Source organism: Paenibacillus sp. TC-CSREp1 (genome assembly GCF_050171015.1).
GTDB lineage: Bacteria > Bacillota > Bacilli > Paenibacillales > Paenibacillaceae > Paenibacillus > Paenibacillus silvae.
This window is the reverse complement of sequence record NZ_JBNOKM010000008.1, coordinates 1-57,671: the sequence shown is the minus strand read 5'-3', so window position 1 is coordinate 57,671 and position 57,671 is coordinate 1. Positions and strand designations below refer to the sequence as shown.

Sequence of the window (57,671 nt, the reverse complement as noted above, 5' to 3'; positions counted from 1 at the left end):
ATCCGCATATGAAAGATACCGCACCTTTTATCGGAGCGCCTGAAGTATGGGACTTGGGATATAAAGGTAAAGGTGTGAAGGTGGGAGTCATTGATACCGGGATTGACTACGATCACCCGAATCTGCGTGACGCTTATAAAGGCGGATGGGATTTTGTAGATAATGATAATGATCCATATGAAGCGACTTATGAAGAGTGGAAAGCATCAGGCCAGCCGGAGTTTGATGATAGAAACAGCTCTTATTATACTTCTCACGGCACACATGTCTCCGGCACGGTAGCTGCCCGTGAAGCAGGAGACTATGGCATTGTTGGGATTGCCCCTGAAGCGGACATCTATGCTTATCGTGTTCTTGGGCCATACGGAAACGGACAGACATCCTGGGTGCTGGGAGGAATTGACCGCTCAGTATCAGATGGCATGGATGTTATCAATCTGTCGCTTGGTGCTGCGAACAATGATCCAAGCTACGTGACGTCGGTTGCATTGAATAACGCTATGCTGTCTGGTGTAACTGCGGTGGTGTCCAGCGGTAATAGCGGCCCTAACCGTTATACGCTCGGTTCACCGGGTGCATCCGCGATGGCGATTACGGTGGGGAACTCTACAGGTCCTAGCCAGTTGATTACGGCTAATACACATTTCTGGATTGGCGAAGAGGGCCAGGAAGAAACACCTGAGCAGCAGCCGGTTCCAGAGAATGAGCAAACGCCTGAACTGGGCAGTGCTCCCGAAACGCAATCTCCTGAATCGGCACCGGTAAACGCACCGGAAGGTAAAACTGGAGTGACTGCGCCAGAAGGCGATACAGGAGAAACTGCAGCACCAGCACAAAATAACGGAAATGCTTCTAATGCTGCAGTCTCCGATGAGGCGCAGCAAGCTTCCCGGCGTGATCAGACTGAGTCTGCACAAGCTGCAGACCCGGCAGCGACTAATGATGAAACATCGGAAGTACCTGCTCCTGCGGCAGAAGGAACAGACGGAGTTTCACTATCTGAGACTCAAGATGGAATTGAGACAACACCTGCGCCGGCACAGTCGGAGCAAACGCCACTGGCTGTCACCGAATCGGTCTATCGTTTGGATGTGATGGGCTGGAGTCTTGCGGCTGATCCTGAATCTGTTTTGACCGACAAGTATGCTGTTGAATTTGCAGCTTTGGGTAAACCGGCTGATTTTGAAGGTAAGGATTTCACAGGTAAAGTGGCTTTGATTCAGCGTGGCGAGCTTGCATTTGTAGAGAAAATTGCGAATGCCAAAGCCGCTGGAGCTGTAGGTGTTATCGTATTTAACAATATTCCGGGGCCAATTGGCGTTAGTCTAGGTGACAGCTTCGATCTGATCCCGACACTAAGCATGTCCAAGGAAGATGGCGAAGTGATCAAGGCTGAGCTGGATGCAGGCCAACCCGTTGAAGTGAGCTTCAGTGATTTTGAGCGCAGTCAGACACCTGGGGACGAGATGAGTTCATCCAGCTCCCGCGGGCCTGCCAAAGTAACGCTTGATATCAAACCGGATGTCGTTGCGCCGGGCTCCAACATTCTTTCAACAGTTCCTGCCTATGGCAAAGATGAACCAGATGCTGATTATTCACAAGCATATGATCGCAAAAGTGGAACCAGTATGGCTGCTCCTCACGTATCAGGTCTGGCTGCACTGCTGCTAGAAAAGCATCCGGACTGGACGCCTTTTGATGTCAAGGCTGCTCTGATGAATAACGCTAAAATTATTGATACAGCGAAATATGATGTATTTGATCAAGGTGCAGGCCGCATCCAGGCGGTAAAATCCATTGATCCTGCTGCCTTTGTCAAAGTCATGGATGTAACCCGGTATACCGAGAACGGCTCGGTTGTTGAAAAAGAAAACATAACGGGCAGCATCAACTATGGCAACTTTATGAGCACGGATGAAAAAACAGTGACCAAAACGATCAAGGTTCAGGCCTTGAACGGAAATGGTGGCGAGTATACGGTCAATGTGAATCCGACACGTACGGTGCCAGGGGTGTCTGTTGCGGTAGATAAAACTTCATTCACTTTGAATGGGGAGGAAGAATTGGCAGTAACCGTTACCGTACCTCGCGGGGTTACAGCGGTAACAGAGGCACAGGGGTACATTGAAATTACGAATGGAACAAATACATTTACAGTGCCTTATGTGGCTCACTTTAACGTGACCTCCAGTGGAGTGAAATACATTGAGACAGTCAAAGGAACTGAGAAAAATCCGTTCTACTATCCGTTGAAGGCAGACGGTTCTCTGGATACATTGAACGTTGCAATGGAGTTCCATAATCCAATGACGTTTGCGCTTATCGAAATCTATAACGGCCTTGATCCGGACGGTGGTTATTATCAAGATGGATACATTGGCTCGATTTTCGGCAATTATTATAATTTTAATGCGAATACAAGGTACAACCTGGCCTGGGATGGTCAGTATGCTGATTATACGACAGATGAAGTCGCTGAACTGCCGGATGGCTTGTATACAGTCGATATTACAACTATTGGCGCGGACAGCAAAACCTACAAGGAAGATACACCTCCGTTTCTGGTTAAAAAGACAGCACCAGCAGTAACAGCTCCGCAAAACCTGGAGTTTAAAGCTGATGATGCCGTTGTGATTAACGGTTCGGTAGATGATCTGTATTTCCGTGCAGCTCCTGCACTGGCCAAAGGCTGGAGTATCACGTTTGATCCAACCGCCGCACTGAAAGCATCCTACGTGGTGAAAAAAGAAGATGGATCAACGTTGAAAGAAGGCACATTTACAGTACAGGCAGATGGCGGCTTCAATTATGCGTTGGAGGGTATTGAGGGTGGCACATATACTGTAGAAACAACAGTGAAAGACGAACAGGGTCTTGCAGGCACAACGAGCACCACCATCAAGGTGGAGTCTGCACAGACGGAGCCAGAAACACCAGCGACCAAAGCACCCGGAACGCCATCTTTGTCCCATAATAACGGCTTTGTAAATGGTCTGTTAGGGGGCGACTATACCGTAACGATGAACATGTGGTGGGGTGAAAATGCGACCAGCTACAAGCTGTATGAGGATGGCGTGCTGGTGGATTCGCAAAAGCTGACTTATAATGCGCCTTGGGCACAGTTTGCTCATACGAAAATTACAGGCAAAACCAATGGCACTTACACTTATGTTGCCGAGCTTGCTAATGACAAAGGAGTTACACGCAGTCAGACACTGACTGTACGGGTAACCGATGCACTGCCTGGCAAAGCGACCCTCTCTCATGACAACTGGGATGTGGACGGCAACTACAAAGTGATGATGAACCTCTGGTGGGGAACCAATGCAACCGAGTATCGTCTTTACGAGAACGATGAGCTGATTGATACGCAGTCGCTCAAAGCAACAACCCCGCTGCCGCAATTCGCCGTGACTTCGGTGAAAGGCAAGGCATCCGGCACGTATACGTACCGGGCCGAGCTGATTAATGCTGCGGGAGCAACAAGCACCAATACCATTCAGGTGAAGGTGAAGTAAACGCGGTAAGAGCATGTTGTCTGGAAAAGTAAAGCGCTCGTCCATCCCGGCATAAAGCCGGTGACCAGGACGACAGCAAGATATGAGAAACGGCCTCCCCTGTTGAGTGTATACAGGGTGAGGCCGTTTCTTGTTGTTTGCTTACAGGGAAGGATCGTGATACCGTCCCTGGGGGTGTTTTTTTATCAAACTAAGAAATGGTTCGATCTTTGCTTGCCTGAATCCCGGTCATAAGCAGCACAATCCCAAGGAGGACCTGAATGAGTAGCGGGAGTGTCCAGCTGTGGGTCCAGTCGTGCAGCAGGCCAAAGAGCAAGGGGCCACCCGCCGCAAGCAGATATCCGAAGGATTGAGCCATTCCCGACAAACGTGCAGCCTCCCGCGCGTGAGTGGTGCGAAGCACAAAAAACATGGTGACCAGACCAAAGGAAGCTCCTGCACCAACACCGGCTAACGCAACTCCAGTGGTTACAAGTACAGGCACACCGGTAAATAACAAGGCATACCCGAAGATAAGTGATGTACATGTGATGGTGGTCAGCAGTCGTTGATCTTTTGTTCTTCCAGCAAGAATCGGCACAACGAAAGTGACAGGAACACTCACCAGCTGCATCAGTGAAAGCATCCAGCCTGCCGAGGTGGCACTGAAGCCTTGGTCCGTCAGAATCTCGGGAAGCCAGGTGATGGTAGTATAGAAGATTAGCGACTGTAACCCCATAAACAGCGTCACAAACCAGGCCAGAGAAGACGTAAAAAGTCGTGTAGGGGTGCCTTCATTCCGGGAGGTCACATATAACATCTGTTGTCGGCCTTTCCGCGCTTGGGGCAGCCATAGCAAAACGGCGAGTATAGAGAAGATGACCCACATCCCCAATGAGGCTCTCCATCCAAGTGAAGAGGCTTCTGCCACGGGTACACTGATGCCTGACGAGATCGAAGCAAACATATTCATGGAAACCGAGTACAGCCCTGTGACCATACCGACACGTAACGGGAAATCACGTTTAATTAAACTTGGCAAGAGTACGTTGCTGAGGGCAATCCCGCATCCCAGAAGAGCTGTCCCTGCATATAAAGCGACAACAGAGGGAAGAAGGCGTAAAGTTATACCGCCAGTAACAATGATTACTGCAAGCAGTAGAGCGGTCTCCAGCCCAAAACGTCTGGCAAGGCGCGGGGCAAAAGGTGAGACAGCTGCAAAAGCAATCAAAGGCAGTGATGTTAGCAATCCAGCCATCGTATGGCCGATGCCAGTGTCTGAACGAATCAATTCCACGACGGGACCTGTGGCTGTAATGGGTGAACGCATCGTAGACGCTAGCACGATAATTCCGGCAAGCAGCAACGTATAATTTCTAGATGTGTGCTGTAGTTGTTCTGTCCCGTGCGGGGACTGTTCTTTTTCCGTCAAAGGAAGGGAGTGCTGATGCTGTTGGGTATGTGATGACATAATTAATCTCCTGTTTATCATAGGTCTAATTAAACAAGCATAACATTCCATGTCAACATGGGGCAATGTAATGAAAAACTTTACAGCAGACGTGTGCGTGGTTATTACATGCATCACCTGGTACGCCTAGCCGGGTTTCATGACAAGGGTGGTTAACATTTTCTGGTGGTGTTCATGCTGTTTTTTATGGCACAGACAGAGAACTTGTTTATTTTCGAAAAGTATAAGGGTAGGGAGTTGGAGTATGAGTGTAAGTGTAAGTGTAAGTGTAGGGAGCGGGGCTACTTTAAAATAAAGGGTTGTCTACATAATGAAAATGAAAGGTAAATTGGACAGGGTTACTGGGATACAAGTAAGGACAAAGGGAAAAGGGTATAGGAGTATGAGAATATAGAATGAGAAAGCTACATTTGTTTAATCCAACTTCATATAGCTCAAACTTGATTAAACCTAAACTTCTATCCGACAAAACCAACCTAACCAACCATCTAACGAACCCAACCCAACCCAACCCAACCCAACCCAAAACCATCCAAACTTCGTCCAATTCATCCTACCCATTCAACTCTTCAAACGCTAACGAATCTGAGGAACCTTATTTAGCGTATATGGGGACTTTTCAAACTCTAACGATCCCCACAAACGCTATTTAGTCAAATTGGCACGAAAAAGTGTATAAATTAAGCGAATGTGAATAAATAAGGTCTGTAGGAATCGTTACGTTTGTGAGATGCCTAAAACAAGCCAAATAGCGTCTCCTGGATTCGTTAGAAATTTTGATGTACGGATAAGGGGGGAGAGCCTCTGTGGTACTGCCTTTTCAATTGCCTCGGGCCCCCATTTTCTTAAACATGGAGGTGAAGTATAAGCTCCCGGAGCAAATGCTCCGACGAACCCATGGGGTTCTCACCCCCGGAACGCAAAAAAAGCTTCCCAAAGGAAGCTTTTCTTTGAACGTCCCAGGAGGGATACTCTCCTTGCAGTCGAGACTGCGAAGTGTAAGCTCCCGGAGCAAATGCTCCGACGAACCCGTGGGGTTCTTATCCCCAGAACGCAAAAAAAGCTTCCCAAAGGAAGCTTTTCTTTGAACGTCCCAGGAGGATACTCTCCTTGCAGTCGAGACTGCGAAGCGTAAGCTCCCGAAGCCGATGCTCCGACGAACCCGTGGGGTTCTCATCCCCAGAACGCAAGAAAAAGCCTCCCGAAGGAAACTTTTCTTTGAACGTCCCAGGAGGGATTCGAACCCCCGACCGACGGCTTAGAAGGCCGTTGCTCTATCCTGCTGAGCTACTGAGACATGAAATTTTTCAAGCAAAAATGATTTTATCATAAATAAAAAATAATATCAAATGTTTTATTTTCGATCCAATTTCGTATATGATATTTGGCGGCCGCAACGTTTTTTTCATTCTAATTAAGGTTATGTTAAAATATCAGAAGAATGCGGAAAATAGATCAATATTCGTTGATATATATCTATTCACGGTTGATTCCAAATGGAGATTCAGGAACAGAGGAGGTGCTCCCATCAAGGAATCTACACCCCCGGAAACTTCGCACAATAACAAGATCGTGCTGTTTCCAAAAACGCTGGACTACTATCAGATACAACTGACGGTAATGCTTGAAAATGAACGATATGGTGAAGCAATGGACTTGCTTCGCTTTTTGCTGCAATGCCAGGGGCAGGAAGAGCGTCATTATGATGAATGGCGTGCCCTGCTGGAGTGGCTTCAGGCAGCCTTTCCTCAATATGAAGACATGGAAATGCCATCAAGTCGCACAGTCGAGCCAGAGCAGGAGGACGAGGAAGAGGTCAGCGAGGAAGAGATGGCTCGGCAGCATGCCAAGTTAAAGCTTGCACAGGATGACGGTTACGCCGACAAGCTTCTTCGTACAGTTATGGAAGGACCGTTGTCTGAACAGACGATGCTGGCGCTGGAGCAGCTGGCCTTTCTGGACGTTTCCAAGGTAGATGAGGAACTTGTTCACTGGCTGCAAACGAAGCCGCTTCATCCCCTGTTACAGTTCAGAGTGCTGCAAACCTTGCGCCGCAGAGGACTCCAGGAGATCATTCAATTTACCAGGGGCGAAGAACAGGTAGAAATTGATGTGGCGGCCGTACCGCTCAAGCCGGAGGAGTTCCCGCTGCAGATCGTGCAGATTCTGGAACGGGTGGCGGATCAGACGGAGGTTCATGAGCCTACGCTCTTTTATTTTGCCCAGGAACTGTGGATACAATATGTAATGGCGGTCTACGGAACGCGGGATTACCAGTCCATGCTTGAGGATAATGATGCGATGGCAGACATATGGGCCGCTGCACTACATATGACGGTGGCGGACAGTCTCGGCGGTTCGCATGATGAAGAGAATACGCGCTCAATGTACGCTGTAACTGGTGCAATGAGGTTCCGGCTGGAGCAGGCATATCGCTCTATGAAACAGTTTGTTTCTGCCGGTTTGGATAGCAAATAAAGGACGGAAACGTTTACCTTAAACCGTATCAAGGGATTCCCCTTGAAAAAGAATGTAAACTTGTTTATACTAAAATGGTTATTTTGTGCGTGATCGCCTACGTGAACATGTGAATTTTGGAGGGGAAAGTATACAATGAAAGCAACTTGGGAAAAGATAGAGAAGAACCTTGGGGTTCTTGAGGTTGAAGTCAGTGCAGATCGTGTAACTGCAGCACTTGACAAAGCTTTTAATAAAGTAGTTAAACAAGCAAACGTGCCTGGATTCCGTAAAGGTAAAGTGCCACGTTCCATCTTCGAAGCTCGTTTCGGGGTAGAGAGCCTTTATCAAGACGCAATCGACATTTTGCTTCCTGAAGCTTACACAGAAGCGATTGACCAAACGGATATCTTCCCGGTAGATCGTCCTGATGTTGACATCGAGCAATTTGCTAAAGGACAATCTTTCAAATTTAAAGCTAAAGTAACAGTGAAACCTGAAGTTACTCTGGGTGACTACAAAGGAATCGAAGTTGCTGTAGCTAAATCTGAAGTAACGGATGCAGAAGTAACAGAAGAGCTGGAGCGTCTGCAACAGCGTCATGCTGAACTGGTTGTAGTTGACGAAGGCGCTGCAGCGAACGGCGATGTTGCTGTAATCGACTTCGACGGTTCTGTTGATGGTGTACCTTTCGAAGGTGGTAAAGCAGAGCGTTACTCCCTGGAACTGGGTTCCAACACATTCATTCCTGGCTTTGAAGAGCAAGTTGTAGGTCTGTCCACTGGCGACTTCAAAGATGTGGAAGTAACTTTCCCGGAGAGCTACCATGCAGCTGAACTGGCTGGCAAACAAGCGGTATTCAAAGTGAAAGTTCATGAAATCAAACGCAAACAGCTTCCGGAACTGGATGATGAGTTTGCTAAAGACGTTAGTGAATTTGATACTCTTGAAGAGTACAAAGCTGACCTCAAAACACAACTGGAATCCCGTAAAGCTGACGAGTTCAAAGCTGCACAGGAAAATGCAGTTGTAGAAAAAGTAGCTGAGAACGCTGAAGTGGATATCCCTTCTGCAATGGTTGAGAGCGAAGTACAGAACATGATGCGTGATTTCGACAACCGTCTTCGCAACCAAGGTATGAACCTTGAAATGTTCCTGAGCTTCTCCGGTCAGACTCAAGCTGATCTGAGAGCACAAATGCAAGATGATGCTGCGAAGCGTGTACGCAACAACCTGGTGCTTGAAGCAGTAGGCAAAGCGGAAAACATCGAAGTATCCGACGAAGAAGTGAACCAAGAGCTCGAGAAAATGGCTGAATCCTACAAGCGTCCTGCTGAAGAGATTCGTGGCATCCTCGAAGGCAACGGTTCCCTGGAGAGCCTTCGTGATGAAGTTAAACTGCGCAAAACAATCGACGTTCTCGTAGAGAACAGCAAAGTTGTTGAGCCGGTTGAAGCTCCAGCCGAAGAAGCTGCTGCAGAAGCTGGCGAAAAATAAGACAAGCTGTCTGAGTATGACGGCTTTATAAATGATAAGGCACGTGAGTTCATTACGTGCCTTATTTTTAAATTAACACATCCATTTTATAGCAATATGAGTGATGATTTGGATGTTATTAACTTTTGTTGCACTGTGCCCTTTCCAAATAACTTTCATTCTTTTGCACTTCAGGTGAAATAAAAAAAGGCAAGGCGGCATAGGATGGTTGTAATTTGCACATACATAGAAAACATGGTTAAATATGATCAGGCTAAATCGTAAACAACCGCAAGATGACATGATTTCTGAAAAATGACATTGTCACAGGAACATGTTAAAATGATTTTGGGTTTGCTTTACAGTCAGCCTATGTCTAATTACATGTAGAAAAGAGGTTGGTCTCATGAGTCTGGTGCCAATGGTTGTTGAACAAACCAATCGAGGCGAGCGTTCTTACGATATATATTCACGTTTGCTGAAGGATCGCATTATTTTTCTAACCAGTGCGATTGATGACGATGTAGCCAATCTTGTCATAGCTCAGCTTTTGTTTTTGGCAGCCGATGATCCGGAGAAGGATATCAGCTTGTACATTAATTCACCTGGTGGTTCTGTTACTGCAGGGATGGGTATATACGATACGATGCAATTTATCAAGCCTGATGTATCGACCATTTGCGTAGGTATGGCAGCAAGCATGGGTTCTTTATTGCTGACCGCAGGTGCTCCTGGCAAAAGATACGCGCTTACGAACAGTGAAGTCATGATTCATCAGCCGCTTGGCGGCGTACAGGGACAGGCTGCGGATATTAAAATTCACGCGGAATGGATCATTAAAACTCGTCAGAAACTGAATCAAATATATGTTGATCGTACAGGTCAGCCCCTTGATAAAATTGAGCGGGACACAGACCGTGACTTTTTCATGAGCGCTGAAGAAGCGAAAACGTACGGCATTATTGACCAGGTGCTCAGCAGACCGATCAATTCCTAAAGGGGTGGTTTCATGTTTAAATTTAACGACGAGAAAGGGCAGCTGAAATGCTCTTTTTGCGGTAAATCTCAAGAACAGGTACGTAAGCTGGTTGCAGGACCAGGCGTGTACATCTGTGATGAATGTATTGAACTTTGCACCGAGATTGTAGAGGAAGAACTTGGTCATGATGAAGAATTGGACCTGAAAGATATTCCGAAACCAAAAGAAATTCGTGATATTCTGGATCAATATGTTATTGGTCAGGAACAAGCGAAAAAATCATTGTCTGTTGCGGTGTACAACCACTACAAGCGGATTAATACACAAAGTAAAATTGAGGATGTCGAGCTGTCCAAAAGTAACATTTTGCTGTTAGGACCTACGGGTTCCGGTAAAACGCTGCTTGCACAAACGATGGCAAAAATTCTGAACGTTCCTTTTGCTATTGCGGACGCAACTTCATTGACAGAAGCGGGATACGTGGGTGAGGATGTGGAGAACATTCTGCTCAAGCTGATCCAGGCGGCTGACTATGATGTGGAAAAAGCAGAACGCGGCATTATCTATATTGATGAGATTGATAAAGTGGCACGTAAATCGGAGAATCCGTCCATTACACGTGACGTATCCGGTGAAGGTGTACAGCAAGCATTGCTGAAAATTCTTGAAGGCACCGTTGCATCTGTACCGCCTCAGGGCGGCCGTAAGCATCCGCATCAGGAATTCATTCAGATTGATACAACAAACATTCTGTTTATCTGCGGCGGTGCTTTTGACGGCCTCGAGCAGATGATCAAACGCCGGATCGGTAAAAAAGTCATTGGCTTTAATGCCGCTACGGAGCAAAAAGATTTGAAACCGGGTGAATACCTGGGCTTGGTATTGCCGGAAGACTTGCTGAAATTCGGTCTGATCCCTGAATTTGTAGGTCGTCTGCCAGTCATCTCTACATTGGAGCCGCTGGATGAGGATACATTGGTGCGGATTTTGTCCGAACCGAAAAATGCCTTGACGAAGCAATATCAAAAGTTGCTTGAGCTGGACAATGTAAATCTGGTGTTTGAACCGGGTGCGTTGCTGGCAATTGCCAAAGAAGCAATCAAGCGTAACACGGGTGCACGTGGTTTGCGTGCAATCATCGAAGGCATCATGCTGGATATTATGTATGAAGTGCCTTCACGTGAAGATGTGACCAGCTGTGTCATCACCGAAGAAGTCGTTGAGAAGAAAGTTGTGCCTGAACTTGGCCAATCGAAGGACGATAAGCAGGAAGAAAGTGCCTAAGCGGCACTTCTTCGGCTGAGCTCTGAAATATAGACTTGTCAGTTCTCCACTTGGGCAGAAGGCGTTTGTTCAGTCTTTTGTCAGAGTGGAGCTTTGACGTTGTGGGGAGAGAAATCACTCATGTATTTAAGACAGGATACCCGTCCCGTGAAAGTTGGGAACTTGACGATTGGCGGTAGCAACGAGGTTATTATCCAGAGTATGTGTACGACCAAAACAGCAGATGTAGATGCCACAGTCGCAGAGATTTTGCGCTTGGAGGAAGCGGGATGCCAGGTGGTGCGTGTAACGGTTAATAACGAAGAAGCTGCGGCAGCGATTAAGGAAATCAAAAAGCGGATTCACATTCCGCTGGTTGCTGATATTCATTTTAACTATAAGCTCGCTCTGTTAGCCATCGAGAACGGCATTGACAAAGTACGGATCAATCCGGGCAACATCGGTAAACGCGCCAAGGTTGAAGAGGTTGTGAAGGCTTGTAAAGATAAAGGCATCCCGATTCGAATCGGGGTGAATGCAGGCTCACTGGAGAACCATTTGCTCGAAAAATACGGTTATCCTACAGCGGATGCCATGGTTGAAAGTGCTTTGTATCACATCGGTATTCTCGAAGAGCTTGATTTCCATGATATTATCGTATCTCTCAAGGCATCGGATGTGCCGATGGCGATTGAAGCATATACGAAGGCGGCTCAGATTATTCCGTATCCACTGCACCTCGGAATTACCGAGGCAGGTACACTATTCTCGGGTACGATTAAAAGCTCAGCAGGTATGGGGGCCTTGCTCTCTATGGGTATCGGTTCTACGATGCGGATCTCGCTGAGCGCTGATCCTGTCGAGGAAATCAAGGTTGCACGCGATCTGCTCAAAACGTTTGGGCTGATTTCCAATGCAGCTACACTGATTTCTTGTCCGACCTGCGGCCGATTGGATATTGATCTGTTCTCCATTGCCAATGAGGTGGAAGAGTATATTTCCAAGCTGAAGGTGCCGATTAAAGTGTCCGTGTTAGGTTGTGCAGTAAATGGTCCGGGTGAGGCCAAAGAAGCGGATATCGGTATTGCAGGTGCCCGCGGAGAAGGTCTCTTGTTCCGTCATGGTAAAATGATTCGTAAAGTGCCGGAAGAGATTATGGTAGAGGAACTGAAAAAAGAAATCGACAAAATCGTTGAAGCATATGAAGAGACCGGGGTTATCCCTGGACGTTCGCACTAATTTTCGTAACTTTATTGAAAGCCCGCCATTCCTGGCGGGCTTTTTACGTATCCTTGGAATAAATTCTCAGTACAAATTCAGCTTCTCCCGTTTACGTCTCGGTGAAAAGGCTATACTACCAAGTATTAGCATGATCACAGATGAGAAGAAGCACAGAACAGGAGGATGTTGAAATATGGGTGAGTTTGGCATGGTATTCATGTTGATACAGTTATTTTTTGGAGTGGTAATCGGGCTATACTTCTGGAATTTGCTTCGCGGCCAGAAAACAAATCGTACGGCCGTTGAGCGTGAATCCCGCAAGGAGCTCGAGAAGCTGCGCAAGCTGCGTTCCATCTCGCTCACCAAGCCGCTGGCGGAGAAAACACGTCCGGCAACCATTAACGATATCGTCGGGCAAAAAGACGGGCTGCGTGCGCTCAAGGCAGCTTTATGCAGTGCCAATCCACAGCACGTTATTATTTATGGACCGCCGGGAGTCGGCAAAACTGCCGCAGCCAGAGTCGTGTTGGAAGAAGCAAAGAAAAATCCGTCATCTCCTTTCAAGGCAGATGCAAAATTCACGGAACTGGATGCAACAACAGCACGTTTCGATGAGCGCGGAATCGCTGATCCATTGATTGGTTCCGTTCACGATCCGATCTATCAGGGCGCAGGAGCGATGGGGGTTGCCGGTATTCCCCAACCGAAGCCGGGGGCGGTGACCAAAGCACATGGCGGCATGCTTTTTATTGATGAAATTGGAGAATTACATTCCATTCAGATGAATAAGCTACTCAAAGTGCTGGAGGATCGAAAGGTCTTTTTGGAAAGTGCGTACTATAACTCGGAGGATACGCATACTCCTGCTTATATCCACGATATTTTTCAAAATGGTCTGCCTGCGGATTTTCGCCTTGTCGGTGCAACGACCCGTTCCCCGCACGAGCTCCCGCCTGCCCTGCGTTCACGGTGTATGGAGGTCTATTTCCGTCCACTGCTGCCGGAGGAGATTGGCAGAATTGCAGAGGACGCTGTCCAGAAAATCGGATTCAGTCCTTGTCCGGAAGCAGTTGATGTGGTCAAACGTTATGCGACCAACGGTCGCGAGGCGGTCAACATCATACAGCTGGCCGCGGGCCTTGCACTTACGGAGAAGCGCGAGACACTTCAGGCTTCTGATGTAGAGTGGGTTGCAGGCAGCAGTCAGATTCAGCCAAGGCCGGATCGCAAAGTTCCGTCACAGCCGCAGGTCGGTTTTGTTAACGGGCTTGCTGTGTATGGGCCCAATATGGGCACGATTCTGGAGATCGAGGTATCCGCTGTTCCTGCACCCAAAGAGCAAGGACGTATCAACATTACGGGTGTTGTGGATGAGGAAGAGATTGGAGGCGGTTCTCGTACTCTCCGGCGTAAAAGTATGGCGAAAGGCTCGGTTGAGAATGTGTTAACCGTTTTGAAAGCGATGGGAATTCGCACGAGCGATTACGATTTGCATGTGAATTTCCCGGGCGGTACGCCGATTGATGGCCCGTCAGCGGGCATTGCCATGGCGACAGCGATCGCTTCAGCCATTCAAGGGCGCCCTGTAGATCATGAGATTGCGATGACGGGTGAGATCAGTATCCACGGGCGTGTGAAGCCGATAGGCGGCGTGCTGGCAAAGGTGGAGGCGGCTTTTCAGGCTGGGGCGAAGACGGTCATTATACCGGCGGAGAACTGGCAGTCTATTTTTGACAATCTGGATGGCTTGCGGGTAATCCCGGTAGATACCGTTCAGGATGTATTTCGTGAAGTGTTTGGCGTGGAGCCGGGAGCGCAGCAAGTGGAGCAGCAGGTGGTGGCAGAGGAGACGGCGGCACCGAAAACGGACATTTTCCCTCCGGCATCCGCTTCTTATTTACGGGCAGAGTTACCTCGGCCTGGACGTGTTACAGATTCGGGAAGCTGCTAAGCGCTTCCCTTCATTGGTTTTTTATGTGAACATTTGATAGAATAATGGATGACTACAACCTGAGAGCCATTGGAGGTGCGAAAGCGATGGGACCGAGCAAAGTGAAAGGTCGTCGTTTTCCTTTACTGCCTTTAAGAGGACTTCTCGTCTACCCGAGTATGGTGCTGCATCTCGATGTGGGCCGGGAGAAATCGGTCAAGGCTTTAGAAAAAGCGATGGTAGAAGAACATTTGATTCTCCTATGTTCCCAAGCCGAGGTAAATATTGAGGAACCCACACGAGAGGATATTTTCCGTATTGGAACCGTAGCCAAGGTAAGACAGATGCTGAAGCTGCCCAATGGAACCATTCGAGTACTTGTGGAAGGCTTGGAACGGGCTGAAATTATTGAATATACGGACAATGAGGACTATTACGAGGTGCTGGCGCAAGAGCTGCCTGAGGAAGAGAATAGTCATCCGGAGACGGACGCTCTGATGCGTACCGTTCTGAATCAGTTCGAGAATTATATTAATCTGTCCAAAAAAGTAACTCCCGAGACGCTGGCCGCCGTATCTGACATCGAAGAGCCAGGACGACTCGCTGATGTCATTACCAGCCATTTGTCCTTGAAGATCAAGGACAAACAGGAAATTCTGGAGACCATCGACGTGCGGGAGCGTCTGGAGAAACTGCTCGACATCCTGAACAACGAGCGCGAAGTGCTGGAGCTTGAACGCAAGATCAGCCAACGTGTGAAGAAGCAGATGGAGAAAACGCAGAAGGAATATTATTTGCGTGAGCAGATGAAGGCAATCCAGAAGGAGCTCGGTGAAAAAGAAGGTCGAGCGGGCGAAGTTGAGGAACTTCGCAACCAGATGGAAAGTCTTGGCTTGCCGGACAAGGTGAAAGAGAAAGTCGAGAAAGAAATTGATCGACTGGAGAAAATGCCGGCAAGCTCTGCAGAGGGGGGCGTCATCCGCAATTATGTGGATTGGCTGCTTGCTTTGCCTTGGAGTCAGATGACCGAGGACGATCTGGATATCCAGAAGGCCGAGGACGTGCTTAATGCCGATCACTACGGGTTGGAGAAACCGAAAGAGCGTGTGCTGGAATATCTGGCTGTGCAGAAGCTTGTCAAAAAGCTCAAAGGACCGATCCTCTGTCTGGTAGGACCGCCAGGGGTAGGCAAAACCTCCCTTGCCCGTTCCATTGCCAGATCGCTGGGCCGGGAGTTTGTACGCATCTCTCTGGGCGGCGTTCGGGACGAAGCAGAAATTCGTGGACACCGCCGTACGTATGTAGGAGCGATGCCAGGCCGCATCATTCAGGGCATGAAAACGGCAGGCTCACTCAATCCTGTATTTTTGCTGGATGAGATCGACAAGATGGCTTCTGATTTCCGTGGCGACCCTTCGGCTGCATTGCTGGAGGTGCTTGATCCGGAGCAGAACAATACGTTTAGTGATCACTTCGTAGAGCTGCCTTTTGACTTATCCAACGTTATGTTCATAACTACAGCGAACACCGTGCATAACATTCCGCGTCCGCTGCTTGACCGAATGGAAATGCTGAATATTCCGGGGTATACCGAACTGGAAAAGCTGCAAATTTCCAAAAACTATCTGCTTCCAAAACAGAAAAAGGACCACGGTCTGGAAGAAGATCAGCTGCAAGTGCCGGATGACAGTCTGCTGAAGGTTATTCGTGAGTATACGCGTGAATCTGGTGTGCGGAATCTGGAACAGCAAATGGCATCACTATGCCGCAAAGCGGCTAAGAATGTTGTGTCGGGCACCGAAGGTCAGATTGTCATCTCGCCGGATAATGTTAAAGACTATCTTGGTCCGGGTAAATTCCGTTATGGCATGGCAGAGCTGGAAGATCAGATTGGCACAGTAACTGGGCTGGCGTGGACGGAAGTTGGCGGAGACACGCTCGTTATTGAAGTCACCGTAGTGCCAGGAACAGGTAAGCTGACCCTTACGGGTAAGCTGGGAGATGTCATGAAGGAATCAGCTCAGGCTGCATTCAGCTATACACGTTCGAAAGCAGCGCAGCTTGGGATTGCATCTGATTTCCATGAGAAAAACGACATTCACATTCACGTGCCGGAAGGTGCAATTCCGAAAGATGGTCCATCTGCAGGCATAACGATGGCAACAGCGCTGATCTCGGCTCTGACCAACAAACATGTGTCGAAGGATATCGCCATGACAGGTGAAATTACGCTGCGCGGACGGGTACTGCCGATAGGCGGCCTGAAAGAGAAGTCACTGGCGGCCCACCGTGCGGGATACAAAAAAATATTACTGCCTAAGGATAATGAACGGGATCTGCGTGACATTCCGGACAGCATCAAGGAAGATGTGGAATTTGTGCCCGTAGCTCATATGGATCAGGTGCTGCAGCATGCGCTTGTTGAACAGGCAGGCATTCATCTGTAATGGGTGTATCGGTATCGGCAGCATAATATGAATATGGACCGTTCTTTGAAGGCTTCGGCGTTCAACGGAACGGTCTTTTTTCGCGACAATCTGATGTTTTTCGGGTAAAAGAGTTATTTTTTGCGTTCAAATAATGTTTTTTTGGTACATAAATGCGTTTTTTTTGGTACACGATACGTTTTTTTGATATGATAGAAGGAATGATGGCATAATACGAGCAGGAAATGTAGGCATGTTATGCTGCTGGAGTTCAAGAGAGGAAAGATGCAATTTGAAAGTCAATCAGTCTGAGTTTATTATCAGTGCCGTTCGGCCTGAACAATATCCAGATGATGGCCTGCCGGAGATTGCCCTGGCGGGGCGCTCAAACGTGGGCAAATCATCGCTGATCAATCGCATGATCAATCGTAAAAATTTGGCGCGTACAAGCGCCACGCCGGGTAAAACCCAGCAACTGAACTATTACAAGATTAACCAGGATCTGTATTTCGTCGATTTCCCGGGGTACGGGTACGCGAAGGTATCCAAGGAGCAGCGTTTTGCCTGGGGTAAAATGATGGAGAAGTATTTGCTGCAGCGAGACGAACTGAAGCTGGTCATGCAGATGGTTGACATGAGACATGAGCCGTCCAAGGATGACAAAATGATGAACGAATGGCTTCGTCATCACGGACTGCCGCTTGTTGTTGTGGCAACCAAGATGGACAAGATTCCAAAGACTCGCAGAGCCAAACATATCAAAGTCATCAAGGAAGCGCTCGGTCTGCGCCCAGGTGATCTGTTTGTACCTTTTTCATCCGAGGAAGGTCTGGGCAAGGAAGAGCTGTGGGATATCATTACTCGTCATGCCCAAATAGACAAATATGCACCGGTTGAATCGGATACCGACCATGAGACTGAAGCAGACGAAGCACCTGAAGATGAAAATCTCCAATAGCTAAAAAAATAATGTTCCCTCATCCTAACAAACACATCATGTTCCCGCATCTTAGAATAGTCATGGAATCATTCCATGACTATTTGCTATAAACAGTCTTGTATTGGCTTTCAAATTACTTCGCAGTAATCAAATAGGCAGCATTTGTTTGTTTGACGTATAACAGTGAACATTGGTGAGACACTACAATAAATGACAATGCATATGATAATCATCATGGTGATTTCATAAACATTTCATAAAAATGGGCGGGTTGTGGACTTGATGTGTGATATAATTAACTATGTCAATCTTAACTGGATAGACATATACAGTAAGCACTTTGATTGGAAATTTATTAGGCAGGTGAACTTGCAATGCACATCGTTGTTGTTGGTTTGAATTATCGCACGGCGCCTGTAGAGGTCAGAGAACGATTCACATTTGCAGAAAAGGACTTGTCTGAAGCGCTGCAGAAGCTCAAGCTGACCAAGAGTGTATTGGAAGGTGTAATCGTAGCCACTTGTAACCGTACTGAATTGTACGTTGTGGTCGACCGTCTTCACATGTGCGGTTATTTTATTCGAACATTTATGGAGCAATGGTTTAACGTTCCACGCGAAGAATTTACGCAACACTTATATATATATGAAGATGATCAAGCCATGCGCCAACTGTTCCGTGTGATTTGCGGACTGGATTCAATGGTCATTGGAGAGACTCAGATTCTGGGCCAGGTGAAACAGGCTTTTTTCAAAGCGCAGGAGGAAAAGGCAACGGGAACTTGGTTTAACAAGCTGTTTAAACAGGCCGTTACACTGGGCAAGCGGGCTCACTCGGAGACTTCCATCGGTGAGAGTGCCGTTTCGGTCAGCTATGCTGCGGTGGAACTGGGCAAGCGTATTTTTGGTATGTTCACAGACAAGAAGGTACTGATTTTGGGTGCCGGGAAGATGAGTGAACTTACCGTAAAACATCTCTATGCCAACGGTGCATCCGAAGTTATTGTAGCCAATCGTACTCTGGCAAGAGCCGAGGAGCTTGCAAGCAAATTCCGCGGAACACCTTGCACCATGGAGCAGGCGCTTGAGAGACTGAGTGAGGTTGACATCGTCATCAGCTCTACTGGAGCAGAGCGTTACATTCTCGATGCAGGTATTGTTCGGGAAAGCATGAAGCGCCGCCAATCACGTCCGCTGTTCCTGATTGACATTGCTGTACCGCGTGACATTGATCCGGCGATTGGCGAAATCTCGAACGTGTTCCTCTACGATATTGACGATCTGGAAGGTATTGTAGAGAGTAATCTGGAGATGCGCAAGGTAGAAGCGGCGAAGATTGAGAGAATGATTGAGCTGGAGATGGAGGATTATTATCAATGGCTCAGAACGCTTGGCGTTCGTCCGGTCATTCGGGCTTTACAGGAGAAGGGTGTGTCCATTCATGAAGAGACGATGGATAGCCTGTTCAACAAGCTGCCGGAGCTGGATGAGCATCAGCGTAAAGTGATTCGTCGTTTGACGAAAAGCATTGTGAATCAAATGACTACCGATCCGATTAACCGGATCAAGGAAATGGCAGGTACGAAGCAAGGCGATGAGGCGCTGCGCATGTTTACGCAGATTTTCGCGCTGGAGGATGCAGTTGAGATGGCTGCTGAAAAAGTAAATCAGAGTGACGCAACAGCTCTGCGCAAGCCAGCGGTTCAGTTTAACGAAAACCGGCAAGACCCCGTGCCGGCATATGTCCCGGCAGGCGTATAAGGCAGGTGGGCAGCTTGACCCTTGCTGAGCAAGTCTATGAGGCTTTAATTTATATGTATGCCCTGAGCCTACTGTTCTATTTCTCGGACTGCATTCGACGCAATGCGGGGGCGAAGCGGACAGGCACAGGGTTTCTTGTTGTTGTTCTGGGGCTGCAGGTGACTCATGTTATGATGCGGATGTGGATTGAAGGCCACTTCCCTATATATACAACGTTTGACTTTTTGTTTATCTTTTCGTTCAGCATTGTGCTGATGTCACTGATTATGACCCGGGTTCAGCGTTCAGAGTTTGTTATTCTATTGCTTAACATTGTAGGATTTTCAGTGACCGTGCTCAATCGTTTATGGTTTACAGCGGGTGAAATATCGCTGCACAATTGGCAGACCGTTCATGGTTTGCTAATTATGCATATTACGCTGGCCAATCTGGGGTTTGCTGCTTTGACGGTGGCATCCGTTTTTGCACTGTTATATCTGTTCCTGCATCACAGATTGAAAAACAAAAAGTGGAATGAAACGGTACGACGTTTGCCCAGCCTTGAAGTCATTGGCAAATACATGGATGGTGCAACCTTGATTGGCACGCCGCTTTTGGGTGTATCCATAGTGCTGGCGGTTTTGTCCATCGTGGCAGAACGTCGCTGGCATCTGCTGCTCGACCTGAAAGTCATTGCGACCGGTCTGGCTATCGCTATTTATGTTGGTTATTTTGTAGTGAAGCGTAGAAAGCAGTTTTCCATGATGGTCATGTCCAGATGGACATTAATCGGATATGCATTTGTCATTATCAGCTTTATATCCAACGCGTATTCAGCGTTTCATCGCTGGACGGGAGAGTGAGAGGTATGAAACACTACATGCCGATTTATGTAAATACTTCAGTCAAGCCCGTCCTGGTGATTGGTGGCGGTCGTGTCGCCGAGCGTAAAGTGAAGGGGTTGTTGCAGGGGGAGGCCCGAATTACGGTAGTCAGCCCGCAGCTTACGCCTGCTCTCAAACAACTGCATCAGGAATCCCGATTCGAGTGGATAGCCCGGTCCTACCGCAATGGAGATTTGCGGGGGGCCTTTCTCGTATATGCAGCAACCGATGATTCCCAAGTGAACACGGCTGTAGTAGAAGAGGCTGAAGCTGCCTCCATCCTGGTGAATGACGCCATCTCTTCCGGCAACAGCAGTTTTATTACACCGAGTGTGGTCAGACGAGGACGGTTAAGCATTGCGATCTCGACTGCTGGCGCAGGACCTGCGGCGGCGGCCGAGATTCGTGCCTTGCTGGAACAGCAGTTTGGAGATGAATACGAGACGTATCTTGATTTTTTGCACCAGATGAGAATGGAGATTAAATCACGGGCATTGCCCCCGGTAATAAGAAGCAGGCTGCTGCGGCGTCTGACGGAGATGGATATACTCGATCAGATACGCACAGGTCAGTTTCAATGGTGGACTGCAGAAGAAATCGGGGACTGGATATCCCGTAATCAGGAGGAAATGTAGATATGCGTACAATTAAAGTGGGCAGCAGACAGAGCGCTCTGGCGTTAACCCAGACCGGATACGTTATTCAGGATTTACGTGACATCTGTGAGCGAGAAGGCTTAGCTTTTGATTTCGAGGTACATAAAATTGTGACCAAAGGTGACCTCATACTGGATGTCACATTGTCAAAAGTGGGTGGCAAAGGGCTGTTTGTTAAGGAAATTGAACAGGCGATGCTGGATCGTACGATTGATATGGCTGTGCACAGCATGAAGGATATGCCTTCGGAATTGCCGGAAGGTTTAATCAATGGTGCAGTTCCCCGGCGAGCAGACCCGCGAGATGCGCTGGTATCACGCGAAGGACTCACGCTCGACCAGCTGCCAGAGGGAGCACGGGTTGGTACAAGCAGTCTGCGCAGGTCTAGCCAATTGAAGGCTTACCGCCCTGACCTCCAGTTAGAATCGATTCGTGGCAACATTGACTCTCGTTTGCGTAAGCTGGAAACGGAAGGACTGGATGCGATTATTTTGGCGGCGGCCGGTTTGTATCGAATGGGCTGGCAGGATCGGATTACGGAGTATTTGTCCGAGGAGGCCTGTCTTCCGGCTGTAGGCCAGGGCGCACTGGGCATTGAGTGCAGGGAGGATGATGAGGAGCTGCTGCATCTTCTGTCCTTGTATAATGACCCGGCAACCGCTTCGCCAGTTATGGCAGAACGCCGTTTTCTCAGTGTGTTGAACGGAGGCTGTCAGGTGCCTATCGGCGCACATGCGGTATGGGTGCCAGGTCAAGATGCAGATTCCCTGAACGGTGAAAACAAGTTACAATTAACAGGTATGGTCGGTTCACCAGATGGTGGATTGATTCTCAAGGAAACATTGAGCGGCAAAGATCCGGCCCGTTTGGGAGAAGAAGTGGCCTGGAGATTAATTGATCGCGGAGCGGAACAGATACTGGCTGAAGTTAGGGGATGAAGGCATGGCGGGCAAGGTCTTTTTGGTAGGTGCAGGTCCTGGGGATGCAAGACTGATTACGGTCAAAGGATGGGAGACCATCGGCAAGGCAGATGCGGTCGTATATGATCGTTTGGCAAGTCCACGATTGTTAAAATTGATGAAACCCGGTGCAGTCAAGATTTATGTGGGGAAACGGCCGGATCGACATACGATGAAGCAGGAAGAGATTAACCAGCTGCTTGTGGATCTGGCTCTTGAAGGAAAAGTCGTTGTACGCCTTAAAGGCGGAGACCCGACCATATTTGGAAGAGTAGGTGAGGAAGCGGAGCTGCTGCACAAAAACGGCATTCCGTTTGAGATCGTACCCGGTGTTACAGCAGCGATCAGCGTACCAGCCTACGCGGGTATTCCGGTGACACATCGCGATTATGCTTCCTCCATCTCGATTATTACCGGGCATGAAAGCCCGGACAAGCTGGATCGCAGCATCCACTGGGATAAAGTGACGAATGCTACGGGCACACTGGTATTTATGATGGGTGTTGCCAAAATCGGCTACATCAGTGAACAGCTTATTCGTCACGGTCGTCCAGCCAGTACCCCTGTTGCGCTTGTTCGCTGGGGAACACGAGCGGAGCAGGATACAATTACGGGAACGCTGGAGGATATCGAAGCTAAAGTGATTGCAGCAAATTTTCAGCCACCAGCCGTGATTGTGGTTGGAGATGTGGTCAATCAGCGGGAGCAGTTGAAATGGGCTGAGGCCATGCCGCTGTTTGGCAAACGAATTCTGGTTACCCGTGCTCGCAGTCAGGCAAGTGAACTGGTGAATCGTATTGAGGAACTTGGCGGTGAACCGTATGAGTTCCCGGTGATCGAGACGGTCATGCCGTCCAGCGAATCCGCCAGACAAAGTGTCAAAGATGCACTGCAAGCGTTAAATACGTTTGATTGGGTCTTTTTCACAAGTGTAAATGGCGTGGAGTTTTTCTTCCGTCATCTCGAAAACGAAGGCAAGGATATTCGCTCGCTTCATCAGGCGAGAATTGCGGCAGTAGGCCCTTCTACAGCAGAAGCACTGCGCAAGCACGGAATTGCGCCTGAGGTTGTGAAAGGACCTTTTCAGGCAGAGGGCATGTTGGAGGCATTTGAGAGTGAACTGAAGGCAGGCCAGAACGTACTCATTCCACATGGAGATCTTGCCCGCTCCTGGTTGCCAGAGCAGTTGAGGGAACGTGGATTGAACGTTACCGAAGCTATCATCTACGACACGATTCTTGCAGGTGAGGATGACGATGAATTGCTAAAGCTGCTTGAAGAGGGCGGTATTCATGCAGTGACCTTCACCAGCTCATCCACTGTGAAGAACTTTTTAAAGATGCTTGAGCGTATGGGCGTACAGGACCCACTGCCGCTGCTGAAGGGAATAGAAGTGGCATGCATTGGTCCGGTTACGGCGCAAACCGCTGAGGCTGCCGGGTTAAAGGTCACGTTGATGGCTGAGGAAGCAACGATGACCAGTCTGATTGATGCGTTGTGTGAGTGGAAACGTAAGGATTCGCGGGAGCATGCGAGTGAATCCGTGAGCCAGTAGATCAGATACACCGATAAGAGGTTATGACAGGCTTCGGCTGAACATATGAAGCGTGCTGAATTCGTGAAGAAGCGGCGCGCTTCCCTTTTTGCCGGTAATCGTCCTCATCGCTCGACTATAAAAAGAAATTTCAGGAGGTAGAGTGTACATGGGCTTTCCAATCGTACGTCATCGCCGGTTACGTCAATCGGCAGGCATTCGTAATATGGTGAGAGAGACACATCTGACGGTGGATGATTTCATTCAACCGATCTACGTGACATATGGTAAAGATGTGAAGTCCGAGATCAAGTCCATGCCAGGCGTATTCCGTTTCTCGCTGGATCGTCTGCAAGAAGAAGTGAAGGAAATTGCTGAACTGGGTATTCCGGCTGTGCTGCTGTTTGGGATTCCGGAAACGAAGGACAGTGTAGGCTCATCCGGGTTTGCAGAGGATGGCATAGTGCAGGAAGCTACAAGATTGATCAAATCCTGGTATCCTGAGCTACTGGTTATTGCCGATACATGCCTTTGCGAATTTACGGATCATGGACACTGCGGAATGGTTCACACAACCGAGGTGGACGGACACATCTGCGGTGATGTGCTGAATGACGAGTCGCTGGAGTTACTTGTGAAAACGGCGGTATCGCAAGCGAAAGCGGGTGCAGATATTATTGCCCCTTCCAACATGATGGATGGTTTTGTACAGGCCATTCGTGCAGGGCTTGATGAGCATGGATTTAACCATATTCCAATCATGTCCTATTCCGTCAAATATGCTTCGGCATTTTACGGCCCATTCCGTGAAGCCGCGGATTCCACTCCGCAATTCGGAGATCGGAAGTCATATCAGATGGACCCGGCCAATGCTCGGGAAGCGCTGCGCGAGGCTGAGACGGATGTGCTTGAGGGAGCGGACATGCTGATGGTGAAACCTTCCCTGTCCTATCTGGATATTATGCGTACGATCAAGGATCAGTTTGATCTCCCTCTTGTGGCTTACAACGTAAGCGGTGAGTATGCCATGGTGAAGGCTGCCGCAATCCAGGGATGGATTGATGAGAAAAAGGTAGCTATGGAAATTTTGCTGAGTATGAAACGCGCAGGGGCAGATATGATCATTACCTATTACGCCAAAGATGCATCCCGCTGGCTGGCTGAAAAATAAATCGGTGTCCACCCTGTGGTAACTATCGACCGTGTTTATGTATACAAATAAAACCCATAGGTCTTGCTCTTGTTAGAGAAAGATGCAGCATAATGTATAAGTTGAACTATTTATTTGATCCAGCAATTAGGATGCATCATTCTTTCTGCAAGGCGAGGCCGTTACATTAAGGAGGATGTTCATGACTGCACAACAAAGCAATCGCCGCAATGATGAGCGCTCACGCAGCGCATTCGAAGAAGCCAAGCAGTACATACCCGGAGGGGTCAACAGCCCGGTTCGTGCATTCAAATCGGTGGGACTCACGCCGATCTATGCCGAGCGCGGAGAAGGTTCCAAAATCTATGATATTGATGGCAATGTGTTCATTGACTATGTAGGTTCATGGGGACCGCTGATTATGGGACATGCCCATCCCGAGGTTGTTGAGGCACTGCGCGAGACTGCTCTGAAAGGCACAAGCTTTGGTGCACCAACGCTGCTTGAGACAGAAATGGCCAAGCTTGTGTGTGAGCGTGTACCATCCATTGATATCGTACGCATGGTGAATTCAGGTACAGAAGCAACGATGAGTGCCATTCGACTGGCACGTGGTGTAACCGGACGCAGCAAGATTTTGAAATTTGAAGGCTCCTACCATGGTCATGCTGACAGCTTGTTGATCAAGGCTGGATCGGGTGTGGCAACACTCGGATTGCCGGACAGCCCTGGAGTTCCAGAGGGGGTAGCCCTGAATACGATCACGGTGCCTTATAATGATATGCAATCCGTGCGCCTTGCTTTTGAACGATTCGGAGAAGAGATCGCCGCTGTCATCGTGGAGCCAGTTGCAGGGAATATGGGGGTAGTACCTCCGGTTGCCGGTTTTCTGGAAGGCTTGCGCGGCGTGACTACCGAGTATGGCAGTTTGCTGATCTTTGACGAGGTGATGACCGGATTCCGTGTAGGTTTGAACTGCGCCCAAGGACGATTCGGCGTTACACCGGATCTGACTTGTCTGGGTAAAGTGATTGGCGGCGGACTTCCAGTAGGTGCTTATGGCGGACGCAGGGATCTGATGGAGCAGATTGCACCGACCGGGCCGATCTATCAGGCGGGAACGTTAAGCGGTAATCCGCTCGCGATGGCAGCGGGTTATACCACGCTGAAACTTTTGACACCGGAAGTATACGATCGTCTGGAGATGTTGTCTGCACGTTTGCAGGCCGGATTCGAGAAAAATGCAGCAGAAGCAGGCGTTGCGGTAACGATTAACCGTGTCGGTTCAATGGTATGTCCATTTTTCAGTGCTGTACCGGTAACGAACTATGATATTGCGAAGGAAAGCAACCTGGATCAGTTCCGCCGTTATTTTGCAGCCATGATCGATCATGGCGTCAGTGTTGCTCCTTCCCAGTATGAGGGGATGTTTGTATCTGGTGTGCATACAGAGCAGGATATCGAAGATACCATTGAGGCGAACCGCAAGGCTTTGCAATCATTATGAGCATCAAAAGCTGGAAACGCCGCGGACAATGGCTTGAGCTGATGCCGGGCAAGGCGGTCACTGGAAAAGAAGACAGACAGGCTGCCGCCGACCAATGGCTTCTGTCCGAGCTTCAATTCCCGGAGAAGCTGCTTCGCCAGCTCAAGGCAACGCAGGGTATACAGCTAGCAGGGGACCGGCTTCGGCTGGCCCTTTTTGCTGTTCAGCCGCTGGGTGTGGAGCCGCGATGGGCTGATCTGAATGTACTGTACGAGGATGATTTCTGTCTCGTTGTGCATAAACCGGCTGGCATGAAGCTTCACCCGGATGGAACCCGTGAGGATCAGGCCATTACACTGGATCATGCTGTAGCCTCATATTACGAGATGAACGGCATTGAAACGAGTGTACGTCATGTTCATCGTTTGGATGAAGATACGACAGGCCCTGTTTTATATGCCAAAAATGCATTTGCACTCGCCATACTGGACGAAGCGATGCGTCGAAAAACCATTGATCGCCAGTATGTTGCCATCGCTGACGGCCAAGTTTCGCCTGAACTTCGCACCATTGATGCGCCCATCGGCAAGGACAGGCATCATAAGCAGCGCAGACGTGTTTCCGATGGAGGCCAGGATGCTGTTACTCATGTGAGCATTGTGCATGTATGGGAGAGAGCAACACTCGTACGCTTGAAGCTGGAGACGGGACGTACACATCAAATCCGTGTGCATCTTAGTTATGTCGGACATCCTCTTGTAGGGGACAAGCTGTACGGAGGGCGTTCGGATGTTATTGGCAGGCAGGCACTGCATGGTGAAAAGCTGAGCTTTAATCATCCTTTGACGGGAGCATTAATTGAAGTACAAGACCCGTGGCCAGCGGATTTTGAACAATTGGCTGCAAGGGAAAATAACACCCGCGGAGAGCGGACCTGATTAACGGGTCCGTTTTTTTGTTTTCAACGTTCGCTTAAACTCTCATCATGAAATGAGGATTGAAATCTGAGCAGGCTTTTCACAAAAGGTGGCATGCCCATCCCATTTAAGGCATATAGATGGGTAACGAAGGATTGGACCATGGATCAGTCCCATGAGAAGGATCATGGTGAATATATGCCGAAAGGAGGACGCCACCTTTGTTGAATCAACCTTATGGTTTGCGGTTCGATATTTATGAGCGCGTTCATTTGTCTGAGGGAGTGCCTGCCATTGAGGAACTGGAGGAAATTGAGCTGTATCCACGCATTCAGGTCATTGGACAGGACGACCATGCCACCTTGCGGGGGCATCTGCTGCTTACAGGAGCGTACCGGGGGGAAAGCGAAGAATCGGAGGAATTAAAGCATTTTATTCCTGTTGAAATTACGGTGCCGCTTAACAGGGTTAGATCCATTGATGATATTTCCATCGAGATTGAAAATTTTGATGTGGATCTGTTGTCCAGCCGAAGCTTGAACATTACGGGAGTATTGTCTCTGCGAGGCATTGAAGGTTTTCCGGTAGAGGAGCCGCAGGTGTGGACAGCAGATGAATTCACAGTGGTGCATTCACCTGAAGCTCAGCCGGACAGCCGGGCAGACGAGCTCGGACAGACCGAGGCATCAGCACAATCGGAGCAGTACGAGCAACCGGGACAATATGATTCGTTAGAGCAGTACCAGCAGCTTGGCAGAACGGATCAAGCTTATGAGCAGCAGGTGCAGGTCCAGCGGGGGGAGGAGGAAGAGCTGGCAAATGCGGCAGAGCTTGCTGCGTACGGTTCCCCTGAATCCGCTGATTTGTCCTTGAGGGTTCAGACAGAACCGAATCAGGAAGAACGGTTACAGTCTGATTGGAGTCCGGCAGCTGATCCAAACGACGAAGCCCCTACGCCAATCTCGTCATTCCTGGCGGAGACAGCAGACAGACTTGCTTCGTATCCTGAATCTGAACCGCTGCTTCCAATTGAAGGCGAAGCCACGGCAGTCTGGTCTGGACCTTCAATAGGAAGTAGTTTAGAGAATGCAATGGGAAGCAGTTTAGAGAATGCAACGTCATCCAGTACGGAATCTGCTGTGCCGCTCCGTTCAGAAGAGGAACGGAAACCATTGGAGGCGCATGCGCCCGAGGTATGGCACTTTGAGGAAGCAAGGTCAGGCGGTCAGCAAGGAGAGCAGGATGCTGGCAGTGCCCCAGCTCAGGTGCAGACAGAGAACTGGCAGGATGTTTTTTCCTCCTCTGAAGCAGTTAACGTAGAAGTGGAGCGGATTGTAACGGAGACCGCGGAAGAAGAGGCTTTGCTGCAGAATGAAGAATCTATTCCTGAACCAATCGCCGAGGCGGAAGACAAGCCGGAGCTGAAGGTTGCTTTTGGCAGCAAAAAAGAATCGTCAACAAGATCTGAAGAAGGAGTGGGTATTTCCTCACTGTTAGCCTCGTCTGGCCGCAGTGCTCGCGAAGCTGATGGAGAGCGTACGGAAGAGGCTCCTGCTGGAGCGGTTCCTGAAGATGAGAGCCAGACCGAAGAGGTTGAGTGGAAAAATCTGTTCCTCGGCACCATTGTAGATCAGAATCCGTTCCGCAAAGTGAAGCTCTGCATTGTGCAGCGTGAGGATACACTTGACGCTATTGCTGATCGTTATCAACTCAGTACCCGAGAGCTGCAGCTGTATAATCGTTTGACAGAACAGGTTGTTGAAGAAGGACAAATTCTGTATATACCTTAAATCCACTTGCCGCCGAAATTGGCAGCCAGAACGCCCGTAATCCTTTGCAGGGATTGCGGGTTTTGTTTGTTTTCCAGCGAATTCTTTTCTCTACATTCAGGTTCCGCTGCTGCCAGGTTGACTATCGTGCACGAGCAAGGTATGATGTGTTTAGGTTTTTTTGAATAATGACGTGGATCGGGAGTAGTAGACAGTATGACCTTTCAGAGAGTGGGATCGATGCGCTGTGAGATTCCGCAGGAGCCAACTGATCGAAGTCGCCCGGGAGTTGCCTGTTTGAGCACTTGAGGTGCAAGCTTTTTATGGTTTTTAACCTCGGAGGTAGGATGGGCCGGTCGCAGCCGTTATCTGCTTGAAGTGTCACGCCTGAATCAGAGGATGAGTTGTTTGTCCTGCTGTTTGCGTGAAACAAAGGTGGTACCGCGAAAGCTAACCTTTCGTCCTTTGAGGGATGAAAGGTTTTTTTGTTTTTTTTGGCTTAATGATGATTTTAGGTGCTTTAGTGATGATTTTAGGTGCCCTAATGATGATTTTAGGTGCTTTAATCAAGGTTTTAGGTGCTTTAATGATCGTTTTCGAGGCCATGATGATGAAGTAACGGAGGAATGACACATGTCTGAACAAAAAAAAGCAACAACAGAAATGCCAACCACATATGATCCGAAGGCGGCAGAAGACAAATGGTACTCCGCATGGACGGAGCGTGGTTATTTTCAAGCGGGCAAGCGCAAGGATGCCGAGCCGTACACGATCGTAATCCCACCCCCGAACGTAACGGGTATGCTTCATATCGGGCATGCACTCGACTTCACACTGCAGGATATCCTCATTCGTACAAAGCGCATGCAGGGTTACGACGCTCTGTGGCTGCCGGGCTCTGACCATGCAGGTATTGCTACTCAAACGAAGGTGGAGCAGAAGCTTCGTGAAGAGGGTTTGACACGTTATGATCTGGGACGCGAGAAGTTTCTGGAGAAAGTATGGGACTGGAAAGACCAGTATGCCACAACCATTCGTCAGCAATGGGGTAAAATGGGGCTTTCGCTGGATTATTCACGTGAACGTTTCACGCTGGATGAAGGTCTGTCCAAAGCTGTTCGTAAAGTCTTCGTACAGTTATACGAGAAAGGTCTCATTTATCGCGGTAAACGCATTATTAACTGGGACCCGGTAAACCGTACGGCACTTTCGGACATTGAAGTTGAATATAAAGAAGTTCAAGGACATCTCTACCACCTGCGTTATCCGCTCAGTGACGGAAGTGGTTACATTACCGTGGCAACGACTCGTCCGGAGACGATGCTTGGTGATACCGCTGTTGCTGTTCACCCTAAGGATGAGCGCTATGCAGACATGATTGGCAAAACGCTTGTGCTGCCGATCCTCGGGCGCGAGATTCCGGTAATTGCGGATGACTATGTAGACAAAGAGTTCGGTAGCGGTGCGGTTAAGATTACACCGGCACATGATCCGAACGACTTTGAAGTAGGTTTGCGTCATAACCTGCCTCAGATTACAGTCATGGACGAAAGCGGCACGATGAACGCCGAAGCAGGCAAATATCAGGGACTGGATCGCAGCGAATGCCGCAAGCAGATCGTTGCAGATCTCAAAGAACAGGGTGTACTGATCAACATCGAAGATCATATGCATCAGGTAGGGCACAGTGAACGTACCGGAGCCGTAGTTGAGCCGTACCTTTCCACACAATGGTTCGTAGAGATGAAACCACTTGCCGAGAGAGCAATCAAGAAACAGCAAAGCGGCGAAGGTGTTAACTTTGTACCGGATCGTTTTGAGAAAACATATTTGAACTGGATCGAGAACGTTCGGGACTGGTGTATTTCCCGTCAACTGTGGTGGGGACACCGCATTCCGGCCTGGTACGATGAAGAGACAGGTGAGATCATTGTCACTGCTGAAGACCCAACAACGATGCCTGAGTACGCAGGCCGCAAGCTGAGACAGGATGAAGATGTTCTGGATACGTGGTTCAGCTCTGCGCTGTGGCCGTTTTCCACATTGGGCTGGCCAGAAAATACGGAAGACCTCAAGCGCTATTATCCAACCAATGTACTTGTTACCGGATATGACATCATCTATTTCTGGGTAGCTCGTATGATTTTCACTGCTTTGGAATTCACGGATGAGATTCCGTTCAAGGATGTTTTGATGCACGGTCTTGTGCGTGATGCTGATGGACGAAAAATGTCCAAATCGCTGGGGAACGGTGTAGACCCGCTGGATGTGATCGAGAAGTATGGCGCAGATGCGATGCGATACATGATCTCGACCAGCAGCACACCTGGACAGGACTTGCGTTTCCGGTGGGAGCGGGTTGAACAGGCGCGTAACTTTGCCAACAAAATCTGGAACGCTTCACGGTTCGCGCTGATGAATCTGGAAGGATTTACTTTCGAAGATCGTGATATCAGCGGCGAGCTTGGTACGGCCGATTATTGGATTTTGCATCGCCTGAACGAAACTTCCCGCGATATTACGCGTCTAATCGATGCGTACGAGTTTGGGGAAACAGGCCGTGTCCTGTACAACTTCATCTGGGATGATCTGTGTGACTGGTACATCGAATTCGCCAAGCTGTCCTTCTACGGAGAAGATCCGGTGGCGAAGAAGAAAACACAATCGGTCCTGGCTTATGTACTGGATCAGACAATGCGCCTGATTCATCCGTTCATGCCGTATATCTCGGAAGAAATCTGGCAGCATCTGCCTCATGAAGGGGAAACAATTACACTTGCTTCATGGCCGGTATATGACCCTGCACTGGAGAATCCGGGAGCTGTTGCCGAGATGAACCTGCTGATGGATACGATTCGCGCTGTCCGGAATATTCGTGCAGAAGTGAACGTACCTATGAGCAAAAAAATTGAATTGATGGTTAAAGCGAATAATGATGAAACATCGAGCATCATTGAGCGCAACAGCCATTATATCAAGCGATTCTGTAACACTTCAGAATTTGAGAGCGGACTGGATCTGAGTTCTCCGGATAAAGCCATGACCGCAATCATTACAGGAGCAGAACTGTACTTGCCGCTGGCGGGTCTGATTGATATTGAGCAGGAAGTGGCCAGACTGGAGAAGGAACTGCAGAACCTCGAAAGTGAAGTGCTCCGTGTAGAGAAAAAACTGGCGAATGAAGGCTTCGTAGCCAAGGCTCCGGCTAAGGTGATCGAGGAAGAACGTGCCAAACAAGCAGATTATTCCGATAAACGGGATAAAGTCATTGCACGGATTAAAGAGCTGAAAGGGTAATATCCAAAGGGTCGGATGGAGTGCTTGCTTGCGCCATCCGGCTGCTTTTTTCAATCATTAATCAAACAGGGAACCGAAGGTGAATCAGATGACGGAATTAAATGCGAGAGATACAGCAACTCCTTTACGAACGTATGACGAGGCCGTGGACTGGATCAATGGCCTTATTCCTTTTGGCATCCGGCCTGGGCTCGAACGAATTGAGAGCCTGATGGTACAGCTTGGCAATCCGCATCAACGACTCAAATTCATTCATGTCGCGGGAACGAACGGCAAAGGTTCGACTTGCGCTTTTTTGACGTCAGTGCTGCTGCAGGCGGGATATGACGTGGGGACATTTACATCGCCTTATATCACCAAGTTCACCAATCGCTTTCAATACAACGGTGAGGACATTCCTGAAGAGGTTCTGCTGAAACTGTCGAATCGCTTGCGTCCGCTTGTAGCGGAGATGGCTTCCACGCCGCTGGGTTCACCCACGATGTTTGAAGTATCCACAGCTCTGGCACTGCTGTACTATGCGGAAGAGTGTTACCCTGATATTGTGGTATGGGAGACTGGGCTGGGGGGAAGGATGGACGTAACGAACATTGTTACGCCCGTTGTGTCCGTGATTACCAACATCGGTATGGATCATACAGATGTGCTTGGAGACACCATCGAGCAGATTGCGTATGAAAAGGCGGGCATCATCAAGCCGGGGGTTCCCGTCGTGACCTGTGTCTCACAGCCTGAGGCCGTGAAGGTAATTCAAGAGAGAGCGCAGCAGCTGCGATCTACGGTGTATTTGGCAGGGGAGCAGTTCTCTTACCGCAGGCTGGAGAGCAGCAAGGAAGGACAAAGCTTCCAGTTTACGGGACCGTTCCGTGATATGCAGATTCAAATTCGTATGCAAGGTGTATATCAGTGTGACAATGCTGCGGCCGCATTTATGGCTCTTGAGGTGCTTCGGCAGTACATGGCGTTCATGCTGGATGAAGACGATATTAAGCTTGGCTTCGAGAATGCCTTCTGGGCAGGAAGATTTGAGCAAATCAGCGGCAATCCCTTGATTGTACTGGATGGAGCCCATAATCCTGAAGGGGCGGAATCATTAGCCAAGAGCATTATCGACGTATATCCCCAAAAAAAGTTAATTTTGATGATGGGTATGCTGGCGAATAAGCATCATGAAGCGTATTTGCAGCATATACTGCCACTAGTGGATACGCTGATCCTGACCGAGCCAGATTTCCGACGCAAATTGGCTGCAGCTGAACTGCTGCAGATTGTAGAGCGGGTACGTCCCGCCACTGCGAAAAAGGAACTGGAAATCATCGTCGAGCCCGATTGGGCTAAGGCACTTGATCTATTGAAGTCACGGACGGAAGCGGAGGATCTGGGGGTGGTTTCCGGCACGCTTTATCTGATTGCAGACGTGCGGGCAGCCCTTTTGCATCAAACCGATTCTGAAAAAGGTTGGTGAAAGTTTTGTTAAACACATCGGAACACGTTCATTTTATAGGGATTGGCGGTTATGGCATGAGTGCCATCGCCCGGGTTATGCTGGAGATGGGATACACCGTTACCGGATCGGATGTCGCTTCACAGGAATTGACGGAGAAGCTGGCAGCCAAAGGGGCGAAAATATATATTGGACATACCGCAGAGCATGTGAACGGAGCGGATCTGGTAGTCTACTCGACAGCGGCTCCTGCGGATAATGTGGAACGTGTAGCTGCTCAGCAGCTTAACATTCCTATTCTTCATCGCGCACAGATGCTGGCGCGTTTATTAAACGAACGCAAGGGTGTAGCAGTTGCAGGAGCGCATGGTAAAACAACAACGTCTTCCATGATTGCACTTGTCATGGAGCAATGTGATACCGATCCGACCTATATTATTGGCGGAGAGATTATGAATCTCGGTACGAATGCCAAAGCAGGTCAAGGCGAGTGGGTTGTAGCCGAAGCGGATGAGAGCGACGGCTCCTTTTTGCAGTACCATCCGTGGCTTGGCATCGTTACGAACATTGAAGCGGATCATCTGGAGAATTACAACAGTGACTTTGAGGAACTCAAGAAAGCATATGTGCAATTCCTCAGTCAGATTCGTCCAGAGGGTACCGCCATCGTATGTGCGGATGATGAGAATGTGCAGGCGATTCTGCCGCATCTTCAATCCCGTGTAACAACCTATGGTATTGATCAGGCCGCAGACTACACAGCAACAGATATCATGCTCGGGGATCGCCGGATTTCCTTCACGATGAATCATCAGGGTACTGCTATGGGAACGGTGGAGTTATCTGTACCAGGCAAGCATAACGTCTATAATGCGATGGCTACTGTAATTACTTGTCTTGAAGCAGGCATACCTTTTGAACAGATTACAGCAGCGATTGTACAATTTCATGGGGCCAAACGCAGATTCCAGGTGCTGGGTGAGGCACGTGACATGCTAATTATTGACGATTATGCTCACCATCCTACGGAGATCGAAGCTACGATCAGTGCAGCCAAGGCAACGGGCAAACGCATCATCGCTGTATTCCAGCCGCAGCGTTACACACGTACATTTTTCCTGCTGGATGCCTTCAGCCGGGCATTTGCCGAAGCAGATGAGGTACTGATTACCGACATCTACTCTCCTGCGGGCGAAAAGCAGATTGAAGGTGTGCATTCCGCCAGATTGGTGGAACTGATTGTACAGAACAGCAACGCATCGGCAAGATATCTTCCAACAAAAGAAGAGGTTGTCGCTGATCTTCAGCCACGGCTGCAGCCGGGAGATCTTGTGCTTACGATGGGCGCAGGGGATATCTGGAAGGTGGGCGATGCACTCGCCAAAGGGTTGAAATAAACACCGGATTTTGCAGGTTCGTAATGCCAAACGTCTGTCTTCTTTATGAAGCCAGGCGTTTTTGGTTTGGAGCAGTTCATTTTCAAGCAAACAAGGGTTACCGTAAATTCTATAGAATATCGTGCGCAATGCTTGCATATAGCTGGTACAAAGGGGACAAAGGAGAGGGTACGGGTGAGCAATGCCAGAATGACGTTTCGCTTCGGTAATCAAGAGTCGGACAAGCTTCAGAGTAAGGAGATGCAGGCTTACAGCCCACTGTTGACAAATCCCGAAGACGTGCCATTTGTAGTAGAAGAACCACCGAAACCTGAATCAGAAATGAGCAGTGTAAAAAGAAGCAGCACAGGACCGACATGGCCAGCAGAGGACATGCCTGTTGACTGGGGAGGAACGATTCTGGCAGATGCCTCCCGTACTGAGTTGCATCATCTCGAATCCGTGCGAACCAAAGATGATAACCATTTGCTGGACCACCGCAATGATGATTATGAATTTGATCTGGATCAGGGTCATAACTGGATAGCCGAATCCAATAATTATTCCTATAAACGTATTCGCCCGCCCAGAGGCTGGAAGATGCTCGGATCAATTTCAGGTGCATTGGTGACCGGAGCACTGTTCGGCATGGTTATTCTGTCCTTTTTTAACAAGGAAGGTATGACAAAACCGGATGAGATGCTGCCCGTGAATCAAACGACATCTGCTGTAACAGGTCAGGAGGAAACGGCTGCGACCACAGGGCAGCTTGTAACGTCTTCTGCAGGCGGCACCTACTATGCTCTTCAATACGGGGTGTTCAGCTCCCCGGAACGGGCGGAGCAGGCCAAGCTTGAGCTTACCCAGGCGGGAATAGCTGCGGGTACGGACCCTGATGACGGTAATCGTGTTTACGCAGGCATCTCAGCTGATCGCGAAGAAGCCAAGCTGCTCAGTACGAGATTGAAGTCCCAGGGGGTCGAATTGTATGTCAAGGAAATCGTTAACCCTGAAGTGAATCCGGCCATATTTGGAAGCAAGCAGGAGGATGCCTCTCTTTTTTTTAAAAACAGCTCGGCTCTCGTGGATCAGTTATCCACATTATCGATCCAGCAGCTGGGTCAATCTGTTCAGGCGGCTATAGCACCAGAAACGATGCAAGTATTGTCGAATCAGCACCAAACGTGGTTGAACGGTCTGAAGAGCCTTTCCCCTGGAATGACGTCAGAGGTACAGCCGGTTGTTTCGAGTATGGAAAAATCAATGAACAGTGCGATAACGGCCATTGCCGAATACAATAAAAATCCGGATGCTGTTCATATGTGGGCAGTACAGTCCGATTTGATGCAGTATGTGCTGCAGCAGAAAAAGTGGCTTGAGGCAATCAAACAGTAAGCGGAACTGTTCTCATAACAAGGTCCTAAAATCCCTCTCCGGCAAGGAACTGGAAATAGTTCCCCCTGCCGGATTTGTGTTTGTATTGACGTACAAAACCCCGTATAATAATGTGGGTGTCAAAAAATGGCGAGGGAAGATTAACCGATGAAAAAAAACTTCGGCGTATTATTATTGTTTCTGCTGCTTGGCTGGATGGCTGGAGCGTGGATCGCCAAGGCACTGCAGCCTGTAAAGGCGGTAGCCTTTTTAACCAAGGTCACAACGATTCGATGGTCACCTCAGGCTGATCTGGATATTTTCAGTTATGACCTTTCATTTCAATTTCAAATGAGCCTTCTGAGTCTGATCGGCATTATCGCGGCCATATGGCTGTATCGCAGACTGTAGGAGAATGACGAATGTTGACAAAAAAAATAAACCAGTGACATCTATTATCCAGTGATTAAGACAGGTGTTGCCGTAGTATAAGGAGCCGTTAATGTTGAATAACACAGAGCAGCGCCCGATTATTCTGGCCTCCACATCGCCGCGGCGTAAAGAACTGATCGCATCACTCCATCTAGCGTTTGAAGTTATACCAAGTCATGCAGACGAGCATACAACTTCGGACTGGACACCGGAGCAGACGGTACAGGAACTTGCAATGCGCAAGGCGCTTGCTGTGTATCGCGGACTCGAGGGGAACCGGCAGGAAGCGATTATCGTTGGCAGTGACACGATTGTTGTGCTGGACAATGAAATTTTGGGCAAACCGGTTGATGCTGCTGATGCCGAACGTATGCTGTCTCGGCTGCAAGGGCGGGAGCACCGTGTGTTCACGGGCGTTGCATGTATTGATGCAGGCACTGGACATTCGGTCGTGCACTATCGTCAGACCAATGTAACGATGAAGAAGCTTTCGGAAGCGACGATCCGTGCGTATGTACAAACGGGGGAGCCTTCCGACAAAGCAGGATCATACGCTATTCAAGGTATCGGCGCTTCACTGATCGACCACATTGAAGGATGTTATTTTAATGTGGTAGGCCTGCCGTTATCTTTACTTAGCGATATGCTTGAAGGCTTCGGAGTATATGTGCTGCCAAGGCAGTAAACCCAATCGAATACTGTGAAAAGAGGGAACATATGGAGTCGGCTCAATACATGATGCGCGACATCCCCCAGGAAGAACGCCCGAGAGAACGCATGATGGAATATGGGGCGGGCGCCTTGAGCCATGCCGAACTGCTGGCTATTTTACTTCGAACGGGAACAAGACAGGAATCTGCGGTGCATATGGCCCAGCGGATATTGAATGATGCGGGTGGAGTTCGCTCGCTGATGGATCTGAGTCTTGAAGAATTGACAGCTATGAGGGGCATAGGACAAGCCAAGGCTGTGCAGCTCAAAGCAGGTATTGAACTGGGACATCGCATTGCCAAGAGCCGGCTGGCACCTTCAACGTGCATTCGAACTCCACGTGATGCTGCGGATATTTTGATGGAACAGCTGCGTTATTTGCAAAAAGAACATTTTGTATGTCTTTTTCTCAACAGTAAAAATCATATTATTGCTCAGGAAACACTCTCCATGGGCAGCCTTAATGCTTCGATTGTACATCCGCGTGAAGTATTTCGGGCCGCCATCAAATGTAGCAGTGCCTCAATTGTTTGTGCACATAACCATCCAAGCGGTGATCCAACGCCCAGCCCGGAAGATATTCAGATAACGAAGAGACTGATTGAAGCTGGTGCTATCGTGGGTATTGACGTGCTGGACCACCTTGTTATCGGTGATGGAACCTATGTAAGTTTGAAGGAGAAGGGCTTGGTATAATATAATGGTTGGCGTTGATGTTTTTTCCTATGAATGATCACGGACATGTCCGTCATAGATAGGTTCACTTTATTTAAGATTCAACAATGAAACAAATGCGAATATTAGCTCCACGGTTCCGTGGAAATAACAATTACGCTCTGCGAATGAAGCAGCAGCGGCAATATGAGGCAGAAAAGGAGAATACGTTATGTTTGGTGGTTTTACGAAAGACTTGGGTATTGACTTGGGGACAGCGAATACGCTGGTTTATGTACGGGGTAAAGGAATTGTGGTGCGTGAACCTTCGGTGGTTGCTCTCCGTACGGATACCAAAAGCATTGAGGCAGTGGGTGAGTCAGCCAAAAAAATGATCGGACGTACACCTGGCAACATCCGTGCCATTCGCCCAATGAAAGATGGCGTTATCGCTGACTTCGATACAACTGCAACGATGATCAAATATTTTATTCGTCAGGCACAGAAGCAGCGTTCCATGTTCCAACGCCATCCAAACGTGATGGTCTGTGTACCATCCGGTATTACGGCGGTAGAACAGCGTGCGGTTGAAGATGCTACCAAGCAAGCCGGCGCACGTGAGGCTTATACGATTGAAGAGCCGTTTGCGGCTGCAATTGGTGCAGACCTGCCAGTATGGGAGCCAACAGGTAGCATGGTTGTTGATATTGGTGGCGGTACGACGGAAGTGGCAGTTATCTCGCTTGGCGGAATTGTAACCAGCCGTTCTGTACGTGTTGCAGGTGATGAGATGGATGAATCGGTCATTCAATATATCAAACGTCAATATAATTTGATGATCGGTGAGCGTACTTCCGAGCAGCTCAAAATGGATATTGGATCAGCTATGCCATTGGAGCAGGTAGAAACGATGGAGATTCGTGGACGTGACCTCGTGACGGGTCTGCCTAAGACCATTACAATTACTTCGGATGAGATCAGCGAAGCACTGGCAGATACCGTGAATGCAATTATTGAAGCGGTAAAAGTAACGCTGGAGAAATGCCCTCCTGAGCTTGCTGCCGATATTATGGACCGCGGAATTGTGCTGACTGGCGGCGGAGCATTGCTGCGTAATCTGGACAAGCTGCTCGCTGGAGAGACAGGCATGCCTGTTATTGTTGCAGAGAATCCGCTTGATTGCGTTGCGATTGGAACCGGTAAAGCACTGGAAAATATTCATATGTTCAAAAGCAGAAGCAGTTCAGCAGTTCGTTCCAAGCGTTAATTGGCAGCTTGTCTGCCTGACTTCGAATCAGGTAGCGGCGTATTAATGCAGAGTGCCCGGGGATCCCGGGAGAGCTATAACCCGCTTAACAGGGGAGGGTCAGCTGATATTCTCGCAGGGACTGCAGATCTGATGTCTCCCCGCCGGGCCAAGCTCGGAAGAGAATAATGGATGTTAGAGGGTGTTGGAACTGTTTAAACTGCTAGGCAACAAAAGACTTTTTGTTTTGCTGGTGGGCCTTGTTACATTTATCGCGTTGATGGGCTTTACGCTTAGTCCGCGTGCCACTTTATCCTGGCCGGAGAAATTCCTGAAGGATTCCGTTGGATTTGTACAATACGTATTTTACAAGCCCGCTTCTTATGTAGCGGGCTTTTTCAAAGATGTAGCGAACATGCGTGCGGTGTATGAGGAAAATGAAAAGCTCCGTATTGCAATGGGACACTATACGCGTGATCGGTTGAAGTACAATGAGCTGGAGCAGAAAAACAAGCAGTTGGAGAAAACGCTCAATTTTACTAAAGAGCAGGAAAATCGATACAACTATGGTTCCCGAATTGCGCAGGTGATCAGTGCCAATTCGGACCCGAACAGCAGATCGATCAATATTGATATCGGGGAAAATGCTGGCATTAAACCGGGTATGGCCGTGACTTCACAGGAAGGTTTGGTCGGAGTTATTAGTCATGTCAGTGCTTATACGTCCACAGTAAATCTATTAACTTCAATGGATGCGAATGATCCCACTTCAAATGCAATCGCGGCTACCGCAGTTGGCAAAGAGAAAGTGTTTGGTATGATCGAGAGTTATGATCCGAAGAGCGGCATGCTGAAGATGACCAAAATTGCGGAGGACTCCAACATAGCAGAGGGCGATGAGATTATCTCATCCGGTATCATCAACAATTTTCCGAAGTATATGCGTATTGGCGAAGTGAAAAGTGTGGAGAAAAGCGAATATGGCTTAACGAAGACGGCTTTGATTAAGCCTTATGCCAGCTTCCTGGACTGGAAAGAGCTGATTGTAATTATTCCGCCTGAGGTTAAAGAGTAATGGTGACACGCAAACAGGTTCTGTTTCTGTTACTGTTCGTTCTGTTTATTGCTGAAGACACGATCCTGCCGCAGATTATTCCCTCGGCCTGGCAGATGCGTATTTCAGCTAATCTGGTCTATGTCGTTATTTTGTTTTTTGCTGTGTACCATCATCGGCATACAGCTCTTGTGCTGGGTATCCTGTTCGGGCTTCTGCACGACGTTGTCTTCTACGGAGAGATGATCGGTCCTTACGGCTTCTCCATGGGGTTATCGGCTTATGTGATGGGACTCATTTTTCAAGCACCTCGTGCACCGATGCCAATTATGGTTTCGGTTGTACTCCTGGGGAGCTTGCTGAATGATACGATGTTATTTTTCCTGTATAAACTGTTTCAGCTCAATCACGTGACGTTTGACTGGGCACTGATTGAATACATGATCCCTAATCTGTTTGTTCACTTTGTGTTTGCCCTGATCATCTATGTACCGCTGCGCAAACAGCTGGAGAAGATCGGCAAGCCGAGAAGCAAGACTGACGAACCTGTCTGATGACATTTGTGGAGCAGGAAGCAGGAACTTGGGAACCGGGGCACGAAATGTAATGAGATGGGAGGGACAGGCTTATGACGGTAAAATCGAATCACGTAACGATTAAAGGCATCCGAGACGGCTTGGTTTTCCTGTTGGACGATCAATGTGAATTCGAGGAATTGCTCTATGAGCTCCGCTATAAGCTGGAACACAGCCATCAAAATATTTTGACCGGACCGATTGTTCATGTGGATGTCAAGCTGGGAGCGCGAGAAGTTACGGAAGAGCAGAAGGAAGAAATTCTCGATATTTTGAAGCAAAAAGGAAATCTGCTGATTCGCTCCATCGACTCGCCTGCTCTAATCCAAGAGGTCAAAGGTCCCCCGCCGATTATGACGATGTGCGGCATGGTACGATCGGGCCAGGTGCTTCATCATGAGGGTAATCTCCTGTTTCTTGGAGATATCAATCCAGGGGGCACGGTGACGTGTACCGGGGATATATATGTTTTGGGTTCACTCAGAGGTATGGCTCATGCTGGAATCAGCGGGGACGAGGAAGCCATCATTGCAGCATCGGTCTTTGCACCGACACAGCTGCGTATTGCAGATGTCATCAGTCGTCCTCCGGATGAATGGGAGAGCCGTGAAACCGGGATGGAATTTGCTTATTTGCAGGACAATCAGATGCAGATCGACAAGATGAGCAATATCGTTCGGTTGCGCCGAGATTTTAATGTGTTTAAAGGAGTGTAGCTCATGGGAGAGGCGATCGTGATCACTTCGGGTAAAGGCGGCGTGGGTAAAACAACCACCTCGGCAAACATCGGGACAGCGCTGGCGCTGCTCGGCAAAAAGGTATGTCTGGTCGATACGGATATCGGCCTGCGTAATCTGGATGTCGTGATGGGACTCGAGAACCGTATTATTTACGATCTGTGCGATGTTGCGGACGGCCGCTGCCGTCTGAACCAGGCTTTGGTGAAAGACAAGCGTTTCGAGGAATTATACATGCTGCCTGCAGCGCAGACGAGAGACAAAAACTCTGTATCGCCAGAACAGGTGAAGGATATCATCCTTGAACTGAAAAAAGATTTTGAATACGTCATTATTGATTGCCCGGCTGGCATAGAGCAGGGATTCAAAAATGCAGTAGCAGGAGCAGATCAGGCCATCGTTGTCACTACACCGGAAAATGCAGCAGTGCGTGATGCGGACCGTGTTATCGGATTGCTTGAAAGTTCACACATCCAGTCACCGAAGCTGGTCGTGAACCGGATTCGCAACAACATGGTGAAATCAGGTGACATGCTGGATATCGATGGCATTTTACAAGTACTTAATATTGACTTGATTGGCATAGTGCCGGATGATGAACTCGTCATCAAGGCTGCCAATTCAGGTGAACCAACCGTGATGAACCCCGATTCACTTGCGGCGATTGCATATCGCAACATTGCAAGACGTATTCTCGGCGATACCGTACCGTTAATGCAGCTGGAGCAGAAGAAGGGTGCATTTGCCCGGTTCAAGAAGTTTTTTGGAATGGGGTAACATAAACCGAATTTATATGTAATGTGTTGCAGCCGGGGCCGTGTGCCCGGCTTTTTTTTTTTTACTCTGTTAACCTGCGATTTATTTAGGGGACCGGATACAGGCTTGTTCATATTCTCTGTTCTTGTCTCATAGGATGTAGTAAACAAGCCTCAGTGGGAGGATATTTCATGAATACGAAACGCAGAATCAAGCAGAGAAGAGAAGAGCGAATTCGGCGGCTGATGGATGGGGCAGTGCATGAAATCATGCAGGAACAGAAGTCTGCTCCTCGCAGCGAGCGAACTGAAAGCTTCCGGCAGAAGCCGTTTGTTGTTGTAGAAGAACCTCAGGAAAGAGATCCGGAGTGGCTGTGGAAAAAGGAAAATTCACATTATGGCTCACCAGGGCGCTCCGGCTTTCATATTCTTCGATCGCTGCTTCGGCGAACGATGGTGAGTGCAATCATTTTTGCTGGTGTCTGGGGACTGTTCCAGTTAGATGCGTCATGGACGATAACGCCCAAAACGGTTATTGCCGATGCGCTTCACAATGATATGGATTTTGCTGCTGCCGCTGCGTGGTATGAGCGAAACTTTGGCGGGACCCCGTCCTTCCTGCCTGTGCTGGGCCATACAACGGATGCGGTGAACGGCTCGGGAATCGGGCAACTGCTGGGAAAACCGGTTTCGGGAACAGTCGTTCAGCCGTTTGCTCTGAGCATGAAGGGCATCGAGATTGTTCCTGATGCTGTGGCTGCGGGAGGACTTGTGCAGGTCGTCAGCTCAGGTGCTGGTCGAGTGCTGGAGGTGCTCGGAGATGTCGAGAGCGGGTACACCGTGGTAATACAGCATACGGGCAAGGTGACGGCAATTTACGGGCGATTAAACGAGAGTGAGCTTCAAAAGAACGACTGGGTCGAAGCGGGAAACACCGTAGGTACTCTCAAGGCTGGAAGCAGTGAACAGCCAGCTACGCTTTATTTTGCGATAAAAGAAGGAGAAGAGTACGTGGACCCTGCGGAAGTCGTCTCCCTTGATTAGGGTATGGGGGGTGCGCATCTCGCTTCACCCCTTTTTTGTAATCATCATGCTGACCTCTCTGTTAACCGGACATTTTATGGAGCTGATTACGCTGTTTGCGATTGTATTTATTCATGAATGCGGACATGCTGCTGCGGCAGCCCTTCTGGGCTGTCGTGTGCAATCCATACAGATGCTTCCTTTCGGGGGAGTGGCAGTCATTGAAGATGGGGGAAAGCTGACAGCGTATCGCGAAATCATAATCGCCTTGGCGGGCCCGCTGCAAAATCTGCTGATGGTTGGCATGGTTTTACTGCTGCGTTATCTTCAGTTGGGTGATCCGGTATTTCTGGACTATGTCATTCAAGCCAACATGCTCATTGCTTTGTTTAATCTGCTGCCAGTGCTGCCTCTGGATGGTGGGAAAATTGTACAAGCCCTTGTCAGCCTGTGGGCTCCATATTATACAACACTCATGTGGACGTATCGCATCAGCATCCTGTGCAGCGCAGGGGTTATTTTGGTTGCAATCAGCAGGTGGTTTGCCGGGGAATACGGGCTCCCGTTAAACATTTTATTAATCGGTCTTTTTTTATTTTATTCCAATGTGACGGATTATCGGAACGTTCCTTATCGTTTTATCCGTTTTCTTATGAATCGTGAGGCTGTCTTTGTGCGGCATGCTGCCGCGGGCAGTCTGGCTCAGCCAATAATCTCGTTTCCAGCGAAACCTTTGGACACTATTTTGCGTCTATTAAAAAGAGAGAGATACCATATGGTATACGTTATGAATAAACAGGGACGAGTGATGGCCGTTTTGCCGGAGCAGCGTGTGATCGGTTCCTATTTTCAACAAAATATGGATAAACGCTAACGTATGCTGATGAGACTGTTCGGAAACGGGGTAATACCTATATGACAGGTAGGGCCTATAATATGAAATGGATGTGGAAGAATTGAAGTGTCTTCTAGAGGTGAAGCCATGAAACAAATGATCGTACATAATGAACATAACCTCATGCAAATGGCGCTTCTGGAAGAAGGCAAGGCTGTGGAATTCACGGCAGAGCGTACACGAGAGCGCGGGCTGCTGGGTTCCTTTTTCAAGGGACGGGTAGTTAATGTGCTGCCAGGTATGCAGGCTGCTTTTGTAGATATCGGTCAGAAAAAAAATGCATTTCTGTATGTGGACGATGTGCTCCATCCTCACCTGGAGAAACAGCCCAAGATAAAACCCTCGATCTCGGAGTTGCTGCGGCCGGGACAGGAAATCATCGTGCAGGTTCTCAAGGAGCCGGTCGGAAGCAAAGGAGCCCGGGTGACTACACACTATTCACTTCCGGGCCGCTGGCTTGTTTACATGCCGGTAGCAGGTTATGTTGCAGTCTCGAAGAAAATCGCCAGAGAGAGTGATCGTTCACGCCTCAAAGCGCTAGGTGAGCAGCTGTGCCGGGATGAAGAAGGGCTGATTATTCGTACCGTCTCTGCAGAGGAGCAGCACGAAGCGATTCAGACTGATCTGGAAACCTTGCGCTCACAGTGGCTGCTGATTCGGGAAAAAGCCGATAGTTTGCCTTCTCCAAGCCTTTTGCATCGTGATCAAAGCATGATTCAGCGGGTCATTCGTGATGTGTATACACCTGGAAGTGACGAGGTGATCACGGATAGTGAAGCACAAGCTCAGGTGATTCGCACGCTGCTGGAGGAAATCTGTCCGGGAGATGAACCGAGGGTTCGGGTGCATTCGGGAACGGAATCGATCTTTGACGCTTATGGCGTACAGGAACAGCTGAACAAGGACTTTGCCCGCAAGGTCTGGCTGCCGGGAGGCGGTTATATCGTCATTGATCATACTGAAGCGTTGACAGTCATCGATGTGAATACGGGGAAATATACAGGGTCAGGCGGAGACAGTCTGGAAGAGACGGTCACCGAAACCAATATGCAGGCCGCCGTTGAGATTGCCCGGTTAATGCGACTGCGGGATATCGGCGGTATGATTATTGTTGATTTCATTGATATGGAAGAAGCAGCGAATCGGCATGAAGTGGCAGCCGCACTGGAGCAGGAACTGCGCAAGGACCGAACGAAGGCATTTGTTCTGGGATGGACCAAGCTCGGACTGCTTGAATTAACTCGCAAAAAAGTAAGAGAAGAGAGCACGCTGCCTTATGTCGAGGCTTGTTCCTCCTGTCATGGGACGGGGAAAAGATATATTTTACCTTTGCATTGATTTTTGATATGCTGCGTGATATAATCATCAAGTATGTGTTTAGCCAATAGGTCTTGCACATGCTGTAACCGCACTGGCCGGGTACAAGAACAGCTCCGCAAGGCGCTGTCACCTGAGACCGGGCGAGTCTGAGACATGAGGAGGTGCAAGGCAAATGTACGCAATTATTGAAACAGGCGGCAAACAGTACAAAGTCCAAGAGGGCGATGTTCTGTTCATCGAGAAATTGAATGCGAACGACGGCGAAAGCGTAACGTTCGACCGTGTCCTGGCTGTATCTAACGATCAAGGTTTGACAGCAGGTACACCATTGGTTTCCGGAGCTACTGTAACGGCTAAAGTGGAGAAACATGGCAAAGGTCAAAAGGTTGTTGTATACAAATACAAACCGAAAAAGAACTACCATGTGAAGCAAGGTCACCGTCAACCGTACACTAAAGTAACTATCGAAAAAATCAAAGCGTAAGAAGGTGCGATAAGTGATTATCGTTCAAATCTTTCGTGATGAGGACGGGAACATCGAACGCTTTTCCATCGAAGGGCATGCCAATTTTGCCAAGCGGGGAGAAGATATCGTATGTGCCGGGGTATCTGCTGTTACAGTAGGTACAGTGAACTCGATTGAGGCATTGACTGGTGTCGAGATGCATGCCAAGATGAAGAATGGCTTTCTGAGCGGTTCTTTACCAATGCTGGCAAAAGGGGAAACGTATTCCCAGGTACAGCTGTTGCTCGAATCCATGGTAGTTATGCTCTCTAATATTGAAGAGTCATACGGGAAGTATATTCAAATACAGCAGCACCAATAAATAAAGAAGGAGGAAAACCAATCATGTTGAAATTAAATCTTCAGTTGTTCGCATCGAAAAAAGGTGTAGGTTCCACGAAGAACGGACGTGACAGTAATGCACAACGTCTGGGTGTTAAACGTGCAGATGGCCAAACTGTAACTGGTGGCAGCATTCTCGTTCGCCAACGCGGAACGAAAATTCACCCAGGAACAAACGTGGGTATCGGTAAAGATGACACTTTGTTCGCGAAAATCGACGGCGTTGTTAAATTCGAACGTTGGGGTCGCGATCGCAAAAAAGTAAGCATCTACCCTGTAGACGTTGCTCCTGTAGCAGCTGCAGTAGAAGCGTAATATCGGCATTCCGCCTAAGGAGCCTTCGGCATTTTTGCCGGAGGTTTTTTGCATTCGGCGACTATTCGTTAATGAACTGGCAGAAAAGACATGTTATACTGGGTTACGGTGGGTTTAGACCAACCGAGTTTTGTAGAACGGGGAGAAGCCATGAAATCCTGGAAAAGAGTGCCGTGGATTGCGGCATGTTCGCTTGTGATTCCTTTGGTTTTTGTTATGCTGTATCCGGCACCCTTCGCGAGTGTCGTGTGTGCGTTGTGGTCGGTTGTGGCAATGTTCATTTCTGCATATGCGCTGAAGAAACAGGCGGAGGCGGTACGCAAAAGCATTATACAATCCATGGAAAAAACTGCAATAGCCTCATTAAATCATCATCGGCATGACTGGATGAACGATCTTCAGGTGTTATATGGATATCTCAGACTGGGCAAGCTTGATAAATCCCTGCAATGTGTGGAAAGAATAAAGGAGAGGGTGAATGAGGAAAGCCGGATATCCAAACTCGGTATTCCTTCTCTCGTATTTTATTTGCAGTCTTTCCGGGCCAGTGGAGTTGCGCTGGAATTGCATGTGGAAGTGGAGGAAGAGCTGCAGCTCAGCGCTCTGGTCTCTCCCGAGGATGGCGAGTCGCTTACGGGGGCGATTGCGGATGCAATTCGGGCCTATCAATATGGCGGCGGCCGGTCGTCTTGGGGAGAGGTTCGCAAACTGACCTTGAACTTCGGGCAGGATCATGGAGATGTAGTCGTTCGGCTGGAAGGGGATCAAACTCCTGATCCAGAAACGCTGCGGCAGCTTGCTGCCGTACTCAAAGGGAAAAAAGTCAGAACGGAGCACATTCCGTCTGGGGATACGTTTATACAATTCAGAATGCCTTGTGGAATATAGGAAGAAGGGGTAACCAATGTTTGTTGATAAAGCGAAGATTTATGTAAAAGCCGGAGATGGAGGAGACGGAATCGTCTCGTTCCGTCGTGAGAAGTATGTACCGGAAGGTGGTCCAGCAGGCGGCGATGGCGGCCGTGGAGCTGATATTATTTTCCGGGTAGATGAAGGTCTGCGCACGTTGATGGACTTCCGATACCAGCGTCACTTCAAAGCCCCGCGCGGGGAAAAGGGACGGAACAAAAGCCAACATGGTGCAAATGCGGAAAATATGATTGTACGCATCCCGCCAGGTACCGTTATCATTGATGAGGACAGCGGAGAAGTGCTGGCTGATCTCACACGTCATGGTCAGCAGGTTGTTGTTGCCAAAGGCGGCCGGGGCGGCCGGGGGAACATCCGGTTTGCAACCCCGAGAAACCCTGCACCCGAGCTTGCAGAGAATGGTGAAGAAGGCGAAGAGCGTTATATCGTACTTGAGCTTAAAGTTATGGCGGATGTGGGTCTCGTCGGTTTCCCGAGTGTAGGGAAATCTACGCTGCTGTCCGTGGTGTCGGCAGCCAAGCCGAAGATCGGAGCGTACCATTTTACGACGATTACACCGAACCTGGGTGTCGTTGACGTGGGTGAAGGTCGCAGCTTTGTGATGGCCGATTTGCCGGGTCTGATTGAAGGTGCCCATGAAGGTGTAGGGCTAGGACATGAATTTCTGCGGCACGTTGAACGGACACGGGTCATCATCCACGTTGTGGATATGTCCGGTTCAGAAGGACGTGACCCTTTTGAGGATTGGCAGAAAATCAATGATGAGCTGAGATTGTACAACCCTGTGCTCGCCGAGAGACCGCAGGTCGTTGCCGCGAACAAGATGGATATGCCGGAATCCGAAGCTAATCTGGAGCAATTTTTGCAGCAGGTGCGTGAGGTGAAGCCGGATATTGAAGTGATGCCTATATCGTCGTTGACACGTCAGGGTATTCAGGAACTGCTCTACTGTGCAGCTGATCTGCTGGATCAGATTCCGGATGAGCCTGAGGTGGAGGAAGTTGCTGAGCTGTCAGAACGCAAAGTGTACAGCCTGGAGAAAAAAGAAGACGAAGGCTTCCGTATTGTGCGTGAGAACGATACCTTCATCGTGGAAAGTGCCAAGATTGATCGTATGATGAAACGTATGCAGTTGAACTCGCATGAAGCTATTCTGAAGCTGGCGCGCACACTCCGGTATATGGGTGTGGATGATGAGCTTCGTAAACGTGGCGCTGTTGAAGGCACCATTGTGCGTATTGGCGATTTCGAGTTTGAGTTTGTGGAAGGCAGCAGTTACTACTAGGAAGAACGCAGTGAAGCGGGGATTTACCCGTGACGCTGCGTTTTTTTTGCTTTTTTCACACATGAGAGAGACAGAAGCCTGTATACTGTGAGAAACAGTTTTTCGAAAAAATAGTCATGTCACGTATTGCCCTTTTGTGATTCATCCTATATAATGTCCACTATATGAAAACATGAGTCTTTGAGGAGAGGACGTTCTGTGAATGAACGCTATTACTTAGTACGGGAAGATATTTTGCCGGAGGCTGTAGTTAAAACGATGCAGGTGAAAGAACTGCTTGCTTCCGGTGATGTCAAAACAGTACATGAGGCTGTGGAGCAGGTTGGATTGAGCCGGAGCGCCTTTTATAAGTACAAGGATGGAATCCATCTGATCAATCAGCTGGAGCGTGAACGAATCGTAACCATCTCTATTGACCTGGAGCATCAGTCGGGTATTCTGTCCAGGGTGCTTGGACATTTTGCAGGGTATGGAGCTAACGTACTTACGATTAATCAAAGTATTCCGCTTCAAGGAAGAGCCAATGTTGTCATCTCTGTGGAAACGACACATCTGCACGGGGAGATTGGTGAAATGCTGGATCGAATGCAGGATATGCCTGGAGTGAAGCGCACACGTATCGTAGGCCAAGGTTAATCAGGCTTTCAGATCGTTGGAGATAAGATGCAGTGGAACCAGGAGTGAAGCGTTGCAAGATGGACAGACGTGATCAGAGATTAGGGGGTAGGTCGTTAGTGAAACCGGTAAAAATCGGATTGTTAGGCCTTGGAACGGTTGGAACAGGTGTTGTTCGTATCGTTGAGGGGAATCAGGAGGATCTGAGCAGTCAGGTTGGATCACCGATTATCATTGAGAAAATCGCAGTGAAAAATACGGAGAAAGATCGTGTTATTCCGATTGAGCGCACAAAGCTGACTGAGGACCCTTGGGAAGTTATTCGTCACCCCGACATCGATATTATCGTTGAGGTAATGGGCGGCATTGACCAGACGAAGGAATATATCCTTGAGGCGCTGGAGCGGGGAAAACATATTGTGACTGCAAACAAGGACCTTATGGCCTTGCATGGTTCGGAGATTCTGGCCAAAGCGCAGGAAAAGCAATGTGACGTATTTTATGAGGCTAGTGTGGCGGGTGGTATCCCGATTATCCGGACATTGATTGAAGGTTTCTCCTCTGACCGGATCACCCGGATTATGGGGATTGTGAACGGCACAACGAACTATATTTTGACGAAAATGAGTCAGGAAGGTGTCTCTTATGAAGAGGTGCTGGCAGAAGCACAGGCTCTGGGGTATGCAGAAGCAGACCCGACGTCTGATGTAGAAGGGCTCGATGCTGCCCGGAAAATGGCAATTTTGAGCACCCTTGGTTTCCGTACCAATGTGGAGCTGAAGGATGTTACAGTGAAAGGCATATCCAATGTCACACGTGAGGATATCACTTATGCCAAAAGACTCGGGTACGAACTGAAGCTGCTCGGTATCGCTGATCGCAGTGATGATGAAATCACGATTAGTGTACAGCCAACGATGGTAAGACAGAACCATCCCATAGCCTCTGTCAACGGTGTGTTCAACGCTGTGTATGTGCATGGTGAGGCTGTAGGCGAAACGATGTTCTATGGTGCCGGTGCAGGAGAGCTGCCAACAGCAACTTCTGTAGTCGCTGATATCGTCGCGGTGACCAAAAACCTCAAACTTGGTGTCAACGGGGTAAAGGCAATCGTGCCTTATAAACAGAAGAGACTGCAGAGCGATGAGCAGATTTTTTCGAAAAATTTCATACTGCTGCACGTGGATGACAAAGCTGGCGTGCTGGCGCAGATTACACAGATTTTCGCGGAATACGAAGTCAGTCTGGCTTCGGTTGTTCAACAGCCGAATGAGCATAACCCGGATGCCGAGATCATTATCGTTACGCATAATGCAAGCAAGGCGAGCATGGACAAAGTGCTTAAGCATTTTGAATCACTGCATGTCATTCGACGGATCAAAAGTGTTTACCGCGTGGAAGGATAGTGCCTTTTGAGCGGTATTGTAAAATAAATGGATTATCAAATTTGTGTTTTGCAATATATTGCAAGCCACCTATCATTCGATATTATAGAATAATTAATCATAAAGGAGTTTACCCACAATGAGATATCAAGGATTACTGCAAACGTACAAAGAGCACCTTCCAGTCAATGAAAATACTCCGCAGCTTACACTTCAGGAAGGGAATACACCGCTGATTCACGCAGAGAATCTGTCGAAGGAGCTCGGTTTAAATTTGTATTTCAAGTATGAAGGTTTGAACCCGACGGGTTCCTTCAAGGACCGTGGAATGGTGATGGCCGTTGCCAAAGCGATGGAAGAAGGCAGCCGTACAATTATGTGTGCATCTACAGGAAATACTTCCGCAGCAGCAGCAGCATATGCCGCACGTGGCGGGCTTAACTGTATCGTGCTGATTCCGAATAACAATATCGCACTGGGTAAACTTGCTCAAGCGATGATTTACGGTGCCAAGGTCATCGCCATTAACGGTAACTTTGACCGTGCGCTTGAGATTGTTCGTGAAATTACTGCGAAACACCCGATTACACTTGTAAACTCTGTCAATCCATATCGGATTGAAGGACAGAAGACAGCTGCTTTTGAAGTGGTTGAGCAATTGGGAGATGCACCAGATGTTCTGGCTATTCCAGTTGGTAATGCGGGTAACATCTCTGCATACTGGAAAGGCTTTAAAGAGTATAAAGAGGCAGGCAAATCAAACACGTTGCCGCGCATGGTTGGATTCGAGGCTGAAGGAGCTATGGCTATCGTAAAAGGAGAGCCGATTCTTGAGCCGGAAACAATTGCTACAGCGATCCGAATCGGTAACCCGGCGAGCTGGAAAACAGCAGTTGCTGCAGCGGAGGAGTCTGGCGGGCAGATCAACTATGTTACCGATGAAGAAATTTTGTCAGCTTACCGTACAATTGCTGCACGTGAAGGGGTATTTGCAGAGCCTGCATCTGCTGCATCTGTGGCTGGTGTGTACAAATTGCATAGTGAAGGGTACTTCAAAGGCGGAGAAACGGTTGTATGTGTGCTGACTGGTAACGGCCTGAAAGACCCGAATGTAGCAATCCAAACGGCTGCTGTGGAGCCGCTGGTCGTTGAAGATACAGAAGATGCGGTTATGGCAGCTATTGCTCAACTGGAGCAGCAGTCTGTATGAGCTTGCGTGAAAAGGTAACCGTAAAAATCCCGGCAAGCACAGCCAATCTCGGTCCAGGGTTTGATACCCTGGGCATGGCCTTGTCTTTGTATGCCTGGCTTGAGATTAAACCGGCAGCGCAGACAACTTTTCATTTGTATGGTGATCATCTGACGGGGCTTCCTTTGGATAAATCCAATCTCATTTATGAAGTGGCACAGATGGTATTTGATGAAGCGGGGGTTTCCGTACCTGAGCTTGAAATTTCAATGTATTCGGATATTCCCCTTACCCGGGGACTTGGCAGCAGTGCATCAGCAATTGTTGGCGCGCTTGCTGGAGCAAATGCATTGATCGGGAGTCCGTTATCGAACGACAAACTGCTGGATATGGCGACATCACTGGAGAAACACCCGGATAATGTCGGCGCTTCCTTATGCGGCGGCATCATTACAGCAGCCTGGGATGGTCAACGTGTCGATTATATTCGAATCGAGCCTCATCAGGATCTGCAGGCCTTGGTTATCGTTCCGGACTTTCAGCTGTCTACTTCCAAAGCGCGGGATGTAGTTCCCAAGCAGTTTGAGAAAGCTGATGTTGTGCATAATGTGAGCCGCTCTTCCTTGCTCGTTGCTGCCTTAGCGAGTGGTAGACTGGATATGATTCAAAAGGCAATGTCGGATCGGATTCATCAGCCGTATCGCGCATCCCTGGTTCCGGGTATGGCAGAAATTCTGGAGCACGCATCGGAGCATGGTGCTTTAGGAGCAGCTTTAAGCGGGGCTGGACCAACCTTGCTGACACTGGTGGATCGTCACGACACTCGCAAAGCTGAATTAGAGCAATATTTGACGGGCACCATGAAGCAGGAGGAGATTCATGCCACTGCGATGTGGCTGGACCCGGATCTGGATGGCGTAGTTGTTCTGCCGGATCAAGATGAACGTCCTTTTCTGGAGCGAATCAAAGGGGAAATTAACGAATGAAACGAATTGCAGTTTTACCTGAGGGATCGGTCTCACACGAAGCGATCGAGTTTCTTTTTGACGGCGAACCGCTCGAGCTCAATCATTTCAAGCTTATTTCAGACGTATTTCGTGCGGTCGATAGTGGAAGTGTGCAGTACAGCGTGATTCCGTTTGAAAATACAATTGAGGGCTCCGTCAGCCTTCATATGGACTGGCTTGTGAATGAGGTGGATATTCCGATACAAGCGGAGTGGGTCTACCCGTCCATTCAAAATATCATCGGACATGGGAACGAATTTCGAATGCACGATGGTTCGTATGATTTTAGTAAAATTACGAAAATTATGTCTCACCCTGTGGCGATCCCGCAGTGCCAGAATTTTATCCGTCAGCATTCGCCAGATGCAAATCTCGAAGGTGTAAACAGCACGGCTGAAGCGGTAGAAATTGTGAAAAAAAATCCGGGAAAAGGCTGGGTGGGAATCGGCACAAAGCTTGCTGCCCGAAAGCATGGCTTGGACATTATGGCTGAACGGGTGACGGATCATGACAACAATTACACCCGCTTTGTGCTGATTGGTCATGAGCCTGTCAGCATTCCGCGTAAAGCGGACCATGTGAAGACAAGTCTGATTGTAACGCTGCCTGAGGATGCTCCGGGTGCGCTGCACCAAGTGCTGTCGGCTTTTGCCTGGAGAAAGCTGAACTTGACCCGTCTTGAATCAAGGCCAACCAAGAAACGTCTGGGCAGTTACTATTTTTACATCGATGTGGTTGAAACGGTTGATTCCGTATTGCTCACAGCAGCAATGGCCGAGATTGAGGCGCTGAATTGTCAGGTGCGTGTTCTTGGCAGCTATCCATGTTATACATACCCCTCACCGAGTTAACAGGAGTGTGGTTGGAGCAAGCTGAAGAATCATTCGTCATCTGTGTGAAATAAGCGAGTTATTTCTTTATTTTTGATGTACAATGGACAGGTTCATTATGTTTCGGCAAGTTTGGACATGTATATTTAACGGAGGTGCAGTTCGTCGTGGCAGAACAGTGGATTTACTTGGATGGTCAGTATGTGACCAAGGAAAATGCAAAAGTTTCGGTCTATGATCATGGATTTTTGTATGGAGACGGTATTTTCGAAGGGATTCGGATATACAATGGCAATATTTTCAGATGTAAGGCCCACTTGGACCGTCTGTATGATTCGGCAAAATCGATCAGTCTGAACATTCCGTTGTCCTACGACGAGATGCTTGAAGTGATGGCTGAAACGGTACGCCGCAATGATATGCGCAACGGTTATATTCGACTAATTGTGTCACGTGGTCCGGGGAACCTGGGTCTTGACCCACTGCGTTGCCCTAAAGCTTCGGTGATCATTATTGTGGAGCAGCTGGCAATCTACCCAGAAGAAGCATATCTTACAGGGTTGAAAGCTGTATCCGTATCTCAGCGTCGTAACATCCCGGATGCGCTTAATCCAAAAATCAAATCACTCAACTACCTGAATAACATCCTTGTCAAGCTGCAATCGAACTACTCAGGTGCTGGTGAGGCTATTATGCTTAACTCGCAAGGTTATGTAACCGAAGGTTCTAGCGATAACATTTTCATCATCAAAAACGGTGTTGTCTACACTCCTCCTTGTTATCTCGGAGCACTTGAAGGCATTACACGACAAGCAATTATTGATCTGTGCGGCGAGCTTGGCATTGAATTAAAAGAAGTGCCTTTCACGCTTCATGATGTGTATATTGCAGATGAGGTGTTCTTCACAGGAACGGCTGCTGAGGTTATTGCGGCTTGTGAAGTGGATGGCAGAACGATTGGCTCTGGCGTAGCGGGTCCGGTTACCTTGAAATTGCTTGAAGCTTTCCGTCAAATTGTTGACAAAGACGGCTATAAGGTGTGGGAATAAGTCACTAACGTCTAACAGAATGAATACAAAAGTTCTCCTTGTCCGATAAAATGCGGCATGCGTAATGTATGCGGGATTTTCGGATTAAGGAGGATTTTTTTTGTTCAGGTGATGTCATTAGCCCAGTTGCTGCATAGGATGTAGTAACGGTATGGGCGAATGTACAGCCCAAGTATGACGTTTAGGAGGTTAGTTCCCTGTGAAAATACACATGGTGAAAAAGGGCGATACACTATATCTGCTGTCTCAAAAATATAACGTAGCGCTGGACACATTAATTGCTGCTAATCCGCAGATTGCAGATCCCGACAAACTGGATATCGGCATGAAGGTTAAAATTCCTGCACAGCCTGTAACGCCGAAGCCAGAGGGCGTGCTGCACAGTCACAAGGTTGTACAAGGGGATTCGTTATGGAAGCTGTCACAAGCCTGGGGAGTGCCTTTGAAAGACATGATTAATGCTAATCCGCAGTTGAAAAATCCTAATGCCCTGTTAGTAGGAGAAACGGTCTACATTCCTTCCATGCACACACAAGGAAATCCTAATGCCAATACGGAAATTGGCAACATGAGTATGCAGGAAAAACTGTCGCCCGAAGGCAAAGCGTATACAGGAGTAAAAGAAGAAACGGCACCTGTCGTGCCAACGCCTCCACCCCCTGTGGCTGAAAATCCGGCTCCTGCTCCGGTTGTCCCGGCTGAGCCTATGCCTGAGCTGGAGGCATTACCACAATTACCTGAATTGCCAGAGGTGAAACCGGAGAAGAAGATGGACAAAAAAGAGGAGAAACAGCCAGAAGCTCAAGTTGAACCTGCAGCTGAAGCCGAGAAACCTCAACCGCCTAATCCTTCTCCGAATATGATGCCTTTGCCCGTTATGCCTGAAACCCAGTCTCCTGTGGATGTAGCGCCGATTGCCAAGGCTCCTTGCGGATGCGGTTCGAAAATGCTTCATGCTCCGATGGAGCATCCGTATGCCCAGGTTCCCGTACCTGCACAAGAGGTATACAGTGTTCAGCAAAACAACATGTATACGGCAGGCGTGAGCAATAGCTCCCTTTTCCCTGGAATACAGGATGTGGGCTCTTATAGCATAGGAAATATGCCAAACAGTCCATGGACCGGAGATGAGCAGACCTACAATCACAACAATGTAATGCCTAATTTGTCGGTAGGGGCGGCAAATGCAAACAACGCATTCCCGATTTCGCCAGCAAGTCAGGTAAATAGTCCATTCAATAATTTTGCGGCAGCAAACCATCAGATGAACCATCAACCGCCATTTATATCTCCATACTCTATGCTTCCATACCCTCCATGCGGATGCGGCTCACACACACATGCTCCTCAATATACTTATCCTGCATATGGTTATCAGGAACCGGCCTGGGGCATGCACGGTCATGTCAATGGAATGCCGCCTGAAATGACATCCGTAATGCCGAATCAGCCGATGGAGTATGCTTATCAAAACCCGTATCCTGCACAAAATATGGTGCCACCTTCTCCACTTGGTGCTTTTGGAGAGATGTATCCTTCACAAGTACATGGTGCCAAGAGTGGGAAGAAGGGTGGACGTGACGATGCGAATTTGAGCCAGGCTGCAATTGAAGAGGCAGATTCAGAAACAGACTCCATGCCGAAATCTTCCTCAGGTAAGTCCAGTGCAGTGAAGCGAAAATCGACAAAGGCTGTGTCCAAAAATAAACCCAAGGTATCTGTATCTGGTAACGCGTCCAGAGAAAAATCAGCAGCAGCATCAAATCAGCGAAAAGTAGCTAAAAAACGTCGTAATCCATGGATTCAGAACTGAGTGGTTATAGTCAGCGGTTATTGAAGAGAGCAGCTAATGATGGAAAGGTCAGTTCTGCAAATGCAGAGCTGGCTTTTTCGTTTTTTAATGTACTTGATTGTATATAAAGAGCGGAAGGAAGGCTTAGAACGATTGATTTGTAGAATATATAAAAAGATTGTGGATTAATGTTTGAAAGCCCATTCATAGATATGTTACAATAAATACAGGCTTTATTTTGCAGATTGATATGCAATCTTTAATTGAAGTTTTTCGGTGTGATTTATTGATGGTTAAAACTATTAATAAAAAAACTCTTGCATTAGATTTGAGTGTGTGGTACATTATTTAAGTCGCCGCTGAAACACAGCGCTGATGCGAAACAAGTTTGATCTTTGAAAACTGAACAACGAGTGAGTAATGATCTTGTTTGCAAGATCAACAATGAGATTTTTAATCTCGTCAGGTTCAAAATGAGCTTATCGCTCTTTTCAATACTTTATTGGAGAGTTTGATCCTGGCTCAGGACGAACGCTGGCGGCATGCCTAATACATGCAAGTCGAGCGGAGTTGATGGAAAGCTTGCTTTCCTGAGACTTAGCGGCGGACGGGTGAGTAACACGTAGGCAACCTGCCCTCAAGCTTGGGACAACTACCGGAAACGGTAGCTAATACCGAATACTTGTTTTCTTCGCCTGAAGAGAACTGGAAAGACGGAGCAATCTGTCACTTGAGGATGGGCCTGCGGCGCATTAGCTAGTTGGTGAGGTAACGGCTCAC

The 57,671-nt window shown here is 48.5% G+C and carries 46 protein-coding genes, 1 tRNA gene, 1 rRNA gene and 2 other annotated features (1 of these 50 running past the window's edge); of the genes, 46 read left to right on the top strand and 2 right to left on the bottom strand.

Going from position 1 to position 57,671, the window contains the following annotated elements; all coding sequences use genetic code 11:
* A protein-coding gene (locus ACQSGY_RS13440) for a S8 family serine peptidase (protein WP_427052254.1) crosses the window boundary here: on the top strand, nt 1–3,518 show its 3' portion. The gene continues 538 nt to the left of window position 1, outside the view; 3,518 of the gene's 4,056 nt are visible here — the last part of the coding sequence; its start codon lies off the left edge, out of view; the stop codon is at nt 3,516–3,518.
* 190 nt (nt 3,519–3,708) lie between these two features.
* Here ACQSGY_RS13440 and ACQSGY_RS13435 read toward each other — a convergent pair whose 3' ends face one another.
* Both ACQSGY_RS13435 and ACQSGY_RS13430 read right to left on the bottom strand, forming a co-directional pair.
* Complete coding sequence (locus ACQSGY_RS13435) at nt 3,709–4,968, bottom strand: CynX/NimT family MFS transporter (RefSeq protein WP_427052253.1); 1,260 nt, start codon at nt 4,966–4,968, stop codon at nt 3,709–3,711.
* 1,223 nt (nt 4,969–6,191) lie between these two features.
* Nucleotides 6,192–6,265: transfer RNA gene (locus ACQSGY_RS13430), tRNA-Arg, on the bottom strand.
* 230 nt (nt 6,266–6,495) lie between these two features.
* On the opposite strand from ACQSGY_RS13430, the gene ACQSGY_RS13425 reads away from it, so the two are divergent.
* The 45 genes from ACQSGY_RS13425 to ACQSGY_RS13205 all read left to right on the top strand — a co-directional run.
* Complete coding sequence (locus tag ACQSGY_RS13425; protein ID WP_427052439.1) at nt 6,496–7,446, top strand: hypothetical protein; 951 nt, start codon at nt 6,496–6,498, stop codon at nt 7,444–7,446.
* A gap of 135 nt (nt 7,447–7,581) precedes the next feature.
* The gene (gene tig / locus ACQSGY_RS13420) at nt 7,582–8,922 is read left to right on the top strand and encodes a trigger factor (protein ID WP_111268783.1); all 1,341 of its coding nucleotides are present in this window, start codon (nt 7,582–7,584) and stop codon (nt 8,920–8,922) included.
* Between the two features lie 385 nt (nt 8,923–9,307).
* On the top strand, nt 9,308–9,898 hold the full coding sequence (gene clpP, locus ACQSGY_RS13415; RefSeq protein ID WP_090919143.1) for an ATP-dependent Clp endopeptidase proteolytic subunit ClpP: 591 nt from the start codon (nt 9,308–9,310) through the stop codon (nt 9,896–9,898).
* A 12-nt stretch (nt 9,899–9,910) separates the two neighbouring features.
* Nucleotides 9,911–11,164 (top strand): ATP-dependent protease ATP-binding subunit ClpX, encoded by a 1,254-nt coding sequence (clpX, locus tag ACQSGY_RS13410; RefSeq protein ID WP_111268782.1) that lies wholly within the window; start codon nt 9,911–9,913, stop codon nt 11,162–11,164.
* 120 nt (nt 11,165–11,284) lie between these two features.
* Nucleotides 11,285–12,382 carry a flavodoxin-dependent (E)-4-hydroxy-3-methylbut-2-enyl-diphosphate synthase gene (ispG, locus tag ACQSGY_RS13405; RefSeq protein WP_427052252.1) on the top strand — a complete coding sequence of 366 codons (1,098 nt, stop codon included), beginning with the start codon at nt 11,285–11,287 and terminating at the stop codon, nt 12,380–12,382.
* 175 nt (nt 12,383–12,557) lie between these two features.
* Entirely contained in the window at nt 12,558–14,315 is a 1,758-nt protein-coding gene (lonB, locus tag ACQSGY_RS13400; protein ID WP_427052251.1) for an ATP-dependent protease LonB, read from the top strand.
* A gap of 86 nt (nt 14,316–14,401) precedes the next feature.
* The gene (gene lon, locus ACQSGY_RS13395) at nt 14,402–16,741 is read left to right on the top strand and encodes an endopeptidase La (protein WP_427052250.1); all 2,340 of its coding nucleotides are present in this window, start codon (nt 14,402–14,404) and stop codon (nt 16,739–16,741) included.
* A 271-nt stretch (nt 16,742–17,012) separates the two neighbouring features.
* Complete coding sequence (gene yihA / locus ACQSGY_RS13390) at nt 17,013–17,678, top strand: ribosome biogenesis GTP-binding protein YihA/YsxC (protein ID WP_427052249.1); 666 nt, start codon at nt 17,013–17,015, stop codon at nt 17,676–17,678.
* A gap of 356 nt (nt 17,679–18,034) precedes the next feature.
* Nucleotides 18,035–19,420: a glutamyl-tRNA reductase gene (gene hemA / locus ACQSGY_RS13385; RefSeq protein ID WP_427052248.1), complete on the top strand. Its 1,386-nt coding sequence runs from the start codon at nt 18,035–18,037 to the stop codon at nt 19,418–19,420.
* A 14-nt stretch (nt 19,421–19,434) separates the two neighbouring features.
* A complete protein-coding gene (ccsA, locus tag ACQSGY_RS13380) occupies nt 19,435–20,262 on the top strand; it encodes a cytochrome c biogenesis protein CcsA (protein ID WP_397366477.1) in 828 nt (275 codons plus the stop codon).
* Between the two features lie 5 nt (nt 20,263–20,267).
* A complete protein-coding gene (locus tag ACQSGY_RS13375) occupies nt 20,268–20,918 on the top strand; it encodes a precorrin-2 dehydrogenase/sirohydrochlorin ferrochelatase family protein (protein ID WP_427052247.1) in 651 nt (216 codons plus the stop codon).
* Between the two features lie 2 nt (nt 20,919–20,920).
* Nucleotides 20,921–21,877 (top strand): hydroxymethylbilane synthase, encoded by a 957-nt coding sequence (gene hemC, locus ACQSGY_RS13370; RefSeq protein WP_184182489.1) that lies wholly within the window; start codon nt 20,921–20,923, stop codon nt 21,875–21,877.
* 4 nt (nt 21,878–21,881) lie between these two features.
* On the top strand, nt 21,882–23,453 hold the full coding sequence (gene cobA, locus ACQSGY_RS13365) for a uroporphyrinogen-III C-methyltransferase (protein WP_427052246.1): 1,572 nt from the start codon (nt 21,882–21,884) through the stop codon (nt 23,451–23,453).
* Between the two features lie 148 nt (nt 23,454–23,601).
* Nucleotides 23,602–24,603, top strand: a complete 1,002-nt coding sequence (gene hemB, locus ACQSGY_RS13360) for a porphobilinogen synthase (protein ID WP_145405275.1) — start codon at nt 23,602–23,604, stop codon at nt 24,601–24,603.
* Between the two features lie 181 nt (nt 24,604–24,784).
* Complete coding sequence (hemL, locus tag ACQSGY_RS13355) at nt 24,785–26,089, top strand: glutamate-1-semialdehyde 2,1-aminomutase (RefSeq protein WP_427052245.1); 1,305 nt, start codon at nt 24,785–24,787, stop codon at nt 26,087–26,089.
* The gene (locus ACQSGY_RS13350) at nt 26,086–27,006 is read left to right on the top strand and encodes an RluA family pseudouridine synthase (RefSeq protein ID WP_427052244.1); all 921 of its coding nucleotides are present in this window, start codon (nt 26,086–26,088) and stop codon (nt 27,004–27,006) included. Before hemL ends, ACQSGY_RS13350 begins: the two co-directional genes overlap by 4 nt.
* A 200-nt stretch (nt 27,007–27,206) precedes the next feature.
* Entirely contained in the window at nt 27,207–28,775 is a 1,569-nt protein-coding gene (locus tag ACQSGY_RS13345) for a LysM peptidoglycan-binding domain-containing protein (protein WP_427052243.1), read from the top strand.
* A 164-nt stretch (nt 28,776–28,939) separates the two neighbouring features.
* Nucleotides 28,940–29,223 (top strand) — a binding site (T-box leader).
* 164 nt (nt 29,224–29,387) lie between these two features.
* Nucleotides 29,388–32,051, top strand: coding sequence for a valine--tRNA ligase (locus ACQSGY_RS13340; protein WP_427052242.1), 2,664 nt, complete (start codon nt 29,388–29,390; stop codon nt 32,049–32,051).
* 88 nt (nt 32,052–32,139) lie between these two features.
* A complete protein-coding gene (locus ACQSGY_RS13335; RefSeq protein ID WP_427052241.1) occupies nt 32,140–33,516 on the top strand; it encodes a bifunctional folylpolyglutamate synthase/dihydrofolate synthase in 1,377 nt (458 codons plus the stop codon).
* Between the two features lie 56 nt (nt 33,517–33,572).
* Nucleotides 33,573–34,892 (top strand): UDP-N-acetylmuramate--L-alanine ligase, encoded by a 1,320-nt coding sequence (gene murC, locus ACQSGY_RS13330; RefSeq protein ID WP_229729930.1) that lies wholly within the window; start codon nt 33,573–33,575, stop codon nt 34,890–34,892.
* 174 nt (nt 34,893–35,066) lie between these two features.
* Entirely contained in the window at nt 35,067–36,266 is a 1,200-nt protein-coding gene (locus ACQSGY_RS13325; RefSeq protein ID WP_427052240.1) for an SPOR domain-containing protein, read from the top strand.
* A 147-nt stretch (nt 36,267–36,413) separates the two neighbouring features.
* Nucleotides 36,414–36,656 carry a DUF4321 domain-containing protein gene (locus tag ACQSGY_RS13320; RefSeq protein WP_110898900.1) on the top strand — a complete coding sequence of 81 codons (243 nt, stop codon included), beginning with the start codon at nt 36,414–36,416 and terminating at the stop codon, nt 36,654–36,656.
* 91 nt (nt 36,657–36,747) lie between these two features.
* The gene (locus ACQSGY_RS13315) at nt 36,748–37,362 is read left to right on the top strand and encodes a Maf family protein (RefSeq protein WP_427052239.1); all 615 of its coding nucleotides are present in this window, start codon (nt 36,748–36,750) and stop codon (nt 37,360–37,362) included.
* Between the two features lie 32 nt (nt 37,363–37,394).
* Nucleotides 37,395–38,084: a RadC family protein gene (gene radC, locus ACQSGY_RS13310; protein WP_111268762.1), complete on the top strand. Its 690-nt coding sequence runs from the start codon at nt 37,395–37,397 to the stop codon at nt 38,082–38,084.
* Between the two features lie 190 nt (nt 38,085–38,274).
* Entirely contained in the window at nt 38,275–39,309 is a 1,035-nt protein-coding gene (locus ACQSGY_RS13305; RefSeq protein WP_111268761.1) for a rod shape-determining protein, read from the top strand.
* Nucleotides 39,310–39,490: 181 nt separating this feature from the next.
* Entirely contained in the window at nt 39,491–40,363 is an 873-nt protein-coding gene (gene mreC, locus ACQSGY_RS13300; protein WP_216519617.1) for a rod shape-determining protein MreC, read from the top strand.
* A complete protein-coding gene (locus ACQSGY_RS13295) occupies nt 40,363–40,896 on the top strand; it encodes a rod shape-determining protein MreD (protein ID WP_427052238.1) in 534 nt (177 codons plus the stop codon). The genes mreC and ACQSGY_RS13295 overlap by 1 nt, the downstream gene beginning before the upstream one ends.
* 74 nt (nt 40,897–40,970) lie before the next feature.
* On the top strand, nt 40,971–41,633 hold the full coding sequence (gene minC / locus ACQSGY_RS13290) for a septum site-determining protein MinC (protein WP_216519615.1): 663 nt from the start codon (nt 40,971–40,973) through the stop codon (nt 41,631–41,633).
* A gap of 3 nt (nt 41,634–41,636) precedes the next feature.
* Nucleotides 41,637–42,431, top strand: coding sequence for a septum site-determining protein MinD (minD, locus tag ACQSGY_RS13285; RefSeq protein WP_184182465.1), 795 nt, complete (start codon nt 41,637–41,639; stop codon nt 42,429–42,431).
* 170 nt (nt 42,432–42,601) lie between these two features.
* Nucleotides 42,602–43,453, top strand: a complete 852-nt coding sequence (locus tag ACQSGY_RS13280; RefSeq protein WP_427052237.1) for a peptidoglycan DD-metalloendopeptidase family protein — start codon at nt 42,602–42,604, stop codon at nt 43,451–43,453.
* Nucleotides 43,446–44,306, top strand: a complete 861-nt coding sequence (locus tag ACQSGY_RS13275) for a M50 family metallopeptidase (protein ID WP_427052236.1) — start codon at nt 43,446–43,448, stop codon at nt 44,304–44,306. Before ACQSGY_RS13280 ends, ACQSGY_RS13275 begins: the two co-directional genes overlap by 8 nt.
* Before the next feature lie 108 nt (nt 44,307–44,414).
* Nucleotides 44,415–45,665: an Rne/Rng family ribonuclease gene (locus tag ACQSGY_RS13270; RefSeq protein ID WP_427052235.1), complete on the top strand. Its 1,251-nt coding sequence runs from the start codon at nt 44,415–44,417 to the stop codon at nt 45,663–45,665.
* Nucleotides 45,666–45,721: 56 nt separating this feature from the next.
* Nucleotides 45,722–45,805, top strand: a sequence feature (ribosomal protein L21 leader region).
* Nucleotides 45,806–45,819: 14 nt separating this feature from the next.
* Nucleotides 45,820–46,131, top strand: a complete 312-nt coding sequence (gene rplU, locus ACQSGY_RS13265) for a 50S ribosomal protein L21 (protein WP_090919085.1) — start codon at nt 45,820–45,822, stop codon at nt 46,129–46,131.
* A gap of 13 nt (nt 46,132–46,144) precedes the next feature.
* Nucleotides 46,145–46,474, top strand: a complete 330-nt coding sequence (locus ACQSGY_RS13260) for a ribosomal-processing cysteine protease Prp (RefSeq protein ID WP_145405252.1) — start codon at nt 46,145–46,147, stop codon at nt 46,472–46,474.
* A 23-nt stretch (nt 46,475–46,497) separates the two neighbouring features.
* Nucleotides 46,498–46,809, top strand: coding sequence for a 50S ribosomal protein L27 (gene rpmA, locus ACQSGY_RS13255; RefSeq protein WP_110898889.1), 312 nt, complete (start codon nt 46,498–46,500; stop codon nt 46,807–46,809).
* Between the two features lie 150 nt (nt 46,810–46,959).
* Nucleotides 46,960–47,697, top strand: coding sequence for a Spo0B domain-containing protein (locus tag ACQSGY_RS13250; protein WP_111268753.1), 738 nt, complete (start codon nt 46,960–46,962; stop codon nt 47,695–47,697).
* A gap of 16 nt (nt 47,698–47,713) precedes the next feature.
* Nucleotides 47,714–49,024: a GTPase ObgE gene (gene obgE / locus ACQSGY_RS13245; RefSeq protein ID WP_427052234.1), complete on the top strand. Its 1,311-nt coding sequence runs from the start codon at nt 47,714–47,716 to the stop codon at nt 49,022–49,024.
* A 198-nt stretch (nt 49,025–49,222) separates the two neighbouring features.
* Nucleotides 49,223–49,660, top strand: a complete 438-nt coding sequence (locus tag ACQSGY_RS13240) for an ACT domain-containing protein (protein ID WP_110898886.1) — start codon at nt 49,223–49,225, stop codon at nt 49,658–49,660.
* Nucleotides 49,661–49,758: 98 nt separating this feature from the next.
* On the top strand, nt 49,759–51,045 hold the full coding sequence (locus tag ACQSGY_RS13235; protein ID WP_427052233.1) for a homoserine dehydrogenase: 1,287 nt from the start codon (nt 49,759–49,761) through the stop codon (nt 51,043–51,045).
* Nucleotides 51,046–51,163: 118 nt separating this feature from the next.
* Nucleotides 51,164–52,234 carry a threonine synthase gene (thrC, locus tag ACQSGY_RS13230; RefSeq protein WP_427052232.1) on the top strand — a complete coding sequence of 357 codons (1,071 nt, stop codon included), beginning with the start codon at nt 51,164–51,166 and terminating at the stop codon, nt 52,232–52,234.
* Nucleotides 52,231–53,199 (top strand): homoserine kinase, encoded by a 969-nt coding sequence (thrB, locus tag ACQSGY_RS13225; RefSeq protein WP_427052231.1) that lies wholly within the window; start codon nt 52,231–52,233, stop codon nt 53,197–53,199. The genes thrC and thrB overlap by 4 nt, the downstream gene beginning before the upstream one ends.
* Nucleotides 53,196–54,071: a prephenate dehydratase gene (gene pheA, locus ACQSGY_RS13220; RefSeq protein WP_427052230.1), complete on the top strand. Its 876-nt coding sequence runs from the start codon at nt 53,196–53,198 to the stop codon at nt 54,069–54,071. Before thrB ends, pheA begins: the two co-directional genes overlap by 4 nt.
* A gap of 146 nt (nt 54,072–54,217) precedes the next feature.
* A complete protein-coding gene (gene ilvE / locus ACQSGY_RS13215; protein ID WP_184182448.1) occupies nt 54,218–55,099 on the top strand; it encodes a branched-chain-amino-acid transaminase in 882 nt (293 codons plus the stop codon).
* A gap of 199 nt (nt 55,100–55,298) precedes the next feature.
* A complete protein-coding gene (locus tag ACQSGY_RS13210) occupies nt 55,299–56,912 on the top strand; it encodes a LysM peptidoglycan-binding domain-containing protein (protein WP_427052229.1) in 1,614 nt (537 codons plus the stop codon).
* A gap of 478 nt (nt 56,913–57,390) precedes the next feature.
* Nucleotides 57,391–57,671: ribosomal RNA gene (locus ACQSGY_RS13205) — 16S ribosomal RNA — on the top strand; the annotation flags it as partial.

What these genes read in the sequence shown, in the direction of transcription:
- ACQSGY_RS13295 (WP_427052238.1), top strand. Translation starts at nt 40,363, where the DNA reads ATGGTGACACGCAAACAGGTTCTGTTTCTGTTACTGTTCGTTCTGTTT.
- hemL (WP_427052245.1), top strand. Translation starts at nt 24,785, where the DNA reads ATGACTGCACAACAAAGCAATCGCCGCAATGATGAGCGCTCACGCAGC.
- hemB (WP_145405275.1), top strand. Translation starts at nt 23,602, where the DNA reads ATGGGCTTTCCAATCGTACGTCATCGCCGGTTACGTCAATCGGCAGGC.
- murC (WP_229729930.1), top strand. Translation starts at nt 33,573, where the DNA reads ATGAGTGCCATCGCCCGGGTTATGCTGGAGATGGGATACACCGTTACC.
- ACQSGY_RS13305 (WP_111268761.1), top strand. Translation starts at nt 38,275, where the DNA reads ATGTTTGGTGGTTTTACGAAAGACTTGGGTATTGACTTGGGGACAGCG.
- lon (WP_427052250.1), top strand. Translation starts at nt 14,402, where the DNA reads ATGGGACCGAGCAAAGTGAAAGGTCGTCGTTTTCCTTTACTGCCTTTA.
- radC (WP_111268762.1), top strand. Translation starts at nt 37,395, where the DNA reads ATGGAGTCGGCTCAATACATGATGCGCGACATCCCCCAGGAAGAACGC.
- rplU (WP_090919085.1), top strand. Translation starts at nt 45,820, where the DNA reads ATGTACGCAATTATTGAAACAGGCGGCAAACAGTACAAAGTCCAAGAG.
- ACQSGY_RS13340 (WP_427052242.1), top strand. Translation starts at nt 29,388, where the DNA reads ATGTCTGAACAAAAAAAAGCAACAACAGAAATGCCAACCACATATGAT.
- rpmA (WP_110898889.1), top strand. Translation starts at nt 46,498, where the DNA reads ATGTTGAAATTAAATCTTCAGTTGTTCGCATCGAAAAAAGGTGTAGGT.
- ACQSGY_RS13350 (WP_427052244.1), top strand. Translation starts at nt 26,086, where the DNA reads ATGAGCATCAAAAGCTGGAAACGCCGCGGACAATGGCTTGAGCTGATG.
- ACQSGY_RS13335 (WP_427052241.1), top strand. Translation starts at nt 32,140, where the DNA reads ATGACGGAATTAAATGCGAGAGATACAGCAACTCCTTTACGAACGTAT.
- ACQSGY_RS13280 (WP_427052237.1), top strand. Translation starts at nt 42,602, where the DNA reads ATGAATACGAAACGCAGAATCAAGCAGAGAAGAGAAGAGCGAATTCGG.
- hemA (WP_427052248.1), top strand. Translation starts at nt 18,035, where the DNA reads ATGCACATCGTTGTTGTTGGTTTGAATTATCGCACGGCGCCTGTAGAG.
- ACQSGY_RS13250 (WP_111268753.1), top strand. Translation starts at nt 46,960, where the DNA reads ATGAAATCCTGGAAAAGAGTGCCGTGGATTGCGGCATGTTCGCTTGTG.
- clpP (WP_090919143.1), top strand. Translation starts at nt 9,308, where the DNA reads ATGAGTCTGGTGCCAATGGTTGTTGAACAAACCAATCGAGGCGAGCGT.
- ACQSGY_RS13320 (WP_110898900.1), top strand. Translation starts at nt 36,414, where the DNA reads ATGAAAAAAAACTTCGGCGTATTATTATTGTTTCTGCTGCTTGGCTGG.
- cobA (WP_427052246.1), top strand. Translation starts at nt 21,882, where the DNA reads ATGGCGGGCAAGGTCTTTTTGGTAGGTGCAGGTCCTGGGGATGCAAGA.
- thrC (WP_427052232.1), top strand. Translation starts at nt 51,164, where the DNA reads ATGAGATATCAAGGATTACTGCAAACGTACAAAGAGCACCTTCCAGTC.
- pheA (WP_427052230.1), top strand. Translation starts at nt 53,196, where the DNA reads ATGAAACGAATTGCAGTTTTACCTGAGGGATCGGTCTCACACGAAGCG.
- tig (WP_111268783.1), top strand. Translation starts at nt 7,582, where the DNA reads ATGAAAGCAACTTGGGAAAAGATAGAGAAGAACCTTGGGGTTCTTGAG.
- ACQSGY_RS13315 (WP_427052239.1), top strand. Translation starts at nt 36,748, where the DNA reads ATGTTGAATAACACAGAGCAGCGCCCGATTATTCTGGCCTCCACATCG.
- hemC (WP_184182489.1), top strand. Translation starts at nt 20,921, where the DNA reads ATGCGTACAATTAAAGTGGGCAGCAGACAGAGCGCTCTGGCGTTAACC.
- ispG (WP_427052252.1), top strand. Translation starts at nt 11,285, where the DNA reads ATGTATTTAAGACAGGATACCCGTCCCGTGAAAGTTGGGAACTTGACG.
- minC (WP_216519615.1), top strand. Translation starts at nt 40,971, where the DNA reads ATGACGGTAAAATCGAATCACGTAACGATTAAAGGCATCCGAGACGGC.
- ACQSGY_RS13375 (WP_427052247.1), top strand. Translation starts at nt 20,268, where the DNA reads ATGAAACACTACATGCCGATTTATGTAAATACTTCAGTCAAGCCCGTC.
- lonB (WP_427052251.1), top strand. Translation starts at nt 12,558, where the DNA reads ATGGGTGAGTTTGGCATGGTATTCATGTTGATACAGTTATTTTTTGGA.
- thrB (WP_427052231.1), top strand. Translation starts at nt 52,231, where the DNA reads ATGAGCTTGCGTGAAAAGGTAACCGTAAAAATCCCGGCAAGCACAGCC.
- ACQSGY_RS13270 (WP_427052235.1), top strand. Translation starts at nt 44,415, where the DNA reads ATGAAACAAATGATCGTACATAATGAACATAACCTCATGCAAATGGCG.
- obgE (WP_427052234.1), top strand. Translation starts at nt 47,714, where the DNA reads ATGTTTGTTGATAAAGCGAAGATTTATGTAAAAGCCGGAGATGGAGGA.
- minD (WP_184182465.1), top strand. Translation starts at nt 41,637, where the DNA reads ATGGGAGAGGCGATCGTGATCACTTCGGGTAAAGGCGGCGTGGGTAAA.
- clpX (WP_111268782.1), top strand. Translation starts at nt 9,911, where the DNA reads ATGTTTAAATTTAACGACGAGAAAGGGCAGCTGAAATGCTCTTTTTGC.
- ACQSGY_RS13435 (WP_427052253.1), bottom strand. Translation starts at nt 4,968, where the DNA reads ATGTCATCACATACCCAACAGCATCAGCACTCCCTTCCTTTGACGGAA.